Origin of the sequence: Bradyrhizobium sp. R2.2-H, assembly GCF_004346455.1 — a bacterium.
GTDB classification, from domain to species: Bacteria; Pseudomonadota; Alphaproteobacteria; order Rhizobiales; family Xanthobacteraceae; genus Bradyrhizobium; species Bradyrhizobium diversitatis.
The window spans coordinates 171,882-228,242 of the sequence record NZ_SMBR01000007.1 but is presented as its reverse complement, the minus strand read 5'-3'; the positions used below and the strand labels follow the sequence as shown (position 1 = coordinate 228,242).

Genomic DNA, 56,361 nt, shown 5'->3' with positions numbered 1-56,361 from the left:
CAGCGCCGGCGAAGCCGACAAGCCGACCGTGAGTGCAAATGCGGCGGCCGCACCAAAATGTCGAAGAGCCATCAAGAATCCTCCCTTGCCCGTCACTAAAGAAGCGCTTGCGCTAGCAGCACCATATGACGTTCACATGACTGTGTAAGCGGCCGAAACGAAAGCGGCAAGCGCTGGAAAAGGGAAGCCGGAAAATAGGCGAGGACGTGCGCGGACAGCCGCAGCCGTTCGCGCTGCACGCGTGTGGGTCGCGCCGCAGTGCGGCATCGGTTGATGTGAGGTCGGCAACCAGCCGCGGGCTCCAAACCTCTCCCGCTTTGCGGGAGAGGTCGGCGCGCTCCGGGCGATGCGAAGCATCGTCCCGCGCGCCGGGTGAGGGCTTTATCCTCTGGGGGATTGTCCCTTCGCGGAGACACCCTCTCCCCAGCCCTCCCCCGCAAGCGGGGGAGGGAGCGCACCTCCGGCGACGCTCGCGATCTTATTTGATCGCGCCACTCAGCGCTTGCGCTCGGGGCCGCAGACAGTGCCTTTCGCGACCATCGCCTCGATTTCGGCCTTGGAATACCCGAACTCGCCGAGCACCTCGGCCGCGTGCTGGCTGAATTTCGGCGGCAGGCGGCGCAGGCTCGGCTTTGAGCGATCGAGCCGGATCGGCGAGGCCACGCCCTTGTACCAATCCTTCTCGATAATATCGCCGCGCGCGATCGTGTGCGGGTTGGTCAACGCCTGGTCGATCTTCTGCACGGGGCCAGCGGGCAGGCCGGCCGCGAGCAGGCGATTGCACAGCGGCTCGGCCTCGTGCTGGCTGAACACGGCGGCGAGCTCGGCACGCAGCGCCTCGCGATTGGCGATGCGGTCCTTGTTGCGGGCAAAGCGCGGGTCGGTGCCGAGCTCGGGCTTGCCGATCTCCTTGGCCAGCTTGCGGAAGGTGCCGTCATTGCCGACGCCGATGAAGATGTTGTCGGTCTTGGTCGGGAAGATCGCGTAGGGCACGAGGTTCGGGTGCTCGTTGCCGGTGAGACCAGGCGGCTTGCCATGCATGAAATAGTTGGCGGTGTGCGGATGCATGATGGCAAGGCCGGTCTCGTACAGCGTCGTCTCCAGGAACTGGCCCTTGCCGGAGCGCTGCCGCTCCGAAAGCGCCATCAGGATGCCGATCGCCGCATAGAGTCCCGTGGTGATGTCGACCAGCGGCACGCCGATCCGCATCGGCCCGCTCTCGGGCGAGCCGGTCGCCGCGATCATGCCGGTCATGGCCTGGATGATGGCATCATAGCCGGGATTGCCGCCGCGCGGGCCGTCGGCACCGAAACCGCAGATCCGGCAATGCACGAGGCGCGGGAATTTTTCGCGCAAGCTCTCGTTGCCGATGCCCCACTTCTCCAGGGTGCCCGGCTTGAAATTCTCGATCAGGACGTCGGCGGTCTCCAGCATCTTCAGCAGCACGACGCGCCCGCCCTCGGAGGCGAGGTCGAGGCCGATCGAGCGCTTGTTGCGGTTGATGCCGACGAAATAGGCCGCGTCCTCCTCGTGGAACGGAGGGCCCCATTCGCGCACCTCGTCGCCCGCGGGCGGCTCGACCTTGATCACGTCGGCGCCATGGTCGGCGAGGATCTGGGTGCAATAGGGACCACCGAGCACGCGCGTAAGATCGATGACGCGCAGTCCGCTCATGGCACCTGGGGCGGCTTCAGAACTCATGCCTTCGCTTCTCCTGTGTCGAGGTTCGGTCACAGGCCTAGCGAGGTTTGCCAGGAGCAGCAATGGCTCCCGGCGTAGGGCCGCATGCGCGGTCGCGCGTCAATGTCGCGGCGTGGCAAAACGACGGAGGCCGGCCCGCGGAGGTCCCGGGGCCAGCCCATCCGCACTTTCGATCAGACGACCGTCAGGCGAACGTCGACATTGCCGCGCGTGGCATTGGAGTAAGGGCACACCTGATGCGCCTTTTCGACCAGCGCCTCGGCCTCGGCGCGGGCAAGGCCCGGCAGCGAGACGGCCAGATCGATGTCGAGGCCGAAGCCGCCTTCGGAGCGCGGGCCGATGCCGACGGTGGAGGTGACGGAGGCGTCGGCCGGAACCTTCGGGCCGCCCTGCGAAGCCACGAACTTCATCGCGCCGATGAAGCAGGCGGCATAGCCGGCCGCAAACAGTTGCTCGGGATTGTTGCCGGCGCCGCCACCACCGCCGAGCTCCTTCGGCGTGGTGAGCTTGACGTCGAGCGCGCCGTCGAGGGTCGCGGCATGGCCGTCGCGGCCGCCGGTGGCCTTGGCGCTGGTCTTGTAGAGGACGTTCACGGACATTGTGGTCTCCCTGGGGTTTGGGGGTAGGGTGCGATATTTATTGCAGGCAATTAGATTGTACGCAATTGAAATTGCGCCGTCTCACATTTAATTGTTCGCAATTGAATGTGCCGCCGACCGGCCCCACAATGCGGCCGAACCTCGTGAGATTCTGCAATGGCCCGGAAACCATCGGCAGCGGACGCGCCGCTGCGGCTCGACAACCAGATCTGCTTTGCGGTTTATTCCGCAGCGCATGCCTTCAACCGCGTCTACAAGCCGCTGCTCGACCGGCTCGGCCTGACCTATCCGCAATATCTGGTGATGCTGGTGCTGTGGGAGCGCGACGACGTGCCGGTCAAGGACATCGGCGAGAAGCTATTCCTGGATTCGGGCACGCTGACGCCGCTGCTCAAGCGGCTCGAGGCCGCCCATCTCGTCAAGCGCACGCGCTCCAACGAGGACGAGCGTCAGGTGCTGATCGCGCTGACACCGCAGGGATACGCGCTCAAGGAAAAGGCCCGCGCCGTGCCGCAGTCGATCCTGGCGGCGTCGGATTGCTCGGTGTCGGAACTGGTCGCGATGAAGGACGAAATCGTCGCGCTGCGCGACAGGCTGAATGCGGTGATCGGGGAGTAGGGGTAAAATCCAGGAAAGCCGCTTCTTGGCGAACGCGCGGCCAGAATGAGATTTCAGGTACTTTTCAAACGCCAGAGCTTTGTACTTGTCGGGAAAGGCGCAGTACCAAATCAACTTCCAAGGCTTGTACTTAGCGGTGTGGCTGGATTTGCCGGCATTGTGTTCCTGGATTCGCCGCTTCAGATCTTCCGTGGCGCCGATGTATTCCTGGTCGGGAAATTCAACGCTTCTGAGAATGTAGACGTACCACATTGATGGCTATCGCGTGGGTCGTCATTAGGCTGGTGTCTCACCTGTCCGTCTTCGCCCTTCGGGCTACGCCGGACACCACGCCTCACCCTTCGGGCTCTGCGCGGCTGCGCCACGCGTAGCCCGAAGGGTGAAGCGTGGTGGAGCCAGGCGGGATCGAACCGCCGACCTCTTGCATGCCATGCAAGCGCTCTCCCAGCTGAGCTATGGCCCCTTAGTCCTTCACCGGGATGAACCTGGTCGATCACCCGGACCGGCGAGCCCTTTCGACTCGCGCGGTGCACCCTTTTTCACAGATCAGGGCTGATCTCAAGTCTCTTCATCACCTCCGACGTCACCAATGATGTCGGTCACGTCCTCATCGCCCTCTTCCTCGTCGGCAATGAAGGTCGAATCATCGTCATCGTCGTCGTCGATGGTCTCATCAACCTCGATATCGTCCTCTGATTCCGGCACGACGGCCTTGACCTTGCCGGTGTTTTCCTCAGCATCCGCCTCCTCGAGGGAGACCAGCTCTTCGGCCTCCGCCGGCTCCGGCGCGGCATCCGCCGTCGCCGCGTGCCGGGCTTCGGCGCCGCGGGGGACGCGAGCGGGTGCCACCGGGGCGATCGGCACCACCTCGCCGGTATAGGGCGAGATCACCGGATTCTTGTTGAGGTCATAGAACTTCTTGCCCGTGGTCGGGCAAATACGTTTGGTTCCGAGTTCGGACTTGGCCACGGCAGGAATCCTGGGAATGTCTGAAAAGCGGTGCTTCACTTGGCTAGTTGGCGGCCCGCTGTCAATAGCGCATTACAAGAGAACGACATGCCCGTGACGAGGCGCGGACCATGTGGTACCTGCGCCGCAGCCCGGTGAGGGCGCATCCAAGGACACAATCTTGACCCATTCCGACCAACCGAGGCCGCTCCAGGCCCGCGCCAGCGGTCCCCTGACCGGGAAAGTACGGGTGCCCGGGGACAAGTCGATCTCCCACCGCGCCCTCATCCTGGGCACGCTCGCGGTCGGCGAGACCAGGATTTCAGGCCTGCTGGAGGGCGAGGACGTCCTCAACACAGCCAAGTCCATGCAGGCGCTCGGCGCCACGGTCGAGCGTACCGGCGATTTCGCGTGGAAGGTGCAGGGCGTGGGCGTTGGGGGCTTCGCCCAGCCCAAGGCGCCGCTGGATTTCGGCAACTCCGGCACCGGCTGCCGGCTGGTCATGGGCGCCGTTGCCGGCTGCCCGATCTCGGCGGTGTTCGACGGCGACGCCTCGCTGCGCAGCCGCCCCATGCGCCGGATCCTCGATCCGCTGGAAAAGATGGGCGCCAGGGTCGTGTCCGGGGGCGAGGGCGGCCGTCTGCCGCTGACCCTCCAGGGCGCGCGCGATCCGCTGCCGATCACCTACAGGACCCCGGTCGCCTCGGCCCAGATCAAATCGGCCGTGCTGCTGGCGGGCCTGGCTGCGCCGGGCACCACGACGGTGATCGAAAGCGAGGCCAGCCGCGACCACACCGAGCTGATGCTGAAGCATTTTGGCGCCGACATCACCTCGGTCCAGGAAGGCCGGCACGGCCGCCGCATCACGCTGGTGGGCGAGCCCGAGCTGCATGGCGCCAATGTCGTCGTCCCCGCCGATCCCTCTTCGGCGGCCTTCCCGATTGTTGCGGCGCTGGTCGTCGAGGGTTCCGATATCGTGCTGTCCGACGTCATGACCAATCCGCTGCGCACCGGCCTGTTCACCACGCTGCGCGAAATGGGCGCCTCGATCGAGGAGAGCGAGGTGCGGGGCGATGCCGGCGAGCCGATGGCGCGCTTGCGCGTGCGCGCCTCGAAGCTGCGCGGCGTCGAGGTGCCGCCGGAGCGCGCGCCCTCGATGATCGACGAATATCTGGTGCTGGCGGTCGCAGCCTCCTTCGCCGAAGGCACGACGATCATGCGCGGGCTGCAGGAGTTGCGCGTCAAGGAATCCGACCGGCTGGAGGCGACCGCCGCCATGCTCCGCGTCAACGGCGTCAAGGTCGAGGTCTCAGGCGACGATCTGATCGTCGAGGGCCGCGGCCATGTCCCCGGTGGCGGGACCGTCGCCACCCACATGGACCATCGCATAGCGATGTCCGCGCTGGTGATGGGCTGCGCCTCCGACCAGCCGGTGACGGTCGACGACACCGCCTTCATCGCCACCAGTTTCCCGGACTTCATTCCGATGATGCGTTCGCTAGGGGCCGAGTTTTCATGAGGCTGCGGCCATGAGTGCTGCCTTCGACCGCGATGCCCTGCTGGATGCTTTCGATGCGATCGGCCGTGCTGCAGCCGACGCGGGAACCAGGCTTCGGATCGCAGTCTATGGGGGCTCTGCGCTCATGCTCGCCAGCAATTTTCGCTTTGCGACCGAGGATGTCGACGTATCGAAGCTCGAGCGCCCACTGCCCGGCTGGCTGGATAGAGTGACGGCCGAAATTGCCGTCAAGAACGGATGGAGTGCTGACTGGTTCAACGATCAAGTCGCATTCCACCTCAGCCCGCTGGCCGATCGCGCCGCGGATCATCTCGAATTTGGTACTTTCCCGCGCGACGGGACACCGCCTGGACTTGAGGTTTCCGTGCCCTCCGCGGAATATCTTCTGGCACTGAAGTTGAAGGCGTTTCGGATCACGGATCCCGTACGCGGAGAGGCGGAGCGGCTGGACATCTTGAACCTGATGAAAGTGGTTGGAGTCTCAACCGCGGAGCAGGCCATCGCGCTGCTTGGGCGGTACTTTCCGGTGAGCGCGGCGTCCTCGGAAAAACAGCGATTCCTGCTGAAGCACATGGACCTCGGGGGAGGAGCCGATGCGCCCAAATACCCTCGCTGAGGCCGTCGGGCGCATTCGCGCCGGGGCGCCGCAGGACGCCACGCTGGCCGAATTCATCGACACGTTCGATCTGGCAGGGACCAGCCACGCCCAATACGAGGCGATAAAGGACGAACCCGCGTTGACGCGAAACGACCGGCTCGACGCCTTGGTCGGCGCTATTGCCGAATATCTGGCAAAGCAACGCCGTCTCGGCCGGGTACCTGCATGGGTTTGCGATCCGGCGCGACGCCTTGCCGAACCATGGTTCACCACGTCGTCGCCATCCGACGCGATGCGCGAATATCTCACCTTTGCGAGTCCTGCAGAATTCGCGTCTCGCAACATTTTCACCGAAGAGCGGCCCTTGCGACGCGCCCGCGGGCCACAGACAGTCAAGGGTTGAGTGATATGATCATCGCCATCGACGGGCCGGCGGCCTCGGGCAAGGGGACGCTCGGCAAGCGTCTCGCCCACCATTACGGCTATCGCCACTTGGATACCGGCGTGATCTACCGCGCGGTGGCCTATTCTCTCATGGAGTCCGGCCACGATCTTCGCGACGAGGCGGCTGCGGTGCAGGCCGCACTGGAGCTCGACCCCGAAAAGTTCGGCAATCCCGCGCTGAAGACCCAGAAGGCCGGCGAGGGCGCCTCGATCGTCTCGGCGATCCCCAGGGTCCGCGAGGTCCTGGTCAACTTCCAGCGGCAATTCGCCGCCGATCCGCCCGGGGCGGTGCTGGACGGCCGGGACATTGGAACCGTGATCTGCCCGCATGCCGACGTGAAGATCTTCGTCGTCGCCGACCCCAAGGTTCGCGCCCGCCGCCGCACCATGGAGGCGAGGGCGAGGGGCGAGGAGGCCGACGAGGCCGCCGTGCTCGCCGACATCATCCAGCGCGACGAACGCGACAAGAACCGGCCGATTGCGCCTTTAAAGCCCGCCCCGGATGCTTACTTGCTAGATAACTCCCAACTGGATATAGAAGGCGGCGTCCGGGCCGCCATCGACATTATCGAGGCCGTCCGAGCGGGCCGGTCGCGGGGCTAAGCCGCAGCCGTCATTGGAGGAAGCGCCCGCTCCCGCCTTTTTGATGTCGATACTTCGGTCCCCTCGTTTCGGGGCCGGCGCAATCCAGGCTCCGGACAAAGATTCCACGTATCGAACGCGCGGGCCTCTGCCGGCCCGTTTCCGCTATTCCGGCGCCGAGCCGGGGTAGCGAGCGGTCGCTCGAAGGTTTTTGCGGACCTTCCGACACTGCGCGTGCGATGCGCCTATGAACCCAACGGCCGGCAAGACTTCCGCAACTGGAGAACAAATGGCTTCGACTTCTGCTGATACCTATAGCCCTTCGCGTGACGATTTCGCCGCGATGCTCGACGAGTCCTTCGCAGGCGGCAACCTGCAGGAAAGCTCCGTCATCAAGGGCAAGGTGGTTGCAATTGAAAAGGACATGGCCGTCATCGACGTCGGCCTGAAGACCGAGGGCCGCGTCGCGCTGCGCGAGTTTTCCGGCCCCGGCCGTGAAAGCGACCTCAAGGTCGGCGACGAGGTGGAAGTGTTCCTCGATCGCATCGAAAACGCGCTCGGCGAAGCCGTGCTGTCCCGCGACAAGGCGCGCCGCGAAGAGAGCTGGGGCAAGCTCGAGAAGGCGTTCCAGAACAACGAGAAGGTCAACGGCGTCATCTTCAACCAGGTCAAGGGCGGCTTCACGGTCGACCTCGACGGTGCCGTGGCGTTCCTGCCGCGCTCGCAGGTCGACATCCGCCCGATCCGCGACGTTGCGCCGCTGATGAACAACTCGCAGCCGTTCCAGATCCTGAAGATGGACCGCCGCCGCGGCAACATCGTCGTCTCCCGCCGCACGGTGCTGGAAGAGACCCGCGCCGAGCAGCGTCAGGAGCTGGTGCAGAACCTTGAAGAGGGTCAGGTCATCGACGGCGTGGTCAAGAACATCACCGATTACGGTGCGTTCGTCGATCTCGGCGGCATCGACGGCCTGCTGCACGTCACCGATATCGCGTGGCGCCGCGTCAACCACCCGACCGAGGTGCTCTCGATCGGCCAGACCGTGAAGGTCAAGATCATCAAGATCAACCACGAGACGCACCGCATCTCGCTGGGCATGAAGCAGCTGCTGGACGATCCGTGGCAGGGCATCGAAGCCAAGTACCCGCTGGGTGCCCGCTTCACCGGCCGCGTCACCAACATCACCGACTACGGTGCGTTCGTCGAGCTCGAGCCGGGCATCGAAGGCCTGATCCACGTCTCCGAGATGTCGTGGACCAAGAAGAACATGCACCCCGGCAAGATCGTGTCGACCTCGCAGGAAGTCGACGTGCAGGTGCTGGAAGTCGATTCCGTCAAGCGCCGCATCTCGCTCGGCCTCAAGCAGACCATGCGCAACCCCTGGGAGGTCTTCGTCGAAGCTCACCCGACCGGTTCGGTGGTCGAGGGCGAGGTCAAGAACAAGACCGAGTTCGGTCTGTTCCTGGGTCTCGAGGGCGACGTCGACGGCATGGTCCACCTCTCCGACCTCGACTGGAAGCTTCCGGGCGAGCAGGTGATCGACAACTACAAGAAGGGCGACATGGTGAAGGCCGTGGTGCTCGACGTTGACGTCGAGAAGGAGCGCATCTCGCTTGGCATCAAGCAGCTCGAAGGCGACCCCTTCGCCGAGCCGGGCGATGTCAAGAAGGGCGCGGTCGTGACCTGCGAAGTGCTCGAAGTGAAGGAGAGCGGTATCGAGGTGAAGATCGCCGGGACCGACTTCTCGACCTTCATCAAGCGCTCCGAGCTCGCGCGTGACCGCAACGACCAACGTGCCGAACGCTTCGCCGTCGGCGAGAAGGTCGATGCCCGCGTGATCCAGTTCGACAAGAAGGCCCGCAAGGTCCAGGTGTCGATCAAGGCGCTCGAAGTCGCCGAGGAGAAGGAAGCCATCGCGCAGTACGGCTCTTCCGATTCGGGCGCGACGCTCGGCGACATTCTGGGCACCGCGCTCAAGAACCGCGACAGCAAGTAAGCGAATCGTACGTTTCGCTGACATCAAGGCCCCGGCGCGAGCCGGGGCTTTTTTTATTTTTGGCGTCTCATACTCCGCTGTCGTCCCTGCCAAGCGCAGCTCTGGACAACGCGCAGCGTTGTCTGGAGCAGAGCGCAGATCAGGGACCCATAACCACCGGATCGAGTTTGGCGAAGATTCGCGGTTGCCAGCTCGCGCGACAACTTTTCCCTGTGCTTATGGATCCCCGCCTTCGCGGGGATGACGACTGAGTCTGCGGCGGCTTGCTCGCCCCTCACCAGGCCTTGTTTTCTTCAAATTGCGCCGCAATTGATGTATCCAGATAAGCCAATGGTCACGCTGTGACGGCACAACGCGCCCAGCCTTTCATTTGGAGATATTCCGATGTCGCTCGATTCGGACATCATCGTCGATCGCCGCAGGATCCGCCGCAAGCTGACGTTCTGGCGTGTGATGGCCGCGCTGATCGCGATCGCGGCGATCGCGAGCTTCGCGCTGATCGCGACACCCGGGGCGCGCGGCAGCTTCGCATCCGTCGGCTCGATCGCGCGCGTGCATATCGATGGGTTGATCCGCAGCGATTCCGAGCGCACCCAGGCGCTGGAGCGGCTGGAGAATTCGGCCGCCGCCGCCGTCATCGTTCACATCAACTCGCCGGGCGGCACCACGGCCGGCTCCGAGCAGCTCTACGACTCGCTCACCCGCCTGAAGGCGAAGAAGCCGCTGGTGGTCGTCGTCGAGGGTCTCGCCGCATCGGGCGGCTACATCACGGCGATCGCGAGCGACCACATCGTCGCCCAGCAGAGCTCGCTGGTCGGCTCGATCGGCGTGCTGTTCCAGTACCCCAACGTCTCCGAGCTGCTGAAGACCATCGGCGTCAAGGTCGAGGAGGTGAAGTCCTCGCCGCTGAAGGCGGCACCCAACGGTTTTGAGCCGACCAGTCCCGAGGCGCGGGCCGCGCTCGATGCGCTGGTCAAGGATTCCTACGCCTGGTTCAAGGGGATGGTGAAGGAACGGCGTGGCATGGATGACACGCAGCTCGAAAAAGTCGCCGATGGCCGTGTCTTCACCGGGCGCCAGGCGATCGATCTCAAGCTGATCGACCAGATCGGCGACGAGAAGACGGCGGTGACCTGGCTGGTCGAGCACAAGGGCGTCAAGAAGGGGCTTCCAGTCCGCGACTACAAGCTTCAGCCGCGCTTTGGCGATCTGACTTTCCTCAAGACGGCGGCCGCCGTGACGCTGGAAGCGCTCGGTTTGAGCTCGATTGCGCATCAGATCGGCCAAACCGGCGTCGCGCAGGCGGTCGACCGGCTCGGAATGGATGGCATGCTGGCCTTGTGGCAACCGGCCGCATCAAACTGACTGGAACAGGCGAGTTTCGCGAGGTTTTCTCGCCCTGCGAGTGCCGGCGCAGCACGCTTTTTCGGCATTTGTCACGTATTTTCGCGATGCCCAGCCTTGATTTAGCGTCTTGACAGATCACGGTATTTTCACGGAAATGGTCATCCGCACGCTCCCGGGTCCTATCTCTCGATGATCAAATCCGAACTTGTTCAGCGTATCGCCGAGCACAACCCGCATCTGTACCAGCGGGATGTCGAGAACATTGTGAATGCGATTCTCGAAGAGATCGTAGCGGCGCTTGCGCGCGGTGATCGCGTCGAGTTGCGCGGCTTCGGTGCCTTCTCGGTCAAGCACCGCCCTGCACGCGCAGGGCGTAATCCACGCACCGGCGCCCACGTGCCCGTCGACCAGAAGAGCGTTCCGTTCTTCAAGACCGGCAAGGAAATGCGCGAGCGGCTGAACCGCGACCATCCGGATCCCGGCGCGGCAGACTAAGGCGCGATGTGATCGCGCTTTAGGGTTTTTCGCGGTCGCACAGCGTGCGGCCGCAAGCTTGATTCAAGGCGAGCGAAGCCAGATGCGAAAGTTCCTGACCGCGCTGATCGTGCTTCCGCTGGGCGTGATCCTGGTCGCGTTCGCCGTCGCCAACCGGCACTTCGTCACGGTCTCCTTCGATCCCTTCATTTCCGACGACCCGTCGCTGTCGCTGACGTTGCCGCTGTTCCTGCTCCTGATCCTGGTGGCTGCGTTGGGCGTCGTGGTCGGCGGCTCAGCCGTCTGGTTCGGCCAGCGGCGCTGGCGGCGCGCGGCGCGCCGGAATGACGCGGAGGCCCGGACCGCCAGGGCCGAACTGGCCGATCTTCGGGCCCAGGCGGCTGCGGCCAGGCCCGAGCCCCAGCGCCTTCCCTCTCCCTCCGGGGTGGGCCTGTACGGGCCCGTCGGGCGAGACAAGCAGCGCGCGACGTTGTAGAAGCGGCCCCGACCGAAAGCCCCGTTTTCCGGCCGCGGACCAGCGGCCTCCATCTGCTTTGAGATCATGTCCCTGCTCGTCAAAATCTGCGGCCTGTCCACGCGGGAGACGCTTCAAACGGCGCTCGACGCCGGTGCCGACATGGTGGGATTCGTGTTCTTTCCGCCGTCGCCGCGACATCTCTCCCTGGAGGCCGGGCGCGAGCTGGGCCGCCAGGCGAAGCAGCGCGCGCTCAAGGTCGCGCTCACGGTCGATGCCGACGACGCCACGCTCGACAACATCATGGATGCGCTGTCGCCGGACATCTTCCAGCTCCATGGCAAGGAGAGCGTGGCGCGGCTGCGCGACATCAAGCAGCGCTTCGGCCGCCCCGTGATGAAGGCGGTGCCGGTCGCGACAGCGGCCGATCTCGCCGCGCTGCCGGGCTACGCCGCAGTCGCCGACAGCATTTTGTTCGACGCCCGCGCACCGAAGGATGCGACGCGGCCCGGCGGTCTGGGGGAGCCCTTCGACTGGCACCTGCTGGAAAATCTCGATCTGAAACTGCCCTACATGGTCTCGGGCGGGCTTCACGCCGACAACGTCACCGAGGCCCTCCGCGTCACCCGCGCCGGCGGCGTCGACGTGTCCTCCGGTGTCGAGAGTGCCCCCGGCGTCAAGGACCCTGAAATGATCAAGGCCTTCATTCGCGCCGCGCGCGCCAGCCAAGATACAAGCCAAGAGTTGAGTGTTCGATGACCGTCGCCAAACCCAATTCCTACCGCAGCGGCCCCGACGAGCGCGGCCATTTCGGCATCTTCGGCGGCCGCTTCGTCGCCGAAACCCTGATGCCGCTGATCCTCGACCTGGAAAAGGCCTACACCGCCGCCAAGGACGATCCGGCGTTCCAGGCCGAGATGAACGGCTACCTCAAGAACTATGTCGGCCGGCCTTCGCCGCTCTATTTCGCCGAACGCCTGACCGAGCATCTCGGCGGCGCCAAGATCTACCTGAAGCGCGAAGAGCTGAACCACACCGGTTCGCACAAGGTGAACAACGTGCTCGGCCAGATCATGCTGGCGCGGCGCATGGGCAAGAAGCGCATCATCGCCGAGACCGGCGCCGGCCAGCACGGCGTCGCCACTGCGACGCTGTGCGCGCGCTTTGGCCTGGAATGCGTGGTCTATATGGGCGCCGTCGACGTCGAGCGTCAGCAGCCCAATGTCATCCGCATGGAGATGCTGGGCGCGAAGGTGATGCCGGTGCAGTCGGGCACGCGCACGCTCAAGGACGCCATGAACGAGGCGCTGCGCGACTGGGTCACCAACGTGCACAACACATTCTATTGCATCGGTACGGTCGCGGGTCCGCATCCCTATCCGACGCTGGTGCGCGACTTCCAGTCGATCATCGGCAACGAGACCAGGGCGCAGATGCAGGAGGTCGAGGGACGCCTACCGGATTCGCTGGTCGCCTGCATCGGCGGCGGCTCGAACGCGATGGGCCTGTTCCATCCTTTCCTCGATGATCCCACGGTCGAGATCTTCGGCGTGGAAGCCGCAGGCCATGGGCTGACGCAACTGCATGCGGCCTCGATTGCGGGCGGCCGTCCCGGCGTGCTGCACGGCAACCGCACCTACCTCCTGATGGATGCGGACGGCCAGATCCAGGACGCGCATTCGATCTCGGCCGGCCTCGACTATCCCGGCATCGGGCCCGAGCATTCCTGGCTGCACGAGGTCGGCCGCGTGAACTATCTCTCCGCCACCGACGACGAGGCGCTCGCAGCGTTCCAGCTGCTGTCGAAGCTCGAAGGCATCATTCCCGCGCTGGAACCCGCGCACGCCATCGCCAAGGTGATGGAGCTCGCGCCGAAGCGCGCAAAAGATCACCTGATGGTCGTCAATCTCTCCGGCCGCGGCGACAAGGACGTCCCGCAAGTCGGCGACATCCTGAAGGACAAGAAGTGAGGCGGGCGTCGCTCTCTCTGCACCTCTCCCCGTCGGGGAGAGGTCGGCTGCGTAGCAGCCGGGTGAGGGGTCTCTCCGCTCACTCGAACCTTAGTGATGTCTGGATGAGCTCAAGCACGCCCTCGAGATTCTCGTACACATCCGTGTTCGAGACCCGAATGACGAGGAAACCGCAGGCCTCAAGCACCTTGGTCCTTGCTTCGTCGCGTTCGATCTCGGACGGGCTGGAATGTGTGACCCCGTCGACTTCAATGATGAGCTTCCCGTCCAGCGTCACGAAATCGACGACATACCGATCGACCGGATGCTGGCGACGAAACTTCCAGCGGGCAAGCTGCCGGTTGCGCAGCGCCTGCCAAAGCTTCGCTTCGGCACTCGTCTGCGACTCGCGGAGCCTTCGCGCTCTGGACTTGAACCTCTCCATCCCCCTCACCCGGCTGCTTCGCAGCCGACCTCTCCCCGGAGGGGAGAGGTATAGCACAGCGGCGGCCGGATCATGACCACGCGTATCGACACCCGTTTTGCCGAGCTGAAGAAGCAGGGCCGCTCGGCCTTCGTCACTTATGTGATGGCTGGCGACCCTGATATCACGACGTCGCTCAATATCGTCAAGGCGCTGCCCAAGGCAGGCGCCGACGTCATTGAACTCGGCATTCCCTTCACCGATCCGATGGCCGATGGTCCGTCGATCCAGGCTGCAGGCCTGCGCGCTCTCAAGGCGGGCATGACCTTGAAGAAGACGCTCGAACTGGTGCGCGCCTTCCGCAAGGACGACAACGTCACGCCGCTGGTGCTGATGGGCTATTACAATCCGATCTACATCTACGGCGTCGACAAGTTCCTGGCGGACGCCAAGAGCGCGGGCGTTGACGGCCTGATCATCGTCGACCTGCCGCCGGAGGAAGACGACGAGCTCTGCATTCCCGCGCTGAAGGCCGGCCTGAATTTCATTCGCCTCGCAACCCCGACCACCGACGACAAGCGTCTGCCCGCGGTGCTCGCGAACACGTCGGGCTTTGTCTATTACGTCTCCATCGCTGGCATCACCGGTGCTGCGGCGGCCGACGCAAATGTCGTCGGGGAAGCGGTCGCGCGCATCAAGCGGCATACCAAGCTGCCGATCTGCGTTGGTTTTGGCATCCGCACGCCGGAGGCTGCGCGCGCCATTGCCGAGAAGGCCGATGGTTCGGTGGTCGGCACCGCGCTGGTGGATGCGCTCAAGAACAGCCTCGACGCGGAAGGGCGGGCGACCGCCAAAACCGTTAACGCCGTCGCGGAATTGACGGCCGCCCTGGCCCAGGGCGTCAAGGGCGCACAACAGGCGGCGGAATAGGCCATAATTCCGCTGTAGCTCTTTAGTTGAGCATGATCTGGTCGGAAAACTGCTTCACACTTTTCCGGATCATGCTCTAACGCGGGCGAGACGGCGGCTTGCCGGGCAGAGGCCGGGCCGCCATATATCCTTCAGGCGATCCGCGAAGCGGGGTCGCACATCGGAGCAAACCATGAACTGGCTTACCAATGTGGTCCGGCCGAAGATCCGCAACATGCTGCGGCGGGAGACGCCGGAGAACCTGTGGATCAAGTGCCCGGATTCCGGACAGCTGGTGTTCTACAAGGACGTCGAGGCCAACCAGTTCGTCATTCCCGGCTCGAACTACCACATGCGCATGGGCGCGGTGGCGCGTCTGAAGTCGATCTTCGACAACGAGACTTGGTTCGACGTCGCGCTGCCCGAGGTCACGCCCGATCCGCTCAAGTTCCGCGACGAGAAGAAATATGTCGACCGCATCAAGGATGCGCGGGCGCGCACCAATCTGAATGACGCGATCAAGGTCGGCTACGGCAAGCTCGAAGGCTCCGCCGTCGTCGTCGCCGTGCAGGATTTCGACTTCATGGGCGGCTCGCTCGGCATGGCCGCGGGCGAGGCCATCGTGCGCGGGATGGAGCTCGCGGTCGAGAAGAAGTCGCCGTTCATCGTGTTCGCCGCCTCGGGCGGTGCGCGCATGCAGGAGGGCATCCTGTCGCTGATGCAGATGCCGCGCACCACGGTCGCGGTGCAGATGCTGCGCGAGGCAAAACTGCCCTACATCGTCGTGCTGACCAATCCGACCACCGGTGGCGTCACCGCGTCCTATGCGATGCTGGGCGACGTGCAGATCGCCGAGCCCGGTGCGCTGATCGGCTTCGCCGGCGCGCGCGTGATCGAGCAGACCATTCGCGAGAAGCTGCCGGAAGGTTTCCAGCGCGCCGAGTACCTCAAGGAGCACGGCATGGTCGACATGGTCGTGCATCGCCACGAGTTGCGCCCGACGCTGGCGCGGCTCTGCCGACTGCTGACCAAGGCGCCGGCGCTGGAAGGCGTATCGAAATCAGTGCAGCCGGTCGCGAGCCCGGCGCAGATCGTATCGGCGGCCGAGACGGCGCCGGCTGCGCCCCACGCGTGAACGCCTCCTCTGACAGTGCAAAGACTCCGCTCGTCGAATTGATCGGGCGGCTGTCGGCTCTGCATCAGAAGCGCATCGATCTCGGGCTCGAGCGGATGCACCGCCTGCTCGAACGGCTCGGCCACCCCGAACGCAAGCTTGCGCCGGTAATCCACATCGCCGGCACCAACGGCAAGGGTTCGACGCTGGCTTATCTGCGCGCGACGCTGGAAGCTGCGGGCTTGCGGGTCCACGCCTATACCTCGCCCTATCTCGTCCGTATCAACGAATGCTTCCGGCTCGGCCGTGCGGGCGGCGGCGGGCTCGTCGGTGACGACGAGTTGCGCGCCGCGCTGGAAGAGGTCGAGCGCGTCAATGCCGGCGAGCCGGCGACCGTGTTCGAGCTGAAGACGGCTGCCGCGTTTCACCTGTTCGCGCAGAACCCGGCCGAGGTGGTGCTGCTCGAAGTCGGCCTCGGCGGCCGGCTCGATTCGACCAACGTGGTCGATGCGCCGGCGGCCTGCGTGATCACGCCTGTCAGCATGGACCACATGGATTTCCTCGGCGATACGCTGACGTCGATTGCCGGTGAGAAGGCCGCGATCATCAAGCACGGCGTGCCCGTGATTTGCGCCGAGCAAATGCCGGAGGCGATGGCCGTGATCGAAGCACAGGCCAAACGCATGCGTGCGCCGCTGTTTGCCGCGAACGAGAGCTGGCACGTCAATGTCGAGCGCGGGCGTCTGGTCTATTCCGACGATCGCGGCTTGATGGATCTTCCGGCGCCGCGTCTGTTCGGCCGCCACCAATTCGCCAATGCCGGGCTTGCGATCGCGACGCTGCGTGCGCTTCCAGCCATCAAGGTCAATCACGCCGCGTTCGAAGCCGGCATTGTCGGTGCCGAATGGCCGGCGCGGATGCAGCGCCTCACCTCGGGCGAACTGCTGTCCTGGGGTCCGCAGGGCTCCGAGATCTGGCTCGACGGCGGCCACAATGCGGAGGGCGGGCGTGTCGCTGCTGCGGCGCTCGGCGATCTCGAGGAGCGGGTGTCGCGGCCGCTGGTGGTGATCGCGGGCATGATGGCCAACAAGGACGCGCAGGGATTCCTCGCCAATTTCGCCGGCCTCACCCGCCATATCATCGCGGTGCCGATTCCCGACACCGAGAACGCAATGCCGGTCGATCGCCTCGCGGATGCCGCACGCAGTCTCGGCATGCGCGTCGAAACCGTTTCCGGCGTCGAAGCCGCGCTGCGCGCCTTGGCGAAGCTCGCCTACGACGTGCCGCCGCGCATCCTGATATCAGGCTCGCTGTATCTCGCCGGCCACGTGCTGGCGATCAACGGCACGCCTCCTGCATAGACGGTCTTGTGTCCCGGACAAGGCGCATCGCGCAAGCGATGAGCCGCAGAGCCGGGACCCAGAATGCCGCAACATGGGCCCCGGACGCAGCGCACCGCTGAAGAGGCGCTGCGCTGCGTCCGGGGAACGAGAGAGAAATGCCGATGCGTTTCGCCGCGATCGCCGACGTCCACGGAAATTACCTCGCGCTGGAGGCCGTGCTTGCCGACATCCGCGCGCACGGCATCTCCGACATCGTCAATCTCGGCGACATGCTGAGCGGCCCGCTCGATGCGCGCCGCACGATCGAGATCCTGATGAGGCTCGATGCCGTGCATGTGCTCGGAAATCACGACCGCTATCTGCTCGACCGTCCGCCGGAGAAGATGGGCTCGTGGGACCGGCCCGCCCACGCACAGCTCGATGCCGCGCAGCTCGACTGGCTGCGCGGGCATCCCATGACGCGCGTCTTCCGTGAGCGGGTGTTTCTTTGCCACGCGACGCCCGGCAACGATGAAGTCTATTGGCTCGACACCGTGCATCCCGACGGCACGGTCGCACTGTCGCCGCTCGATCGCATCGAGCAATTCGCGCAAGGGATCACGCAGTCGCTGATCCTCTGCGCCCATACCCATCTCGCCCGCGCCGTGCGCTTGCGCGACGGCCGGCTGATCGTCAATCCCGGCAGTGTCGGCAGCCCTGGTTATCGCGACAAGCATCCATTCCCGCATGTCGTTGAGGCGGGCAGCCCCCACGCGCGCTACGCGATCCTCGAAATCGCTGATAGCGGTTGGCAGGTGACGTTCCGTCACGTCGCATACGATCACGAGGCCATGGCTGCGCTGGCGCGTCGCAATGGTCAGCCGGAGCTTGCGAACGCGCTTGCGACGGGGTGGATCGGGTAGTCACGCTCGTGTCCCGGACGCGACGCAGAGCAGGGACCCAGAATGCCGCGACATGGGCGCCGGCTCTGCAGCGCATCGCTGAAGAGGCGCTGCGCTGCGTCCGGGGCACGAGCGCCGCTTACTTCAATAGCTTCATGGGATCCGCCACCTTCTGCTTCAGCTGCTCGAAGCGGCATTGCCGCGGCGCCTTGTCGGGGCGCCAGCGCAGGATCGAGGTGCCGTGGCGGAAGCGCTCGCCGCTGAAATGGTCGTAGCAGACTTCGACGACGAGCTTCGGCTTCAGTGGACACCATTTCGCCGAGCGTTCGGTCGACCAGCGGCTCGGCCCGCCCGGTGCGTTCCCGGTGAAGCCGGGCTCGCCGATCAGCGCCTCCAGCCGGTCGGTCAGGTCGGGCTTCTCCTCCGCCTTGATGGCCGAGGTGAAGCCGACATGGTGCAGCAGGCCGTTATCGTCGTAGAGTCCGAGCAGCAGCGAGCCGACCACCTTGCAGCCGGCGATCTCGTTGGTGGCGTAGCGGAAGCCGCCGACCACGCAATCGGCGCTGCGGAATTTCTTGATCTTCTGCATGCCGTCGCGATTGCCCGCCTGATAAGGCAGGTCGACGCGCTTGGCGATGACGCCATCCGAGCCGCCGCCGGATTGCGCGAGCCATTTCCTGGCCGTGGCGTAACTCGGCGTCGCCGGCGAGAGGCGGAACAGACTGTTCTTGATGTTGGCTTTCGCGAAAGCCTCCAGCGCCGGCCGCCGCTCGCGCAACGTCTTCCCAGCCAGGCTCTTCTGTCCGGATGTCGCCAGCAGATCAAAGGCGAGGTAGAGCGACGGTGTCTCCACCGAGAGCTTCTTCACGCGGCTCGCGGCCGGATGGATCCGTTGCAGCAGCGCGTCGAAGGAAAAGCTCTTGCCCTGCGGCACGACGAGCTCGCCATCGAGCGTGAAGTGGTCCGCCTTCAGCCTCAAGGCTGCGGCGACGACTTCCGGAAAATAGCGTGCGAGGTCTTCGCCCGACTTCGAGCGCAGGTCGACATCATCGCCATTCCGCGAGAGCAGGCAGCGAAAGCCATCCCATTTCGGCTCATATTGCCACTCCTTGCCGCGCGGGATCTCATCGACCGAGCGCGCCTCCATCGCAACGAGAGAGCTCGGTCTTCGCGCACGCTTTGGGGGCGGGGTCGGCAAGGGCGAGACTCGTCATACGCTGAACACGTCCCATCAACGCAAAACGGCCGGCTTTGGCCGGCCGTTTCGAAAATAATCTTCGAGGCGGATCAGACCGCGGAGGTGATCCACTGCTGCAGCTTCGCCTTGGGCGCCGCGCCGACCTGGCGCGAGGCCATCTCGCCGCCCTTGAAGATCATCAGGGTCGGGATCGACATCACGCCATACTTGGAGGCGGTCTTCGGGCTCTCGTCGACGTTGAGCTTCACGATCTTGACCTTGTCGCCCATCGCGCCGGCGATCTCGTCGAGGGCGGGCGCGATCATGCGGCAGGGCCCGCACCATTCGGCCCAGAAATCGACGACCACGGGGCCGTTCGCCTTAAGCACTTCGGCTTCGAAATCGGCGTCGGAAACCTTGCTAACGGCCATTGGGAGTACCTCACTCGGTTGAAAGAGAATCGGCGCGACCTGGAATCGCGCCCGGGATCATGTGGCCAACCTATGAACGGGTCCTTGCCGGGTCAAGGACGCTCACACCGAGATGAAGGGATGCCAGCGCCGCGTCCAGCGCGGGGGCCGAAATCTCCATATATTCAAGGGCCTCCGTCCAGAGCAGGACGGCCCTGACGGGCTTTCGGGGATAAAGCCGCGCCAGCACCGCCCGGTACAGCGCAAGCTGGCGGACATAGGCTGCAGGCGCCTCTGCGGGGCTTCTGGGGGCCGCCTGGTTGGTCTTGAAATCGACGATCAGGACCTCCTCGGGGCGAACCACCAGCCGGTCGATCTGCCCCGACACCAGCGCCGGGGTGCGGCCCGCTCGCTCCAGCCGCCCGGCGATGGCAACCTCCGCGCGGCTTCCGGCGGCAAAGACCGGCGCGAAACGCGGTTCTGTGATCAAGGCGAGCACCTTATCGACCAGCGCAATGCGGTCGGCCTCCGGCCAGTCCGAGGCATTGCGTGCCATGAAGCCCAGCGCCGCCTCGCGCCGGCGCTCCATGGCGATGTCGGGCAGGGATTGCAGCAGACGGTGCACCAGCGTGCCGCGTTGCAGCGCCAGAGCCCGCGACTGGATCGATTCGCCGGTCCGCACGCTGCGGCCCTCGTCGGCAGACTGGCCCGAGGGGCGCACGGGATCGTCGTCGATGGGCTCGCACGGCGCCGGCGTCCGCAGCCAGTCCGGCAGCACGACCGATTGGTCCCGGGTCGCGGCCGGCGTGCCCAGCGCCGCGACATCCTCCGGCCGGGCGAACCGGGTCACCTTGCCGAGCGGCGTCTCGATGATCTGCTTGTCCAGGCCCGAGCCTTTGAGCCCGGTGTCGACGAGGTCGTACCAGCTCAGCTTGCGGACCGTCCTCATGTTGCCGGGCATGCAGCCGCCGACGATCAGCCGGTCGGCCGCCCGCGTCATCGCGACGTAGAGCAGGCGGCGATACTCGTCCTCGGTCTCCTCGAGCATCGCCTTGCGCGCCTCGGCAACCGGCCTCGGATCATCCGCCTTGCGGCCGGCCCAGACCACCACCTCGCCGCCGTTGCCGCGCGGCACGTGAATCAGCCGAACCCGCTGCGAGTCCGCAGGCGACGATGTCGTGTCGACCATGAACACGACGGACGCCTCGAGCCCCTTGGCGCCGTGCACGGTCATCACCCGCACCTCGTCGCGCGAGATCTCCATGTCGCGCTTCACCTCGGTGTCGGCCGAACGCAGCCAGGCCATGAAGCCCTGCAGCGAGGCCGGTGCCTTGCGCTCATAGTTCAGCGCGAGCTCCAAAAATTCGTCGAGCGCGTCGTTCGCCTCATGGCCGAGCCGGCGCAGGATGCGCGCCCGCCCGCCATCACCGCCCAGCAGCCATGCGTAAAACGCGAACGGCGTCTCCTCGTGCGCACGAATCTCGCAGGCTTCCAGGCGCCGCAATGCCGCGGCGAACTTTTCGCTTCCAGCCGCATGCTCGGCGAGCGCGCGGCGCAGCGATCCCTTGCGGTCATGGGCCAGCTGAAACAGGTCATCGTCATCGAGCCCGAACAGCGGGCTCTTCAGCGCCACCGCGAGCGCGAGATCGTCCTGCGGCAGCAGCAGCGCGTCGGCAAGGTTCATCAAATCGATGATGGCGATATGCTCGGTGAGCTTGAGGCGGTCGGCGCCGGCGACCGGGATATTGGCGTGCTTCAGCGCCTGGATCACGGCGTCGAAGGCGTTGCCGCGCCGCCGCACCAGGATCAGCATGTCGCCATAGCGCATGGGGCGGCGCTCGCCCTCGTGCCCCGTCAGCGTGCCGCTCTCGACCAGCCGCTTGATCTCGGCCTGGATGCGGCGGGCAAGCTTCACCTCCGGGCTGGTGACGGCGACGCCGTCGAACGGCGCGCGCCAGCCTTCGATGTCCTGCCTGTCGTCTGCCTCGGCGAGGTCCCACAGTTCGATCACGCTCGGCCCGGCATCGGCAAGCGCGTTGTGCAGGGGATGGCCGATCTCGACCGAATGGATGCTCTTGTAGATCGCGGGATCGCGGAAGACGTGGTCGACCGAATGCAGGATCGTCGCGCCCGAGCGGAACGAATAGGTGAAGGCGACCGGGTCGAACTTCAGCCCGGCCGCGGTGAACTTGCGATGCAGCTCGCGCCGGCGCGCATCGAACTCGTGGGGCGCTGCGCCCTGGAACGAGAAGATCGACTGCTTCTCGTCGCCGACCGCGAAGATGGTGCGGTTCAGCCCCTCGCGCGCGCCTTCGCCGGCGGTGAATTCGGAGATGATGTGCGCGACGATGTCCCACTGCCGGGGGCTCGTGTCCTGGGCTTCGTCGATCAGCACGTGGTCGACGCCACGGTCGAGCTTGTAATGCACCCAGCCCGAGGCGACGCGATCTAGCATCGCCAGCGTCTTGTCGATGAGGTCGTCATAATCGAGCAGCCCGCGCTCCTGCTTCTCGCGGCGGTAGTTCGCGGCGGCGGCGGTCGCGATGTGCAGCAGGGCGGCGGTGCGGTCGCGAACCGTGACGGCGCGGCGCTTTTCGATCAGCCCTGCAAGACGCTGCGCCTCGGCCTCGAACAGGCGGGCAACGGATGGGTTGTGATCGCAGAATTTCTTGGTCAGCACCGCCTTGCGCGGTAGCTTGTCGTCGGTGAGGAAGACGGACAGATAAGCATCGACCTGGTCGCCGCCGGAAAAAGCCTTTGCCGCGCGCAGCCGCCCGGCCTGGTCATTGTCCGACTTGCTGCCGTCCTCCAGCGCGAAGGCGATGTCGTCCCAGCGCGAGCGCGGCAGGAACGGGCCGTCGAGAATCTCCGTCTCGACGTCCTCGATGCGGTCGCTCGCGTCAGCGCCGAGCACCGCAGCCATCTGCGCCGCTGCGGCTTCCGCGTTGCCGGCCTCGTCGGTCCAGGCCATGAAGTGATCGCGACTGAGGCACGCCTCGCGCACGACCTCCTTGAAGGTGACATCGGCGGCGCTCGCCATGGCGGTCAGGAGCGCGCGTCCGGTCACGCTCTCGGGGGCGCGCGCTGCCTCCAGCAGCACCTTCAGATTGGCGCGCTCCATCATGTCGGTCTGGTCGCGCTCGTCGATCACGGCAAAGCGCGCCGGCACGTTGGCCTCGAACGGAAACTGCTGCAGCAGGCGGGTGCACAGCGCATGGATGGTCTGCACCTTCAGCCCGCCCGGGGTCTCCAGCGCGCAGGCGAACAGCTTCCGTGCCTCGCGCCGCAGCTTCGCGCTCGGATGCGGGATGCCGACGGCGCGGATCGCGGCATCGAGCGCGGTGTCATCGAGCGTCACCCAATGCCCGAGCGTGGTGAACACGCGCTCGGCCATGTTGGCCGCGGCGGCCTTGGTGAAGGTGATGCAGAGGATCTTTTCCGGCGGCACGCCCGACAGCAACAGGCGGATCACGCGCTGCACCAGCACATGGGTCTTGCCCGAGCCGGCATTGGCCGAGACGAAGGCCGATGCGGTGGGATCCGATGCACGCGCCTGCCGCGCGCGCACCTCGTCGGGGATGGGCCGCGGCGCCTTCACCATTCCTCGATCCCCAATCCTCCGGCGGCGGACCATTCCTTGATCCGGGCGAGATCGTCATAGGTGCCGTAGCGGTTCGCCCACATCGGCAGGTTCAGCGAGGTGTAGGCCTGGTTCTCGTCCTCGAAGGCGCGGATCAGCGCTTCCAGCTTGGCCCGCGCCTCGGCCGCCGCGGTGTCCGGCGGTTGCGGCTCGTCGCCTTGCTTGAACTTGAGCTCCAGGATGCGCTCCTCGCCCGGTGGATTGTTGCCGCTGAGGCGGACATAGACGAGCTGGCTCACGGAGGAGCCGGCGTCGATATCAGGGAAGCCGCCCTCGCGCAGAATCGCGGCTTCCAGCGTGAGCTGCGGCGACAGGCCCATGCGGACCTGCTTGCCGGTCGGCGGCTGCCCGGTCTTGTAGTCGAGAATGGCGTAGCTGCCGCCCTGGCGGCGCTCGATGCGGTCTGCGCGCGCGGCAAGATGGAAAATGCGCGCATTGTCGAGCGGGATCGTGATCTCGCCCCGGGTCTCGGCCGTGATGACCTCGATCGCGTCGCGCCGCGCCGTCTCCCATTCGCCGAACCAGCGCGCGATACGCTGGAAGCGTGGCCACCACAGCGCCCGCGCCTCGGGGCGCTCCATCAGCGGCGCAAAATGTTTCTCGCCGATCGCACGCAGCACGCGCGCGGGATCGTCGGGCAGATGTGCGGCATATGTCTCGGTGAACTCGCCGAGCGCATCGTGAATCGCCGAACCGCGGTCGGCGGCCGAGAGCGGCATGTCGACGGGATCGAGCGCATCGAGCCGCAGGATGCGTTTGGCGTAGATCGTGTAGGGATCGCGCAGCCAGTCTTCGATTTCGGTGACGGACATCTTGAGCGGCCGCATTGCGCGCGGCGGCCGAGGCTCCGGCTGCTTGATCGGTCTGACCTCGTCGGGCTGGTCCAGGGCGGCCGCAAACTGCACATATTTCTCGCCGGCACGGATAGCCGCGCTCCAGAGATCATCGCCCGCGACCGCCTCCAGCCGGTGCAGGAAGCGCGAGGCGACCGCCGGCGCGCCGCCGGCCTTGGCGGAATGGGTGAGGATCACCTCGTCGCCGCCGAGCAGCTGCGCGAAGTCATGGGCGGAGAGGCCGATGCGGCGCTCCGGCAGGTCGAGCCCGAGCTCGTGCCGCATCGGCCGGCTGAGCCAGGGATCGATGCGCGGCGCCGGCGGCCAGACGCCTTCGATCAGCCCGCCCACGATGATGCGGTCGGCCTGCATCAGCCGCGATTCCAGCGGACCGTAGATCTGCAAGCGGGCGCCGGGCCTGTCGCGCCGCCGCACCGCGCGATCGCCGAACGCCGTCTGGAAGACGTCGGGATAGTCGGGCAGCGGCACCATCAGCCCGCTGGCCGTGCCGCTGCGCAGGAGATCGTCAAAGGCGCTGGCAAGCGCGAGACCATCGCGATCCTCGAAGGCGAGCGGGACGCCCTGCTCGTCGCGCGACAGCTCGATCAGGATCTCGCGATGCCGATGCGCGAGCTCGGCGAAGTCATATGGTTTCGCGGGCGGCAGGCTCTCGATTGGCGCCAATGCCTTTTGCAGGGCATCGATCAGAATTTGGATGCGATCGAGATCCTCCGTCTTGAGACGCGCCCGCGGCTCGGCGCGGTGCAGCGCGGAGACCTCGCGGCGCCAGAGCTTCGCCAGTTCCTCGCGGAAACGGTTAAATTCGCGCAACAGGCCTGCGGTGGCCGCCGGCGGGCGCGTGCCGCGCAGGACTGCGAGCTCGAGGCCTTCGATTGCCTTCTTCCACGCGCCGGGTGCGCGGCCGAGCCGGCATAGCGGATGTTTCAGCATCGCCAGCAATGTCGGCGGCTCCAGCCCCTTTGTCGCTGCCTCTGCCGCGAGACGCGCGAAAGTGCCGGCGGATGTTTCCATCAGCACATCGCCGCCGGAATCGTCGAAGGCGAGGTCCCATCGGGTCAGCGCCGCCATCACCCGCCGCGCCAGCGCGCGGTCGGGCGTTACCAGCGCCGCCGACTTGTCGAGATGCCGCGCCTCGCGCATCGCAATGGCGATCGCGAGCGCCTCCATTTCAGGATTGGGGGCTTCGACGACCGCGAGGTTCTTCATGCCGCCGGCGATCTTCGCAGCGACGTCAGGCTGCTTCAGGCGGTCATGCCAGACTTCCGTCCTGGCGGACGGTCGCATCGATTCGGACGCGAGCAGATCGCGGCCGTCTTCCGCTGGGAGCCGAAGAATGTCGACATCGCTGCGCTTGATGCCGAAGCGATCCAGCAGCGCGTGCATGGCATATTGCGGATGGTTCGAGGCCGGATGCTCCACGAACTTGCCGAGAGAGTCGCGCACGCCGCCGATGGTGCGCCAGGCGTCGTCGAGATCGGTGTCGAGGCCTGGCAGCACCACCGCGCCATGCGGCAGCGACGCGACCGCGTGCAAGAACTTCGCGGTGGCTGGCATCGAGCCGGTCGACCCCGCCGCGATCACCGGCCCGTTCGGATGCGTGGTCAGCCGTTTGGCTTCCGCCGCGATCAGGAGATCGCGCCGTGCGGCCGGCTCGATCCGGTTGATCTCCGCGAGATGATTGGGCCAGGCGATGCGCGCGATGCGCAGGAATTCGAGCGAGTGCTGCCAATAGCGGTCGAGCTGGTCGGGCACCAGTCCATCGAGCGCGCTCCAGTCCACGCCGCGCGTGACCATGTCGTCGATCAGGCGAGCGAGATCGGATGCAAGCGCCAGCGTCGAGGCCGGCCCGCCGACCACCAGCGGTGACAGCACCGGGCCCTTGGCCCAGGCGGCGACGAGCTGCGCCAGCGTCAGCCGCCGTTCGAGCTCGCCCAGTCGCGGCGGAATGTCGAGCGGCGCTGCACCGGAAAACTGCTCGCTCTCGCCGGCAAAAGCGAGTTCGTCCTCGTCGATGTCGCCGAGCGCGACGATGCGCGGCAGCACGACCGCGTCCGCTTTCATTTCATCGAGAAAGATCTCACGCACGACGCGCATCGCACGCCTGGTCGGCAGGTACAGCGTGGCGTCGGCCAGCCGCGCCGGTTCCTTGCGGGCCTCGAACCCCTCGACCAGCCGGCCGTCGAGCAGGGCCGTGACGACCGTGCGCAGAAACGGAACTGAGATGGGAACACTGAAAACGCGCATGAGCCGCCTGATTCGAGAATCAGGGCAATATAGGGAGATGGGGTCGAATGGTCATGCGCGGGAGCGAGGTCTTCCCCGTTGTTCGCCAGGCTGGACAGGTGTCATCATCCGCGAAGGCGGATGATCCAGTATTCCAGAGGCGATGGAGTTTGACCCGAGAGGCCGCGGCGTACTGGATGCCCTGCCTTCGCGGGGCACGACAGCGTGGCCCTACGCCACGCTCTCCAGAAACGCCTCTTCCGCGGCGTGAACGGCATCGGGCGTGCCGACATGCATCCAGACACCGTCAAGCCGCAGGCCGAACAGCCGCTCCTGCTCGTTGGCGCGATCGAACATCCTGGTCAAAGAGAACTCGCCCTTCGGGGCGCCTTCGAAGATCGACGGCGACATGATCGCCGCGCCGGCATAGACGAACGGGACGACCTCCTTTTCCTTGCGCTTGCGCAGGGCGCCATCGGGCAGCATGCCGTAATCGCCGCGGCCGCCATAGCCGATGCTGGTTGCTGTCGGCGCCATCAGCAGCAGGATATCCATGCGATCAGGGTCGAAATTTTCAGCGAGCCGCGTCAGGTTCGAGCGTACGCCATCGATCCACAGCGTGTCGGAATTGACGTGGAAGAACGGCGCGTCGCCGAGCAGCGGCAGCGCCTTGACCACGCCGCCGCCGGTGCCGAGCACCTGGTCGCGCTCGTCGGAGATGGTCACGCGCGGATGCTGGCGCGAAGCGACGTGATTGATGATCTGGTCGGGCAGGTAGTGCACGTTGACCACTGCCTCGGTCACGCCGGCCCGGCCGAGCTTGTCGAGCACGTGATCGAGCAGCGGCTGCCCGGCTACCGGCACCATCGGCTTCGGCATCGTGTCCGTCAGGGGGCGCATGCGCAGGCCAAACCCTGCGGCGAGCACCATGGCTTTGGTCGGTTTGACGGGCATCCTTCGCTTTCTCAGACCTTTCGCGTTCGCAACAATCGTACCACGAGGCCCGATCAGCCGCATTGCATCTCGACCGCCTTAACCACCCGCCGTGACGGTTGTACGACGGGTGTTGCCGTCACGCCCCAATGGTCGCGGAACGCGCCTTTTTCTTTCTGTCGCCGAGCTTGAGGAAATTGACGCCGATCTGGTCGCCATTGACCCAGGCAAGCTCGCAGCGCCGGTACGCCAGCCCGGTGGACGACAGCAGGAGAAAGAATTCCTTCAGATGGAGCCCTTCCACCGAGCCGTCGATGGTCAGCTTGGCGCCGCTCTCGGAGACGTCCTCCATGGTGCAGTCGCGCCGCCAGGTGCCGTCGATTCCCATGATCTGGGCCGGAATCCCGCGTTCGAAAACCACCCGGCCGTTGCCGCGCTGGTCCGTCTGTACCGCCATCTGTCCCGCTCCAGCCCCGCAATCATCCGGCTGCCTCGCCGCCAGAATACCGACGCCTTGGCTAACGGCCGGTAAATCGCGCCGCAAATCAGGCTTGAGACGCCCCTCGAGACGCCCCTTGGGGCGGTTCTTGCGGCGGCGGGACGTTGGCGAGATACCAGTTGCGCAAGGCGCCGAGCGCGGGATGCGCCAGCGAGCGCTGCAGGTAGGTCCAGATCCGCGGCTGGTGACGCAGATAATGCGGCTTGCCGTCGCGGCGGTTGAGGCGGGCGAAGGTGCCGAGCAGGCGCGTGTTCCGCTGCGCCGACATGATGGCGTAAAGCTCGGCGAAACCGGCCGCATCGAAATTCGTGTCCTGCGCGCGCCGCGCCTTGATGTAGCGCGACAGCAGCGTCAGCTCGACGGTCTCGGGCACGTCGATGCGGGCGTCCTGCAGCAGCGACACCACGTCGTAGGATTGCGGCCCGAGCACGGTGTCCTGGAAGTCGATCACGCCGACGCGTTCGATGCCGGTGCGCTCCGCGAGCCAGATCAAATTGGGTGAGTGATAGTCGCGGATGATCCATGTCTTCGGCGCCGCCAGCGGTGTTCTGAGCAGTTCGCGCCACATCGCGAAGAATTCCGCACGCCTCTCATCGCTCAACGGCGCGTTGCGATCGGGCAGGTACCATTCCGGCATTAGTCCGATTTCGATCAGCATCGCCTCAACGTCGAAGACGGGGATCTCGTAGGTTTGTCCGTCGAGCGGCAGCGTCTCCGGCAGCGCCTTGCCGTGCAGCATCGCCAGCAGGTCGGTCGCGGCTTCGTAGCGCTCGCCGATCGGGCGTGGCGGATCGCCCTCGATCACGCCTTCGCTGCCAAAGTCCTCGGTAATCAGGAAGCCATGGTCGAGGTTGGAATGATGAATCGCGGGTGCGGAGATTCCCTGCGCGCGCAGGCCTTCGGCGATCGCGACGAAGGGTTTGACGTTCTCCGCGAGATGCACCGCGGCGCTGTAGGACTTTCCGTTGTAGAGAGCCGCGCCGTCCGGCCGCTGCGGAAAGTTCATGAGGATGACGATACCGTCGTCGCGCAGCAGCCGCGCATAGGAGCGCGTCGAAGCATCGCCGGCCATGCGCTTGCGCGTCGCATCGATGTAACCGGAGGTGTCGAGGAATTCGCGCAGCGCCTTCAGCCGCGCGACGATGGCGGCGGCCCTGCCGTGACCGGTGATGTCGGCGGCGCGCGCACTCGAGCCCAGCGCCGGCCGATGCGTCAGCGCGATGTCGATGCGATCCTCGGGCATCGCCGACGGTGCGCGCTCCGGCCATTCGATCAGGACGAGGGTGGCATCCGGGAGCGGCGACAGGCCGATCTCCTCGAGCTCGCTCTCGTCCTCGACGCGGTAGAGATCGGCATGCATCACCGGAAAGGGCGGCTGCTCGTAGCCCTGCACCAGCGTGAAGGTCGGGCTCGGCACCTCCAGCGTCTCGTCGCCGGCGAGGTAGCGGATCAGGCTGCGTGCTGCCGCAGTCTTGCCGGCACCGAGATCGCCGGTGAGGGTGATGACGTCACCGGGGCCGACCAGCAGCGCGAGGTCGGCCATCAATTGCGCAGTGGCCGTCTCGTTGTGGAGCGCGACGGAGAATGTGGTCGTATCAGTCATTCGGCGGCGTCGCGATGCGCCGCCTGGTCGGTCGGGAAATCGCAGATCACGACCGTGCCGCGGCCGACGATCGAATCCACCCGCACCTTGCCGCCATGCAGCTCGACGAAGGAGCGCACCAGCGACAGGCCGAGCCCGGCGCCGCGGTGACGCGAGCCCTGCGAGCGGCTTTCGAACCAGTTGAACACCTTGTCCTTCATGTCGGCAGGTATTCCAGGTCCCGAATCTGTCACGGTGAAGACCACGCTGCGTTCGGTGCGGCGCGCGCTGATACCGACGGTGGAATCCTGTGGAGAAAACCCGACGGCGTTGGCGAGGAGGTTATAGAGCACCTGCACCACGCGCTTCTCGTCGCCGACGAAGCTGCCGACGTCGGGCGCGATCTCGACCTTGAGGCGGATGCGGTCGGTGGCGAGCCGGTCCTGGATGCCCTCCGCGGCGAGCTCGATGGCCTTGCTGACGTCGACTTGCCCGAGTTCCAGCTTCATCGCGCCGGCGTCGATGGTGGCGAGATCCAGGATGTTGTTGGTGAGCGCGAGCAGCGCATTGGTCGATTTGGTGACGTAGTCGAGATATTCGGCCTGCTTCGGCGTCAGCGGCCCGGTCGAGGGATCGCTGAGGAAATGCGCAAAGCCGATGATGGTGGTGAGCGGCGAGCGCAGCTCGTAGGAGACGTGGTGGACGAAATCCACCTTCATCTGGTCGGCGGCCTCCAGCGCCTCGTTGCGCTCGCGCAGTGCGCGCTCGACATTCTCGGTGTCGGTGATGTCCTGGAACGTCAGCATGGTGGCGCCGTCGGGCAGCGGCCGGATCATGCCGTCGAGCACGCTGCCGTCCTTGCGCTCCAGCTTCAGCGGCACGTCGGCGCGGTTTTCGATCGAGGTGATGGCCTCGCGGATCTGTCGCCAGACCACGGGATCGTCGTAGAGCTGATGGCACCAGCCTTCCACCGTCTGGATGTGCGGCTCGTCGCGCATGGCATCGCTGGAGAGCTTCCACATCCGGACGAAGGCCGGATTGAACAGCTGCGCCTTGCCGTTGCTGCCGAACACCGCCACGCCCTCGGCGAGGCTGTCCAGCGTCTCGCGCTGAACGCGGATCAGGCCGTCGAAGCGGCGGGCTAGGTCGAGGCTCTCGGTGACGTCGTCGAACAGGTAAGTGACGCCGCCCTCGGGATTCGGCGTGGTGACGACCGAGAGCGCGCGGCCGTCAGGCAGGAACCAAGTGTCCTTGGCGGTCTCGACCGCGCGATAGGCTTCGTGCAGCTTGGCCTTCCAGGCGCGGAAATCCGGCTGTTCCGGCAGCTTGCGTGCGGCGCGGAGCTGGTCGAGCACGCTGGAATCGTCAGGGTTGGCGTCGAGGAAGGTGCGGTCGAGGTCCCATAGCCGCCGATAGGAATCGTTGTAGAAGGCGAGGCGGCGCTGGCCGTCGAACACGGCAACGCCGGAGGAGAGCTGGTCCAGTGTGCGGCGGTGTGCCTCCGCCATTCGCACCAGCGCCGAGCTCAGCGCAGCCGCCTCGCTGGCATCGATTGCGATGCCGACGCTGCCGCTGCCGACATTGACGGCGCGCACATCGTAGATGCGCCGCTCGCCGCCGACCACGATCGGCAGCCGCGACGTGAAACTGGCGGCGTCCTTCAGCCCCCGCTCCATCGCAGTGCGGTCGGCGCTGTCGAGCAGCTCGAGCTTGCGCTCCTGGGCATCGATGGCGCTGATTGCCTCGGTGGCGCGCACATAGGCCGGATTGGCGTAGGTCAGCGCGCCGTTCTCGCCCTTGGCCCAGATTGGCCAGGGTGCGGCGGCGGCGAGGCCGCGCAGCATCTCGGTCTCGTCGGAGAGCGCCTTGTAGCGCAGATGGGTCTCGGCCAGATCGCGGCGTAGTCCTGAGAGCTCGCGAATCCGGACTATGGCCTGGCCGCCGATGGCGCGGCCGATCGCTTCCAGCGTATGGCCGTGCGCGGTGGTCAAGGTCAGCTGGAACCCGTCGCCGCGATCGCGCAGCGCGTCGACGGCTTGGTCCATCTGCAGCGCGGGCTCCGGGGGCAGCCAGGTTCCGAACGCCAGCACGCGCTGCGGGGAGGAGTCGCGCGGCAGCACCATGGAGATGTCGCCGGAAATCTGAACGCGGTTGTCGCCGGCGGGCCAGGAGATCAGGATCTGCGGTTCGGCGAACAGCAGCGCTCCGAAGCGGTCGGCCTGGAGCTGAAGTTCCCCGATCCGGGTGCGCAGCCGCGCCTCGTTCTTGACCAGGCGCACCCGCGTGCGCATCAACAGGATCGCGGCCACCACCGAGAAGCCGAGCAGCGCCAGCGCAGTGGCGAGGACGGCGAGTTCCTGCCGGTTGAAATCCAGCATGGTGGAGAGAGTGTCGATGAGATCGGCGGCCCTGGCCGGCGCAGCCGGCAGCAGCGCCGCAAGAGCGCTCCCAATCAAGCCGCTGCGCGCCAGCGACGTGCACGACAGCAGCGTCCGACGCATCGACACGATCACGCCTGACATAGTTGCCCCAAGACCGCACGAATTTGCGCGCGGCGACCCCCGTCGCGCGCGAATCAAAAGACAATACCCCCACCGCGACTCCGCCGGTAAGAGTCCAGATCGTGAACGTAAAGACGGGCCAACAAAAATGCGGAGCGCGCGGTTCCAAGGCGCGTGATTTTGCAGATGATTTTCGCTGAGATTGCCGTGCGTTAGCGCCCGGTCGAACCAAAACCGCCGGCGCCGCGATCGGTCGGCGACAACGTCGCGACGGGAACCAGGGCAGCCTGGACCACGGGTGCGATCACCATTTGGGCGATGCGCTCGCCGCGCTTGATCACGAAGGGCGCCGCGCCGTGGTTGATCAGGATCACCTTGATCTCGCCGCGGTAGTCCGCGTCGATCGTGCCCGGCGAGTTCAGCACGGTGACGCCGTGCTTGGCGGCAAGCCCCGAGCGCGGCCGCACCTGCGCCTCGTGCCCCGGCGGCAGCGCGATCGCAAGGCCCGTCGGCACCAGCGCGTATTGGCCCGGGGCGAGCGTCATCGGCTCGCTGTCCGGAACGGCTGCCATCAGGTCGAGGCCGGCGGCCTCGCTGGTCTGATAGGCCGGCGACGGCAGACCTTCGGCATGGGCGAGGCGCTGCAGTTCAACCGTGACCTTCGTGCTCAAGATGTCGTCTCCAGGGATTTGTCGGCCACGCTTCTGGCGACATGCGCGACCAGTTCGATGGCGACCTGTTCCTTGGTCATCACCGGCCAGGAATCAACTGCAATCTCGCCGTCCTTCGCACCGTCCTTGCGGCTGAGGAGGTGGACGGTGTTGCGGTCGCCGCCCATCACGCCGGTGGCCGGCGACACGTCATTGGCGACGATCCAGTCGCAGCCCTTGCGCGCGAGTTTTGCTTTGGCGTTGTCGATGAGATGTTCGGTTTCGGCGGCAAAGCCGATCACCAGGGGTGGGCGCTTGTCGGTCAGCTTCGAGATCGTGGCGAGGATGTCGGGATTCTCGACCAGCTGAAGCGGCGGCATGCCGGCCGCGGTCTTCTTCAGCTTCTGCTCGCCCTCGTTGGCGACGCGCCAGTCGGCGACCGCGGCCGCGAAGATCGCGATATCGGCGGGAAGCGCGGCCTGAACCTGCTCCAGCATCTGCCGTGCCGATTCGACGTGCTTCACCGTCACACCGGATGGATCGTCGAGGTCGACCGGGCCGCTCACTAGGATCACCTCGGCGCCGGCGGCCTGCGCGGCGGCGGCAATGGCAAAGCCCTGCTTGCCGGAGGAGCGGTTGGCGATGTAGCGCACGGGGTCGATCGGCTCGTGCGTGGGACCCGCGGTGATCAGCACGCGCTTGCCGGCGAGCGGGCGCGGCACCGGCGGTCGCAGCAACCGCTCGGCGGCGTTGGCGATCTCGATGGCTTCCGACATGCGGCCTGTTCCAGCTTCGCCGGCCTCGGCCATCTCGCCCGCGTTCGGGCCAATCAGCGCCACGCCGTCGCGCTGGAGCTGAGCGACGTTGCGGCGCGTCGCCGCGTTGCTCCACATCAGCGGGTTCATCGCCGGCGCCAGCAGCACCTTGCGGTTGGTCGCGAGCAGGATGGCGCTGGCGAGGTCGTCGGCGTGGCCGTTCGCCATCTTCGCCATCAGGTCGGCCGTCGCCGGCGCCACGACGATCAGGTCGCAGTCGCGCGCGAGACGAATGTGTCCGGCGTCGAACTCGCTCTGGGGGTCGAACAGGTCGGTATAGACGCGCTCATGCGACAGGGCGCTCGCCGCCAGCGGCGTCACGAATTGCTGGGCCGCCTTGGTCAGCACGCAGCGGACCTCGATGCGCCGTTCCTTCAGCCTGCGGATCAGGTCGAGCGACTTGTACGCCGCGATCCCGCCGCCGATGATCAGGGTGATGCTGGCCTCGGGGAGGGCGCCGGTGCGCTGCGGCGCCGGTGTGGCGGATGGGGCAGGCGGCACCGCAAGCGGCGTCAGCGGCTCCTCGCGGCCCTCGATCAGCTCCCGCAGGATGACCCGGACCTCTTCCTCGACCGACCTGCGGTTCTTGGCCGAGCGCAGCCGCAGATAGGTTTTGACGCCGTCGTCGAGCTTGCGGATGGTCAGGCTTGCCATGACGCCCCTCCAGCACGGAATGATAGCGATGCTATCACTTTCGTGATTGCAGTGCAATCATAGATTCCGGACGGCGATCAGGATGCCGATGAATGTCGCGGCGATGATCCACAGCGCCACGGTGCGCCAGCGGTTCTTGCGGCCTTCGCTGCGCCCCATGGCCACGATGCTCTCCGGCGACAGCCTGATGCCCTCGCGGGTCATGGTCTCGAACTGCTCGAGGACCTTCACCGACCGCTCGGCGATCTCCGGCAGGCGCATCAGCACGCGCGCGATGTCGCCGGTCCCGGCCAGCGCGCCCTGCACCCGGCCGATCGGCCCGAGATTGCGCTCGATCCATTCGCGTACCACGGGGTCGGCGATCTTCCAGATGTCGAGCTTGGGATCGAAGCCGCGGGCCACGCCCTCGACCACCACCATGGTCTTCTGCAGCAGGATCAGTTCGGGCCGCGTGGTCATGTCGAACAGGCCGGTGACCTCGAGCAGCAGCGTCAAGAGCCGCGCCATCGAGATCTCCTCGGCGGTGCGGTTGTGAATGGGCTCGCCGATGGCACGGATGGCTTGCGCGAAATTCTCGACGGAATGGTGCGCGGGCACGTAGCCCGCCTCGAAATGCACCTCGGCGACGCGGCGATAGTCGCGGGTGATGAAGCCGAGCAGGATCTCGGCGAGGAAGCGCCGCTCCTTCATGCCGAGCCGGCCCATGATGCCGAAATCGACCGCGACGAGCCGGCCGGCATCGTCCAGGAACAGATTGCCCGGATGCATGTCGGCGTGGAAGAAGCCGTCGCGCAGCGCGTGCCGCAAGAAGCTCTGGATCACCTTGCGGCCGAGGTCGGGCAGGTCGACCTGCGACTGTGCAAGGCGCTTGTGGTCGTTCAGCGCGATGCCGTCGATCCACTCCATCGTCAGCACGTTGTGCGTGGTGCGGTCCCAATCGACGGTCGGCACGCGGAAATCAGGATCGTCGCGCGTGTTCTCTGCCATCTCCGACAGCGCGGCGGCTTCCAGCCGCAAATCCATCTCCATCGCGACCGAGCGCGACATGGTGTTGATGACTTCGATCAGGCGCAGCCGCCGCGCCTCGGACGAATAGGCTTCGGCCTTGTGCGCGACGTAGAAGAAATCGGAGAGGTCGCGGCGGAAGCGTGCGGCGACGTTGGGCCGCAGCACCTTCACTGCGACCGATTTGCGGATACCGTCGCGCAGCACCTCGCCGCGATGCACCTGCGCGATCGAGGCCGCTGCGACCGGCGGGCCGAAGCTCGCGAAAATGTCCTTCAGCGGCCGTTCCAGCGACGTCGCGATGGCGGCCTCGGCCTCTTCCTGAGGAAACGGCGGCAGGCGGTCCTGCAGGCTTTCGAGGTCGCGCGCCATGATGACGCCGACCACGTCGGGACGCGTCGCCAGGAATTGTCCGAGCTTGAGATAGGCCGGGCCCATCCGCGTCAGCGCGCGCGCTATCCGCGGGCCGTGCTTGGTGCCGCGGCGCTCAATGATGCGCGCCAGTTTCAGCGCGAGCTGTCCCGGCGGCGGCACCAGGCTCGGATCGACCGAGCCGAACACGCCCTCGCGCGCGAACACGAACGCGGCGCGGATCAGGCGCGTCATGTGGGTGATGGCAGAAATCACAAACGCCAGCCCGAATGCAGTGCCACGATGCCGCCGGAGAGTGTCTGCCAGCTGACGCGGGAAAAGCCGGCCTCGCGGATCATGTCGGCGAAAGCGGCAGGCCTCGGAAACTTGCGGATCGATTCGACGAGATATTGGTAGGATTCGGCGTCGCCCGTGACCATGCGGCCGAGTGGCGGGATCACCTTGAACGAGAACAGATCATAGAGCTTGTCGAGCCCGGGCATCTCGACGGTGGAGAACTCGAGACAGAGGAAGCGGCTGCCGGGCCTGAGCACGCGATAGGCCTCGCGCAGCGCCAGGTCGATCTGCGGCACGTTGCGAATGCCGAAAGCGATCGTATATGCGTCGAAGCTGCGATCGGCGAAGGCGAGCGCTTCGGCATTGCCTTCGACGAAGTCGACCCGGGTGTCGAGATGCTGCTTGGCAGCGCGTTCGCGGCCCACGGCCAGCATATCGGTGTTGATGTCGCAGACGGTGGCATGGAAACCCGCACCTGCGGCCTTGGCGGCGCGGAACGCGATGTCGCCGGTGCCACCGGCAACGTCGAGCAGCGCGAACGGCCGGTCGCCCCGGGGCGGGTCGAGCGCCGTGATCATGATGTCCTTCCAGACCCGGTGCAGGCCACCGGACATCAGGTCGTTCATCAAGTCATAGCGCGACGCCACGCTGTGAAACACATCGTTCACCAGTGTCTGCTTGTCGCCCAGGGGGACGTCCCTGAAGCCAAAATGCGTGGTTTCGCCCGGCCGATCCATTACTCTACTCCGCGAGGCGGACCATAGCGCGCCCGCCGCAATGGCGCTATCACACCGCCCTCATAAGGTGAATGCCTGACCATGCCTGAATTGCCAGAAGTCGAGACCGTCCGCCGCGGCCTTCAGCCGGTGATGGAGGGTGCGAAAATCCTCGTCGCGGAGGCCCGCCGGCCGGACTTGCGCTTTCCGTTCCAGCCGGACTTCGTGGCCCGGCTCAAGGGGCAGGTCGTCACGGGGCTCGGCCGCCGTGCAAAATATCTCATGGCCGATCTCGGCTCCGGCGATGTTCTGCTGATGCATCTCGGCATGTCGGGCTCGTTCCGTGTCATCAAGCCGGACGACGACATCCGGCCCGGCGAGTTTCATTATCCGCGGGCCAAGGATTCCACCCACGATCACGTGCTGTTTCGGATGTCCTCCGGCGCCGACATCGTGTTCAACGATCCGCGCCGCTTCGGCTACATGAAGGTGATCGCGCGCAATGCGATCGACGACGAGCCGCTGCTCCGTGGGCTCGGACCCGAGCCGCTCGGCAACGAATTCGACGCCGCGATGCTGGCGCGCTCCTGCGCCGGCAAGACCACCAGCCTGAAGGCCGCGCTGCTCGACCAGCGCGTCGTGGCAGGGCTTGGCAACATCTATGTCTGCGAGGCGCTGCACCGCTCGCATCTGTCGCCGCGCCGGATTGCCGCGACCTTGTCAACGAAGAAGGGTGAGGCAACGGACCATGCCAAGAGACTGGTCGGTGCGATCCACACCGTGCTGAACGACGCGATCAAGGCCGGCGGCTCCAGCTTGCGCGATCACCGCCAGACCACCGGCGAGCTCGGCTATTTCCAGCATTCGTTCAAGGTCTATGACCGCGAAGGCGAAAAATGCACGACCCCGCGCTGCGGCGGCATCATCAAGCGGTTCGTGCAGAACGGCCGCTCGACCTTCTGGTGCCCGAAATGTCAGAAGTGACCTCAGGCTTGTCACCGAGAGGCCCTGAGTCTCGGCGAAGGCGATGACCCACCACGCCGTCATTGCAAGCGCAGCGAAGCAATCCGGCCGGGCTGGTGGCCGGACTGCCTCGTCGCTTGGGCTCGTTCACTGGATGGCGAGAGCCCGACTGTCGTCCGAGCGATCGCCCCGCTCAGGACGCCAGTGTCGTGATCTCGTCCGCCCCCTGTTCTGCAGCGATCTGCAGCATGCCGTGCGCAGCCGAGATGACCTGGTCGATCAGGACATTGGTGGTGGCTTCGAGCTCGAGCCGGGTCTGGATCCAGCGCCAGAGGCCGCGGATCTCGTCCGCCGATTTGCCGTTCGGCGCGAATTCGCTCACGGCAAGGCCGCTGGCGAGCGCGTCCTGGTGATCGTTGCGCATCACGATCAGCGGACGCGCGAGCACGTCGGCAAGATCGAGCGCAGCTTCCTCGGCGAGCGCGCCCGCGGCGTTGTCGATGCGCTGGCCGCGGATCGGCGTCTGGTTGAGCACGAAGCTGTAGGGCCGCTTCCAGGCGCGGGCGACGCTGAGCGTCGAGACGGTGGCCTCGATGTCGGCGACGCTCGGGCGGGCCGGGATCAGGCAGAGATCGGAATGGCGGATTGCGGCCGTGGTCGCGGCGCTGAGACCGGCCGCGGTGTCGACGATCGCGAGCTGGAGGCCGCTGTCGGCGAGCATCTTCAGGCGTGGCTGGATATCGGCGGCGTGATAGATCGGCTCGACGATGAGATCGTCGGTGGTGCGGCGGCGTTGCCAGTTGGACAGGGTGCCCTGTGGGTCGGTCTCGATCAGGCGAACGGTGAAGCCGGACTGCTTGGCCGCCAGCGCGAGGCCGACTGCGAGTGTGCTCTTGCCACTGCCGCCCTTTTGGGTGGCCAGTACGATCGTGTGCATTGAAGTTCAATCCTTTGGAGGGCTGGGTCAGGAATACGCCACGCGAACGTGCACCGCTTCGCGATGCTGAGCTCTTCTCGCTCAGGACGTGCCGGCCCGATCCAAAGGGGATCGCGGGGGTCCGAATCAACGGTAACGATGATGGCGGAATAGGGAATGCCAGCGAATCCGTACCACTACCGGCTCCGTAGTCGTACGTGTGATGGTTGACCGTGGACAAAGCGCAGCACGTCAGTGATGCGCTGCTGAGCCGGGGCCCCGTGAGCCACTTGCACGGAATTTGAGGAAGCATGGGTCCCGGCTCAGCGGAGCGGCATTTCATGCCGCACCGCGTCCGGGACACGAGATTGGAGTGGGCAGCGGCCTACTTCCGGACGCAGATGACGCGCACGACAGCGGCCTTGGTGTCCGTCGACGTGCCGTTCGCAGCGACGCCGTTCGCCTTCAGGAATCCGCGCACCGCCTCTGCGGAGACCATCAAAGCCTGTGACGCCGGGACCGATGTCGCAGGACCTGCGACCATGGCCGGCTTCAGCAGCGCGATGCCGGCGAACTTGCCGTCGGCGTCGACGGCCGGGCTGCCGGAGAAGCCGACCGCGGGCGGCGGAGAGAGTGCGGAATTGCTGCTCGTCACCGCCGCCAGCGCAGCCTTGACGCTCGACACGGCGGCCGCGCCGCCCTGGCTTTGCGGATCGGCGATGCCGACGATGTCGACATTCACCTTCGCTGCGCCGCCGGCGAGGCTGAGCGGCTTCAGGCCGCGGGCGCCGTAGATGTGCAGGAGCGCGAGATCATGCTCCTTGTCCTCGGCGAGGCGGTCGGCGTTGCCATGACCGGCGATCGTGATCGCGAGGCAGCCATCGGTGACGAGGCGGTCGGCGACGATCGCACCGTCCTCGCTGACGACGATGCCGGTGCCATATTCGACGGTCTTGCGCGGCGGCGGCCCGGCTTGCGGTCCGGACGGAAATGCATTGAATGCGCTCGACATCGCGATCACGACCGGCTCGACCGTGTTTTCGGTCGCCTGGTCGTAGAGGATCGTCATGGTGCGGACCTCGTCGCCCTTGAAGGTGCCACGCACGTAAAATTTCTTCAGGCCCTGCAATCCCGACAGCACGAAGAAGTCGGGCTTCACCACGGTGTAATCGACCTTGCGCCCGGATGGCTCCTTCTCCAGGTCGGCGAGCTTTGCCGAGGTCGGGTTCACCTCCTTGCGGCGGCTGAGCAGCACCTGCACCGTGCCGGTCGGCGAGGTCCATTTCGAGCCGTTGGCGTCGCTGGCCTGCTGCGGCACCAGCTTGCCGGGAATGCCGAGCCGGGCGCCGCTGGTCGGCTCCGTCACGATCTTCCAGCCGACGCTCTCCTGCTTCTTTCGCGCCGCCTCGGCGAGCGCGGCGCGTTCCTGCGGATTGAGCACACCGGTCGGCTTGCCGCCCTTGGCCTTCTGGTACGCCTTGATGGCGTTGACCATGCGCTCGCTGACGTCGCCGGTGATGGCGCCGTTATATTGGCCGACCCAGGCGAGGTCGGACTGGAGCGACAGCCGCTCCGCTCTTGACATGGCATCGGCCGTCGCCGACGGCGTCTGCATTGCGGGAGGCTGGATCGGTACGGTCTGGACCGTCTTGGGCTTGGTGCCCGGGACCTGTGGCGCCGTCATCTGGGCGTTCGCGCCTGTGGCGGCCGCAAACATCAGTGTTGCCGCAAGCATCGATCTCATGACAAATCCAGCCAGCCCATTGAACGCAGTGTCATTGAAGCACATCTCGTTGGTCGCGAACAATGTTGCGGTGGTTCAGATGGCTGAGCGGCCACGACCTCAGGTCCTCATCCTGAGGAGCGGCTCAAAGGCCGCGTCTCGAAGGATGGCCACAGGCGAGATCGGGACCCTTCATGGTTCGAGACGCGCGTTCCGCGCTCCTCACCATGAGGAGTGAGAGGAATGTAGGACGATGCTGAGTCCGGACGAACTCGAACGCTATGCCCGTCATATCGTGCTGCGCGATGTCGGCGGGCCGGGCCAGGCTGCGCTGAAGCGGGCCTCCGTGCTGGTGATCGGCGCCGGCGGGCTCGGCGCCCCCGCACTGATGTATCTGGCTGCCGCCGGCGTCGGCACGCTCGGCGTGGTCGACGACGACGTGGTCTCACTGTCCAACCTGCAGCGCCAGGTCATCCATACGACGCCCGACATCGGCCGCCACAAGGTCGAGAGCGCCGCCGAGCGGATCTCGGCGCTCAATCCGCATGTCCGCTTCGTCGGCCACGCCACCTGGCTCAACGCCGACAACGCGCTCAGCCTGATCGGCGACTACGACCTCGTGCTCGACGGCTCCGACAATTTTTCGACGCGCTATCTCGTCTCCGACGCCTGCTTCTTCGCCAAGCGGCCGCTGATCACGGCGGCGCTCGGCACCTTCGACGGCTCGCTCACCACCATCCGCGCGCACGAGACGAACGAGCAGGGCGAGTTCAATCCGACCTATCGCTGCCTGTTTCCGGAAGCGCCCCCACCCGGAATCGTTCCGGCCTGTGCGGAGGCCGGCGTCATGGGAGCGCTGGCGGGCGTGCTCGGCTCGATGATGGCGCTGGAGGCGATCCGCGAGATCGTCGGCTTCGGCGACGGCCTCGTCGGCCGTCTCCTGATGATCGATGCGCGCGCGATGCGCTTCGAGACGCTGCGCTACGGGCGCGATCCGGCCAATCCGCTCAACGGCGACGGGCCTGTGATCAGCGATCTCAGCGCCCATCGCACCTGATTGCCGCCGTTACCTGGTGGCCGGTTTCTCGCTGTCGAGATGGGCCATCTGCTCGGCCGCGTAACGCGTGCCCGAAGCGACATCCGGCGGGAAAGCTTTCGCCAATGCTGCGAGATGAGTTTGCGTCAGCGTCACCTTGGTTGCGCCGAGCGCTTCGGCCAGACGGTTGCGGGTCCGGGCGCCGACCAGTGGCACGATCTCCCGGCCCTGCGCCGCCACCCAGGCGATCGCGACTTGCGCAGGCGTCGCGCCGACCTCATTCGCGATCGCGCGCAGAGAATCCACCAGCGCGAGATTGGCATCGAGGTTCGCGCCCTGGAAGCGCGGCGTCATCAGCCGGTGGTCCTTGCCGGACTTACCCGAATCCTTCGACCAGTGACCGCTGATCAGGCCGCGCGCCAGGACACCATAGGCGGTGATACCGATGCCGAGCTCGCGGCAGGTCTTGAGGATGTCGCGTTCGATGCCGCGCTCGATCAGCGAATATTCGATCTGAAGATCGGCGATCGGATGCACCGCATGCGCGCGGCGGATGGTGTCGGAGCCGACCTCGGACAGGCCGATATGCCTGACATAGCCCGCCTTCACGAGATCGGCGAGGCCGCCGATGGTGTCTTCGATGGGAACGTTCGGATCGAGCCGCGCCGGACGATAGATGTCGACATGGTCGGTGCCGAGCCGCTGGAGCGAATAGGCGAGGAAGTTCCTGCTTGCCGCCGGCCGGCAGTCCATGCCGGTGAATTCGCCGGCGGGGCCGCGTAGCGCGCCGAACTTGACGCTGATCCGCACCTTTTCGCGTGAGACGTCCTTGAGCGCCTCACGGATCAGCATCTCGTTATGGCCCATGGCGTAGAAATCGCCGGTGTCGAGCAGCGTGATGCCCGCATCGAGCGCCGCATGGATCGTGGCGATGCTTTCGCCGCGATCGGAAGGACCGTAGGCGTCGGACATGGCCATGCACCCGAGACCGAGGCTCGAGACGGTGGGGCCGGTTGAACCGAGTTTTCGTTGTTCCATGATGGCTCTCCTCGAAGGGCGGCGGCTGAGCGCCGCGTGACGAGGCAGATATGCGCCCGGCCGATTGAGCCGATAAGCTGGACAATCCGGAATAGCTTGTTCACACTAGCGAACAATGGCCGAGCCTGACCTGCGAGATCTCGATGTCTTCATGGCGGTCGCCCGCACCCGCAATTTCCGGCGTGCGGCGGTCGAAATCCGTGTGTCAGTGTCTAGTCTCAGCCAGCGGCTCCGGGACCTGGACGAGCGCCTCGGCGTCCGCCTGATGAACCGCACCACGCGCAGCGTCGCGCTGACCGAGGCGGGCGAACTGCTGCTGTCGCGCGTCGCTCCGGCCTTGCGCGATGTCGGCGATGCCCTGGACCAGGTGCGCGGACTGCGCGAGGTCGCCTCGGGCCGCCTCCGCATCAACGCGCCCCCGCCGGCGGTCGATCTGGTGCTGGCGCCGATGGTCGGGCCGTTTCTGGCGGCGCATCCGCAGGTCGATCTCGACATCGTTTCCGAGAGCGGATTCGTCGACATCGTCAGCGCCGGCTTTGATGCCGGCGTGCGCTATGGCGAACACCTCGCGCAGGACATGGTGGCGATTCCGCTGAGTGGTCCGCAGCACTATGCCGTCGTCGCCTCGCCCGACTACGTCGCGCGCCGCGGCCGGCCGGAGCATCCGAAGGACCTGCTCGACCATGAATGCATTCGCGCCCGCTATTCGAGCGGCGTCATGAATGATCTGGAATTCGAGAGAGCCGGGCAGGTCGTGAAGGTCGATCCGCCGGCGAAGCTGATCTCGACGAATATGAACCTTGCGATGCGCGCCGCGCTCGACGGCGTCGGCATCTGGGCCACGCTCGACGGCTATGTCGGCGATGCCGTGAAGTCGGGCGCACTGATCAGCCTGATGGAAGATTGGTGCGAGCCGTTTCCAGGCCCGTTCCTGTACTACCCAAGCCGGCGCCAGACGCCGCCGGCGCTGCGCGCGTTCGTCGATTTCGCCGCGGATTGGCGCAAGCGCGAGACGCGCGGCAGTTAGATCTTACAGCATGCTCGGCAGCACGCGATCCGGCGGCTTGTGGGCGTCGAGGAAGGTGCGAATGTTGATGATCACCTTCTCGCCCATCTCGACGCGGCCTTCGATCGTGGCCGAGCCCATATGCGGCAGCAACGTGACCTTGCCGGCCCTGGCGAGCCGCACCAGTTTCGGGTTGACCGCGGGCTCGTGCTCGTAGACGTCGAGGCCGGCGCCGGCGATCTCGCCGCCTTCGATCAACTTGATCAGCGTGTCCTCGTCGGTCACCTCGCCGCGCGCGGTGTTGACGATGTAGGCGTCCTTGCGGATCAGCTTCAGCCGCCGCGCCGAGAGCAGATGATAGGTCGCCGGCGTGTGCGGACAGTTCACCGAGATGATGTCCATCCGCGCCAACATCTGGTCGAGGCTTTCCCAGTAGGTCGCCCCTAACTCTTCGGCGATGACAGGAGCGACGGGACGGCGGTTGTGATAGTGGATCTGCAGGCCGAACGCGCGCGCGCGGCGCGCCACCGCCTGGCCGATGCGGCCCATGCCGATGATGCCGAGACGCTTGCCGCCGATGCGGTGGCCCAGCATCCAGGTCGGCGACCAGCCCGCCCAGGGCTTTCCTTCGGTCAGGATCGAGGCGCCTTCGATCATCCGCCTGGGCACCGCGAGGATCAGCGCCATGGTCATATCAGCGGTGTCTTCGGTCAGAACCTTCGGCGTATTGGTGACGGTGATGCCGCGGGCATGGGCGGCCGCAACGTCGATATTGTCGACGCCATTGCCGAAATTGGCGATCAGGCGGAGCTTGCAGTCGGGCTGGTTCACGACATCGGCGCTGATGTGATCGGTGACGGTCGGAACCAGCACGTCGGCGGTACGCGCGGCTTCCGCGATCTGGTCGGGTGACATCGGCGTGTCCTCGAGATTGATGCGCGCGTCGAACAGCTCGCGCATCCGCGTCTCGATCGAATCCGGCAGCTTGCGCGTCACCACGACGAGGGGCTTTTTCTTCACCGACATGTCCTGCTCTCATGAGGCGTCGCGGTCCGCCTCTGTCGCCAAAGGCCGGCCGTTGAGGCCTCATTAACCCGGTTGTTCGACACTGCCCTTGCCGTGTCCGTCCCCGGCGCTTCCTCCAAGCTCTCCCGACATTTCCGGCCGGAAAATCGGGGCAAACTGGTTGTTCAAGTGCCCGTCCTCTCTAGCAGAAGGCCGGGCCAAGACAAGAACCACTGGCCGAGGCTTGGAACCCGCGTGGGGCGGGATAAGGGGCAGACGCGGCAGGGTTTTGGAATTTGGGGTGAGGATCCGGTTCGGCCGGGTCTTCGACAGGAGACGGGTTGATGGCGTTGGGGCGTTTTTGTTCGGTGATGGCGCTCGTTTGCACCTGGTTGAGCGCCTCGGTCGGCCCCTCGCATTCGGCGAAGGACAATACCCCGCAGACCGCCAGCGGCTTGCCGGTGCCGCGCTATGTCAGCCTCAAGTCGGATCACGTGAACGTCCGCGCCGGCCCAACCAAGGACAATGACGTCGCCTGGGTCTACACCCGCGCCGGCCTGCCGGTCGAAATCACCGCCGAGTTCGAGAACTGGCGCCGGGTCCGCGATTCCGAGGGCGCCGAGGGCTGGGTCTATCACTCGCTGCTGTCGGGCCGCCGCACCGCGGTCGTCACCATGAAGCACAAGGACGACCTCGCCCCGATCTACGACCGGCCCGATCCCGACAGCGCGGTTGCAGCAAAGCTCCAGGCCGGCGTCGTCACGCAGGTTAAGAAGTGCACCGCAAACTGGTGCCGCGTCATCGGCAACGGCTTTGACGGCTGGATCCAGCAGGAGCGCCTCTGGGGCGTCTATTCGGACGAGCAGGTCAACTGACGCCGCAGGCGCGGCGAAACCGTTACCCCAACGTCATGCCCGGGCTCGTCCCGGGCATCCACGTACTTTCACGCTTAGCCCAAGAACGCGGATGGCCGGGACAAGCCCGGCCATGACGATCAGATCAGCGATGTAGGACGATCTCAGCGCTTCTTGCGCAGGCGCACGACCATGTCGATACGGGAGATCTCGTAGCCCTCGGGCACCTCCGGCATCTTCGACAGCGCCAGATGCGGGTCCTCGATGTCGACCAGCTCGTGGCTGTTCTCGAGGTAGTAGTGATGGTGAGTCGTGACGTTGGTGTCGAAATAGGTCTTGGTGCCGTCGACACTGACCTGGCGGAGCAGGCCGGCATCGGTGAGCTGGTTCAACGTGTTGTAGACGGTCGCCAGCGATACCGGAACCTTGGCCAGGGTCGCTTCCTCGTAGAGCATTTCAGCCGTGAGGTGACGAGCACCCTTGCCGAACAGCAGCCAGCCGAGCGCCATGCGTTGGCGCGTCGGACGGAGCCCCGCGGACTGGAGCATTTCGTTGACGTCGTGCCACGGGCAGCCGGTCAAGGCCGGCTGGCGGCCGGACAGGAGGGCCGCGGCATGGGCGTCGTCGTCGTAGTGGGACGCGGTATTCTCGGTCATTTCCAGATTTCGGGCACGCGTGAACAATATCTCTTTGTTACTATAAGAACAGAAAGATGCAGATGCAAGTTTCTCGCAACTAGAGAGGTTCTAATCAGGCTTGGAACCGCGTGGTGAGCGCGTCATTTTACCTTCATGGATGCGCTTTGCCACCCGAAATGGCCTGTGTTAGAGAGCGCGCGGTTCCGCTTAGCCGATTTTGGTGCAGCCGAGCATGAAGGCTTGGTTCGCAGTCCATCCGGGGCTTGCGCGAGTCGCGGCCGATGGTGGCAATTGGCGTTGCTGTCCGATCGAGACGGGGCCATTTTCGCCAAAGAACGCCGCTCAATCGGGATTGAACAGAGGCTCGTGAATGCTGAACAGGCGCAACGGTTATGATTACGAAGATCTGCTGGCCTGTGCCCGCGGCGAGATGTTCGGTCCGGGCAATGCCCAGCTGCCTCTGCCGCCGATGCTGATGTTCGACCGCATCACGGAAATCACCGACAATGGCGGTGAATTCGGCAAGGGGCTGGTGCGCGCCGAGCTCGACGTGAAGCCTGATCTCTGGTTCTTCGGCTGCCATTTCAAGAACGACCCGGTGATGCCCGGCTGCCTCGGCCTGGATGCGCTGTGGCAAATGGTCGGCTTTTACCTCGGCTGGGTCGGCGGCGAAGGCCGCGGCCGGGCGCTCGGCCTCAGCGAGCTGAAGTTCGGCGGCCAGGTGCTGACCGACGCCCGCAAGGTTGTGTACAACGTCGATATCAAACGCGTGATGCGGGCAAAGCTGGTGCTCGGCATCGCCGACGGGTGGCTTTCGGTCGATGGCCAGATTATTTATCGCGCCAAGGATCTGAAGGTCGGCCTGTTCAAGCAGGGCGCGAGCCTGGGCTGAGCGCATCACCAAGAAGACAACGATTGAGGCGAGGCTGTCATGAGGCGGGTTGTGGTCACCGGAATGGGCATCGTCTCGTCCATCGGAAACAACACCCAGGAAGTGCTTGCGAGCCTTCACGAGGCGAAGTCTGGCATTTCGCGGGCGGGGAAATATGCCGAGCTCGGCTTCCGTTCGCAGGTGCAAGGTGAGCCCACGCTCGATCCGTCGACGGTGGTCGACCGCCGCGCGATGCGTTTCCTCGGCCAGGGTGCGGCGTGGAATCACGTCGCGATGGAGCAGGCGATCCAGGACTCCGGCCTGTCGCCGGACGAAGTCTCCAACATCCGTACCGGCATCATCATGGGCTCCGGCGGTCCCTCGGCGCGCACCATCGTCGAAGCCGCCGACATCACCCGCTCCAAGGGACCCAAGCGCGTCGGCCCGTTTGCGGTGCCGAAGGCGATGTCTTCCACGGCCTCCGCGACGCTTGCAACCTGGTTCAAGATCAAGGGCGTGAACTATTCGATCTCCTCGGCCTGCGCGACGTCGAACCATTGCGTCGGCAATGCCTACGAGACGATCCAGATCGGCAAGCAGGACATCATCTTCGCCGGCGGCTGCGAGGAGCTGGACTGGTCGCTGTCGGTGCTGTTCGACGCCATGGGCGCGATGTCCTCGAAGTACAACGACACACCGGCCACGGCCTCGCGTCCCTACGACATCAATCGCGACGGCTTCGTCATCGCCGGCGGCGCCGGCGTGCTGGTGCTGGAAGAGCTCGAGCATGCCAAGGCGCGCGGTGCGCGCATCTATGGCGAGATTGTCGGCTACGGCGCGACCTCGGACGGCTACGACATGGTGGCGCCTTCGGGCGAAGGCGCCGAGCGCTGCATGCGCATGGCGATGTCGACGGTGAAGACCAGGGTCGACTACATCAATCCGCACGCGACCTCGACGCCGGCCGGCGATCCGCCGGAGATCGAGGCGATCCGCAAGGTGTTCGGCGTCGGCGAGAAGTGCCCGCCGATCTCGGCGACCAAGGCGCTAACCGGCCATTCGCTCGGTGCCACCGGCGTGCAGGAAGCGATCTATTCGCTGCTGATGATGAACAACGGCTTCGTCTGTGAGAGCGCGCACATCCAGGAGCTCGATCCCGTATTCGCCGACATGCCGATCGTGCGCAAGCGCATCGACAACGTCAAGATCGGCACCGTGCTGTCGAACTCCTTCGGCTTCGGCGGCACCAACGCCACGCTGGTGTTCAGCCGGCTGGATGCGTAATTTCAGCGACGCCGTCATGCCCCGCGCAGGCGGGGCATCCAGTACGCCGCGCCCTCACGACTACCACGACTGTCTCGGAATACTGGATCGCCCGCCTACGCGGGCGATGACGTCGGAATGATAAGGAGCCGTGAGGCAATGGAAGGTTTGATGAAAGGCAAGCGCGGTCTGATCATGGGCATCGCCAACGATCATTCCATCGCCTGGGGCATGGCGCGGACGCTGCATGCCCACGGCGCCGAGCTCGCCTTCACCTTCCAGGGCGAGGCGCTCGGCAAGCGCGTCAAGCCGCTGGCCGAGCAGCTCGGCGTCGATCTGGTGCTGCCCTGCGACGTCGAAGACATCGCCAGTGTCGATGCGACCTTCGCGGCGCTCCGCGAGACATGGGGCGGGCTCGACTTCGTCATCCACGCCATCGGCTTTGCCGACAAGAACGAGCTGAAGGGCCGTTATGCCGACACCAGCCGCGAGAATTTTTCGCGCACCATGGTGATCTCCTGCTTCTCCTTCACGGAGGTCGCAAAGCGCGCCGCCGAGCTGATGGCGGAAGGCGGCAGCATGATCACGCTGACCTTCGGCGCCTCGGAGCGCGCGATGCCGAACTACAACGTGATGGGCGTGGCGAAGGCGGCGCTGGAGGCTTCCGTGCGCTATCTCGCCGCCGATTTCGGGCCGCGCGGCATCCGCGTCAACGCCATCTCCGCAGGTCCCATCCGTACGCTCGCCGGCTCCGGCATCGGTGAGGCACGGGCGATGTTCGCCTACATGCAGAAGCACGCGCCGCTGCGCCGCGGCGTCACGCTCGACGATCTCGGCGGCTCGGCGTTGTATCTGCTGTCCGATCTCTCCGGCGGCGTGACCGGCGAGATCCACTACGTGGATTCCGGCTACAACGTCATCCTGATGCCGCGGCCGGACGATCTGAAGGCTGAATAGGATGCTTTCGTAGGGTGGGCAAAGCGAAGCATGCCCACCTCTTCCCTCACTCTCGTCGAGACGGTGGGCACGGCGCAAGAGCGCCTTCGCCCATCCTGTGAATCTCCCATCTAACCGGCCGCGATCTTCTCCGCGCGCTGGAACGCCGGCCGCGCCATGCAGCGCGCCAGATAGGCGTCGAAGACCGGGCGCGACGGCACCATCTTGAACAGGCGCACCGCGAAATTCAGGCCGGAGCCGACCGTGATGTCGGCGGTGGAAAATTCTTCGCCGAGAATCCACGGTCCTTTCTCAAGCGCGGCTTCCAGCACGTCGAACACCTGCGTCGCGCTGCCCCACGCCGCGGTCGAGGTCGGGATCTCGATCTTGGTGAAGATCTGGATGATGGCGGGCTCGATGCAGCCCGGCGAGAAGAACAGCCATTGCAGGTAGCGCGCGCGGCGCGGGTCGGTCACGGCAGGCGCAAGCTTCGTCTCGGGATAGCGGTCGGCGATGTAGGCGCAGATGGCGGCGGCTTCGCCGAGCGCCGCCTCGCCGTCGGTCAGAGCCGGCACCTTTCCCATCGGGTTGATCTTGAGGAAGTCTGGGGCCTTCTGCGCGCCGGTCGAGATGTCGGTCAGCACGCGCTCATAGGGCAGGCCGCTCTCCTCCATCAGCCAGAGCGTCGTGAACGAGCGCGAGCGGGGCGACCAATAGAGCTTGATCATGGGGCGGAACCTTCCGGAGACGAGCGGCGAATAGCGCGCAATTCATGCCGCGTTTGCCGCGTATCCGCAACGCACTAACCCTAGGAGGAAGGCAAGCGGCGTGAACGAGATGTGGGTCAACGTTCTCTGGCGTCGCTTTGACGCGCTGCTGGTCGAGCCCCGAGCAAGAGCGGCAGCGTCTTGTCGAGGCTTTCCGTCAGCATGGCGCGCACGCCGTCGCGCAGTGCGGGATTGCCGGCGGCATCTTCGGGACGCGTTGGAAACGATTCAGCGGGTAATTCGCGATAGGGGCCGCCGACGAGCTTGCCCAAAAACCTCTGTACCGCCAGCGAATGATCCAGGTTGATCAGCGCAGAGCTCTGTCTGACGATGGAAAAGTCGCGCCCGTCAAAGATACGGATAAATGCCAGGGCGTGGAGAAAGATGCGACGCCCGAGCACCACATCCTGGTTGAGGATGCCGAAGCCGCGGACCGTATAGCTTGATGACCCGATCGGACTGATTGCATTGAGAATCTGGATGTAGTGGCGGCAATTCGTTCCCCTCGCGGCCTCGCGCATGTATGCCGCTAGCTCCGCGTTGAGATCGCGTGCCAACCTGTCTTTCAACGTGTCCTTCGACTCATCGCGGGGAGGAGATTTAGCCGGGTTGTCGGGAATTCTCAGAACGGACGCGCCGGCAGGGATCGCGGCGCGAGTCCGCGCGAAGATCAGATCGCTCAGTCCCCAGCCTGGGATCGGGACCACCGTCTTCTTGTTCTGAAATATGGTGAGGCCGGTCGTCTGCACGGTGAACTCGCCGCCGGTGGTGACCACGACACCGAAGTCGCACGAGTTGCCGGCCACGGGAACGGGCCTGCCCCTCGCTTCACGCCCCGCGGTCGACTTGCTTTTGGCTTGCTTGACGGCTGGTCCTGCCGTCTGCGTCCCTGGTGATTGAGTCTGCGCCGAAGCATATGTTGAAAAGCACCACAGGACAGCCGCAATGGCGACCAGTCGGGCCGGAACGTCGAATATGGCCCAGCTACAGGATGCGGACGAGCGGTATTCTTTGTCGCGTCCTGTCGCCAAGGGTGCTTACTCGCCCTTGATGTATGCGGGCAGATACTTTTCCAGCTGGGCCGTGAGCAGGTTGCGTGTGCTGTCACGCAGCAATGCACTGTTGGTCACCTGTTCAGGAGTCTTGGGAAACTCGAGATTGTTGAGGATTTGCATATTGTCGTTCTTGTTGGAAAAACTCGAAGCAAGCACATCTCCGAAGCTCCGGGTGGGCGCTCGATGGATGTCGAAGGTCCGTCCGTCAAAAACGTTGATAAGGTAATGGGCAACCACGACGCCACGCCCGGAAGGGCTCGCCCAATTCTTGTAGACTCCGAGGCCCTCGATTGACTGATTGGTGCCATCAACCGAAACGCGGGCTTTCGTGGCTACGACGTAGCGTTCGCAATTTGCAGTTCCGGCGATCTGCCGCACCAGGGCCGTCAGGTCGTTGCGGTCATTGCGGAACAGTTTCGCTTCCGGTTGATAGTAAGGCTTGAAGGCTCCGCTTGCGTAAGCGATTTTTCGGACGGCCGTGCCGGGAGCCGCGGCTCGCACCTTCGCGACGAACAGATCATCGATGCCCCAGTTCTCGATCGGCGCTTCCAAATACTCGTTGCCGAACATCGTAAGGCCGACATGTTGCACCGAGAAACGGTCTCCGATCGCGGAAATGACGCCGATCTGACACGGGCCGCTCTCCGCCGCGACCGGCTGTTGTGCAGCCGGCTTGGCCTTCGGTGCGGCCTTCTTGACCGCCGGCCTGGCCGGCGCCGCAGTCCGAGCAGAAGGCGCGGCGGGTGTTGGAGGCGTTTGTGCGACCGCCGAGGTCCAAATGGACGAGAGCACAATCAACGAGACAGCAATGCGGAGCATGGATTCCGGGGGATCAGAAGGCAGGAGGTCATCGATCTCATCACACTAGGTGGGGATCGTGACAACCGCAAGCTGCGCCCGGAGTTCGGTGCTTACCCCGTGGGCCGCTTCCACCGGTAACACTTCATCACGAAGCCGTTCGACGGTTCGATCTCTTCCTTCTCGAACACGAAGCCTTCGCGCTCGTACCAGCGCCAGGCCTTCTCGTTCTCGCGAACGCAGCGCAGGTGCATCTCGTCAGGCAACTGCGTGCGCGTGAAGGCGAGCAGCTTCCGCCCCAGCGATTGGCCCTGATAGGCGGACGCGACGAAGAGCATGTCGAGATAGAGCTTCGGCACATGCAGCGCCAGCATCGCAGCGACCGTGCCGTTGTCATCGGCGACGAACAGGCTCCAGCCGTTCGCGATCTCGCGCCTGATGCGCGCGCGCAGGTTGGCCAGGAGGAAGTCGCTCGTCTCGGCAAGCCCGGTCGAGGCCCAGCTCTCCATCCAGACGCGGCCGACCTCATCATACTCGTCTGCGCGGGCAGGGCGGATGACGGGATGCGGCATCGGAGCTAGGCCCGCTGGCTGCGCACGCTCTGACGCGCGCGCACCTTGCCGGCCGACAGGCAGACCACCTCGGAGATTTGCAGCAGCTGCCGTGCCAGCGGGCTGGTCTTGCGCCAGACCATACCGATGGTACGCGACGGCTCGGGGTCGCGGAAGCGCGCCAGCGAGACCGAGGCAGATCGCGTCTCCACCGGCACCGCCATCTCCGGGATCAGCGTCACGCCGATGCCGGCGCTGACCATCTGGACCAGCGTCGAGAGCGAGTTGGCGTCCAGCATCTCGCGCGGCGGCGCCGATTGCATGTTGCAGAACGACAGCGCCTGGTCGCGGAAGCAGTGCCCCTCCTCCAGCAGCAGAAGCCGCATCTCGCGCATCATCTCGCGCGACGGCACCGGCGTGCCCTCGTCGGAGCCCGGCCGGACCAGCAAGAATTTCTCTTCGAACAGAGCGACCTCGGTGAGCGAGGGTTCCGACACCGGGAGCGCCACGATGGCGGTGTCGAGCCGGCCTTCCACCAGCTCCTGGATCAGCCGCGGGGTCATGGTCTCGCGCACGCGGATATCGAGCTCTGGATGCATGCGCGTGAGATTCTTGGTGATCTTGGGCAGCAGGTAGGGCGCGATGGTCGGGATCATGCCGATGCGCAGGCGGCCGGCGAAGCGGTCCTGCGAGGCCCGGGCGAAATCACCGAGTTCGTCGACCGAGCGCAGAATGTCACGGACGCGCTGGGCGAGTTCCTCGCCGAACCGGGTCAGCGCGACCTGCCGCGCGCTGCGCTCCAGCAACAGCCCGCCGAGCGTCTCTTCCAGCTCCTTGATCTGCATCGACAGGGCCGGCTGCGAGATGGAACAGGATTCGGCCGCGCGGCCGAAATGGCCGTGGCGCGCCAGTGCATCGAAATACCGGAGCTGGCGCAGCGTCAGATTTATCATAAGAAAATCCTATCGCAGCGATCACTAAAGTCAACTTCCCCTGATGGGATGCGGCGCTTAGAGTGCTTCTACCTGGTCAAGGGCGCGAGTTCGACGCCGCCAGAGGAGGTATTCATGGACGACACTTCGAAGTGCCCGTTTTCGGGCGGAAAACCCGCGCGCTCAAACCGCGACTGGTGGCCAACGCAGCTCGACATCGAGGTCCTGCACAAGAACTCGGACAAGTCCGATCCGATGGACAAGGACTTCGACTACGCCAAGGAGTTCAAGTCGCTCGACCTGAATGCGGTCATCAAGGACCTGACCGCGTTGATGACGGATTCGCAGGAATGGTGGCCCGCCGATTTCGGTCACTATGGCGGCCTCATGATCCGCATGGCCTGGCACAGCGCGGGCACCTATCGCATCACCGACGGACGTGGTGGCGCCGGAGCCGGTCAGCAGCGCTTCGCGCCGCTCAACAGCTGGCCGGACAACGCCAATCTCGACAAGGCACGCCGTCTGCTCTGGCCGATCAAGCAGAAATACGGCCGCAAGATTTCCTGGGCCGATCTGATGGTGCTCGCCGGCAACGTCGCGCTGGAATCGATGGGCTTCAAGACCTTTGGTTTCGCCGGCGGTCGCGTCGACGTCTGGGAGCCGGAAGAGCTCTATTGGGGTCCGGAAGGCACCTGGCTCGGCGACGAGCGCTACAGCGGTGAGCGTCAGCTCGCCGAGCCGCTCGGCGCGGTGCAGATGGGCCTGATCTACGTCAATCCGGAGGGGCCGAACGGCAAGCCGGATCCAGTCGCTGCGGCCAAGGATATCCGCGAGACGTTCGCCCGCATGGCGATGAACGACGAAGAGACCGTGGCGCTGATCGCAGGCGGCCACAGCTTCGGCAAGACTCACGGCGCCGGCGATGCATCGCTGGTCGGTCCGGAGCCGGAAGCGGGCGCGCTGGAAGATCAGGGGCTCGGCTGGAAGAGCAAGCATGGTTCGGGCCTGGGTGCTGATTCCATCACCAGCGGCCTCGAGGTGACGTGGACGACGACGCCGACCAAGTGGAGCAACAACTTCTTCGAGAACCTGTTCAATTTCGAATGGGAGCTGACGAAGAGCCCGGCTGGTGCGCAGCAGTGGACGGCCAAGAACGCCGAGGCGATCATCCCCGATGCTTTCGACAAGTCGAAGAAGCATCGGCCGACGATGCTGACGACCGACCTCTCGCTGCGCTTCGATCCCGTGTATGAGAAGATCTCGCGTCGCTTCCTGGAGAACCCGGATCAGTTCGCTGACGCCTTCGCCCGCGCCTGGTTCAAGCTGACCCATCGCGATATGGGCCCGATCCAGCGCTATCTCGGCCCGCTGGTGCCGAAGGAAACGCTGATCTGGCAGGATCCCATCCCAGCCGTCAATCACGAGCTGGTCAGCGATCAGGACATCGCCGCCCTGAAGACCAAGATCCTGGGCTCCGGTCTCTCGGTGTCCGAGCTGGTCTCGACCGCCTGGGCGTCGGCCTCGACGTTCCGCGGCTCGGACAAGCGCGGCGGCGCCAACGGCGCGCGCATTCGTCTCGCGCCGCAGAAGGACTGGGAGGTGAACGAGCCGGCTCAGCTTTCGAAGGTGCTCGGCAAGCTCGAAGCGATCCAGAAGGACTTCAATGCCTCATCCGGCGCGAAGAAGGTCTCGCTGGCGGACCTGATCGTGCTCGGCGGCACCGCCGCGGTCGAGAAGGCCGCCAAGGACGCCGGCGTCGATGTCAAGGTCGGCTTCACGCCGGGGCGCATGGACGCCTCGCAGGAGCAGACGGATGCGGCCTCCTTCGCGCCGCTGGAGCCGCGGGCCGATGGCTTCCGCAACTATATCGGCAAGCGGCATCAGTTCATGCATCCTGAAGAGGCGCTGGTCGATCGTGCGCAGCTGCTGAGGCTGACCGGTCCGGAGATGACGGTGCTGGTCGGCGGCCTGCGGGTGCTCGGTGCGAATGCGAACGGTTCGAAGCAGGGCGTCTTCACTTCGAAGCTGGGTTCGCTGAGCAACGACTACTTCGTCAACCTGCTCGACATGAGCACGCAGTGGACGCCGTCGGCCGACGGCTCCTATGAGGGGCGCGACCGCAAGACCAACGCGGTGAAGTGGACCGCCACGCGTGTCGATCTCATCTTCGGCGCACACTCGCAGCTCCGCGCCTTCGCCGAGGTCTATGCCACCTCGGACTCCAAGGAGAAGTTCGTCAAGGACTTCGCCAAGGCATGGACCAAGGTGATGAACCTCGACCGGTACGACATCGTGGCGTGAGCGTGACACCTCTCCCGCTTTGCGGGAGAGGTCGACGCGCGAAGCGCGGCGGGTGAGGGTTCTCTCCGCATTGGAAGTCTCTCTGAGGAGACACCCTCTCCCCAGCCCTCTCCCGCAAGCGGGAGAGGGAGCGCATATCGGCCGGAGCATGAAAAACGGCACAAACAAAAAGGGCGGCCTCTCGGCCGCCCTTCGTGTTTCTGGCTGTGGTGCGAGAGCCTACTCGCCCGCCGCTTCGCGCGGGGCCTTCTCGCCCTCGGCGGCCTTCTCCTTGGCCTCGAGGTCCTCGCCGGTGGTCTGGTCGACCACCTTCATCGACAGGCGGGTCTTGCCGCGGTCGTCGAAGCCGAGCAGCTTGACCTTGACCTTGTCGCCTTCCTTGACGACGTCGGAGGTCTTCTGCACGCGGCTGGAAGCGAGCTGGCTGATGTGGACGAGGCCGTCCTTGGAGCCGAAGAAGTTCACGAAGGCGCCGAACTCCATCACCTTGACGACGGTGCCGTCATAGATCTGGCCGACTTCAGGCTCGGAGGCGATCGACTTGATCCACTTGATCGCGGCCTTCATGGCTTCGCCGTCGCTGGAGGCGACCTTCACGGTGCCGTCGTCCTCGATGTTGACCTTGGCGCCGGTCTTCTCGACGATCTCGCGGATCACCTTGCCGCCGGTGCCGATCACTTCGCGGATCTTGTCGGTCGGGATCTTGAAGGTCTCGATGCGCGGCGCATATTCGCCGAGCTCGGCGCGGGCGTTGGTCAGCGCCTTGGCCATCTCGCCGAGGATGTGGATGCGGCCTTCCTTGGCCTGGCCAAGGGCGACGCGCATGATCTCTTCGGTGATGCCCTCGATCTTGATGTCCATCTGGAGCGAGGTGATGCCCGCTTCCGTGCCGGCGACCTTGAAGTCCATGTCGCCGAGATGGTCCTCGTCACCGAGGATGTCGGAGAGAACCGCAAAGCGCTTGTCTTCGAGGATCAGGCCCATCGCGATGCCCGCGGTCGGCCGCTTCAACGGCACGCCCGCATCCATCAGCGCCAGCGAGGCGCCGCAGACCGACGCCATCGACGACGAGCCGTTGGATTCGGTGATCTCCGAGACCACGCGCACCGTGTAGGGGAACTCGTGGTGCGGCGGCAGCACCGGATGGATCGCGCGCCAGGCCAGCTTGCCGTGGCCGATCTCGCGGCGCTTGGTGCCGCCGAGGCGGCCGGTCTCGCCGACCGAATAGGGAGGGAAGTTGTAGTGCAGCAGGAACGTCTCTTTGTACGTTCCCGACAGCGCGTCGATGTACTGCTCGTCCTCGCCGGTGCCGAGCGTGGTCACGACCATCGCCTGGGTCTCGCCGCGGGTGAACAGCGCCGAACCGTGGGCGCGGGGCAGCACGCCGACTTCGGCGATGATGTTGCGCACGGTCTTGCTGTCGCGGCCGTCGATGCGCTTGCCGGTGTCCAGGATGTTCCAGCGAACGATCTTGGCTTCC

General features: G+C 65.5%; 51 protein-coding genes, 1 tRNA gene and 1 pseudogene (2 of these 53 running past the window's edge). 23 read left to right on the top strand and 30 right to left on the bottom strand.

Features of this window, described 5'->3' with window-relative positions:
- From ugpB to EDE08_RS19790, 3 genes are all read right to left on the bottom strand, one after another.
- On the bottom strand, positions 1-72 hold the 5' end (the start) of the coding sequence (ugpB, locus tag EDE08_RS19800; RefSeq protein ID WP_131870521.1) for a sn-glycerol-3-phosphate ABC transporter substrate-binding protein UgpB. 1,245 nt of this gene lie to the left of the window's left edge; 72 of the gene's 1,317 nt are visible here — the first part of the coding sequence; the start codon lies at positions 70-72; its stop codon lies beyond the left edge, outside the window.
- Positions 73-495: 423 nt separating this feature from the next.
- A complete protein-coding gene (locus EDE08_RS19795) occupies positions 496-1,701 on the bottom strand; it encodes a CaiB/BaiF CoA transferase family protein (protein WP_131870519.1) in 1,206 nt (401 codons plus the stop codon).
- Positions 1,702-1,874: 173 nt separating this feature from the next.
- The gene (locus EDE08_RS19790) at positions 1,875-2,300 is read right to left on the bottom strand and encodes an organic hydroperoxide resistance protein (protein WP_061023501.1); all 426 of its coding nucleotides are present in this window, start codon (positions 2,298-2,300) and stop codon (positions 1,875-1,877) included.
- Between the two features lie 156 nt (positions 2,301-2,456).
- On the opposite strand from EDE08_RS19790, the gene EDE08_RS19785 reads away from it, so the two are divergent.
- Complete coding sequence (locus EDE08_RS19785) at positions 2,457-2,918, top strand: MarR family winged helix-turn-helix transcriptional regulator (RefSeq protein ID WP_131870517.1); 462 nt, start codon at positions 2,457-2,459, stop codon at positions 2,916-2,918.
- Between the two features lie 15 nt (positions 2,919-2,933).
- On the opposite strand, the pseudogene EDE08_RS19780 reads toward EDE08_RS19785, so the two are convergent.
- From EDE08_RS19780 to EDE08_RS19770, 3 genes and pseudogenes are all read right to left on the bottom strand, one after another.
- Positions 2,934-3,170, bottom strand: a pseudogene (locus EDE08_RS19780) (GIY-YIG nuclease family protein); the annotation flags it as partial.
- Positions 3,171-3,305: 135 nt separating this feature from the next.
- Positions 3,306-3,381: transfer RNA gene (locus tag EDE08_RS19775), tRNA-Ala, on the bottom strand.
- Positions 3,382-3,476: 95 nt separating this feature from the next.
- The gene (locus tag EDE08_RS19770; protein ID WP_035673723.1) at positions 3,477-3,887 is read right to left on the bottom strand and encodes a TIGR02300 family protein; all 411 of its coding nucleotides are present in this window, start codon (positions 3,885-3,887) and stop codon (positions 3,477-3,479) included.
- 160 nt (positions 3,888-4,047) lie between these two features.
- Here EDE08_RS19770 and aroA point away from each other — a divergent pair, with 160 nt between their 5' ends.
- From aroA to trpB, 10 genes are all read left to right on the top strand, one after another.
- Positions 4,048-5,385 (top strand): 3-phosphoshikimate 1-carboxyvinyltransferase, encoded by a 1,338-nt coding sequence (aroA, locus tag EDE08_RS19765; protein ID WP_131870515.1) that lies wholly within the window; start codon positions 4,048-4,050, stop codon positions 5,383-5,385.
- A 10-nt stretch (positions 5,386-5,395) separates the two neighbouring features.
- Positions 5,396-6,001 carry a hypothetical protein gene (locus EDE08_RS19760; RefSeq protein WP_131870513.1) on the top strand — a complete coding sequence of 202 codons (606 nt, stop codon included), beginning with the start codon at positions 5,396-5,398 and terminating at the stop codon, positions 5,999-6,001.
- The gene (locus EDE08_RS19755; protein WP_131870511.1) at positions 5,979-6,386 is read left to right on the top strand and encodes a hypothetical protein; all 408 of its coding nucleotides are present in this window, start codon (positions 5,979-5,981) and stop codon (positions 6,384-6,386) included. Before EDE08_RS19760 ends, EDE08_RS19755 begins: the two co-directional genes overlap by 23 nt.
- Before the next feature lie 5 nt (positions 6,387-6,391).
- Positions 6,392-7,030: a (d)CMP kinase gene (cmk, locus tag EDE08_RS19750; protein WP_131870510.1), complete on the top strand. Its 639-nt coding sequence runs from the start codon at positions 6,392-6,394 to the stop codon at positions 7,028-7,030.
- 268 nt (positions 7,031-7,298) lie between these two features.
- On the top strand, positions 7,299-9,005 hold the full coding sequence (rpsA, locus tag EDE08_RS19745) for a 30S ribosomal protein S1 (protein WP_165936049.1): 1,707 nt from the start codon (positions 7,299-7,301) through the stop codon (positions 9,003-9,005).
- A gap of 384 nt (positions 9,006-9,389) precedes the next feature.
- Positions 9,390-10,370, top strand: a complete 981-nt coding sequence (gene sppA, locus EDE08_RS19740) for a signal peptide peptidase SppA (protein WP_131870506.1) — start codon at positions 9,390-9,392, stop codon at positions 10,368-10,370.
- A gap of 171 nt (positions 10,371-10,541) precedes the next feature.
- A complete protein-coding gene (locus EDE08_RS19735; RefSeq protein WP_008539997.1) occupies positions 10,542-10,847 on the top strand; it encodes an integration host factor subunit beta in 306 nt (101 codons plus the stop codon).
- 82 nt (positions 10,848-10,929) lie between these two features.
- Positions 10,930-11,322, top strand: coding sequence for a lipopolysaccharide assembly protein LapA domain-containing protein (locus EDE08_RS19730; RefSeq protein ID WP_131870504.1), 393 nt, complete (start codon positions 10,930-10,932; stop codon positions 11,320-11,322).
- A gap of 66 nt (positions 11,323-11,388) precedes the next feature.
- A complete protein-coding gene (locus EDE08_RS19725) occupies positions 11,389-12,060 on the top strand; it encodes a phosphoribosylanthranilate isomerase (protein WP_131870502.1) in 672 nt (223 codons plus the stop codon).
- Entirely contained in the window at positions 12,057-13,271 is a 1,215-nt protein-coding gene (gene trpB, locus EDE08_RS19720) for a tryptophan synthase subunit beta (protein ID WP_131870501.1), read from the top strand. Before EDE08_RS19725 ends, trpB begins: the two co-directional genes overlap by 4 nt.
- 79 nt (positions 13,272-13,350) lie before the next feature.
- Here trpB and EDE08_RS19715 read toward each other — a convergent pair whose 3' ends face one another.
- The gene (locus EDE08_RS19715; protein WP_131870499.1) at positions 13,351-13,695 is read right to left on the bottom strand and encodes an endonuclease domain-containing protein; all 345 of its coding nucleotides are present in this window, start codon (positions 13,693-13,695) and stop codon (positions 13,351-13,353) included.
- A gap of 72 nt (positions 13,696-13,767) precedes the next feature.
- On the opposite strand from EDE08_RS19715, the gene trpA reads away from it, so the two are divergent.
- The 4 genes from trpA (at position 13,768) to EDE08_RS19695 (ending at position 17,942) form a co-directional block, all read left to right on the top strand.
- Complete coding sequence (gene trpA / locus EDE08_RS19710; RefSeq protein WP_131870498.1) at positions 13,768-14,604, top strand: tryptophan synthase subunit alpha; 837 nt, start codon at positions 13,768-13,770, stop codon at positions 14,602-14,604.
- 172 nt (positions 14,605-14,776) lie between these two features.
- On the top strand, positions 14,777-15,718 hold the full coding sequence (gene accD / locus EDE08_RS19705; RefSeq protein WP_028176465.1) for an acetyl-CoA carboxylase, carboxyltransferase subunit beta: 942 nt from the start codon (positions 14,777-14,779) through the stop codon (positions 15,716-15,718).
- A complete protein-coding gene (locus EDE08_RS19700; RefSeq protein ID WP_131870496.1) occupies positions 15,715-17,058 on the top strand; it encodes a bifunctional folylpolyglutamate synthase/dihydrofolate synthase in 1,344 nt (447 codons plus the stop codon). Before accD ends, EDE08_RS19700 begins: the two co-directional genes overlap by 4 nt.
- 143 nt (positions 17,059-17,201) lie before the next feature.
- Positions 17,202-17,942, top strand: coding sequence for a metallophosphoesterase family protein (locus tag EDE08_RS19695; protein WP_165936063.1), 741 nt, complete (start codon positions 17,202-17,204; stop codon positions 17,940-17,942).
- Positions 17,943-18,060: 118 nt separating this feature from the next.
- On the opposite strand, the gene EDE08_RS19690 is transcribed toward EDE08_RS19695, so the two are convergent.
- The 12 genes from EDE08_RS19690 to ubiE all read right to left on the bottom strand — a co-directional run bounded on the left by EDE08_RS19690 (position 18,061) and on the right by ubiE (position 36,249).
- Entirely contained in the window at positions 18,061-19,068 is a 1,008-nt protein-coding gene (locus tag EDE08_RS19690; RefSeq protein WP_131870680.1) for an ATP-dependent DNA ligase, read from the bottom strand.
- A gap of 140 nt (positions 19,069-19,208) precedes the next feature.
- Positions 19,209-19,529 (bottom strand): thioredoxin, encoded by a 321-nt coding sequence (trxA, locus tag EDE08_RS19685; RefSeq protein ID WP_008540017.1) that lies wholly within the window; start codon positions 19,527-19,529, stop codon positions 19,209-19,211.
- Between the two features lie 70 nt (positions 19,530-19,599).
- Positions 19,600-23,109, bottom strand: coding sequence for a double-strand break repair helicase AddA (gene addA / locus EDE08_RS19680; protein WP_165936048.1), 3,510 nt, complete (start codon positions 23,107-23,109; stop codon positions 19,600-19,602).
- Entirely contained in the window at positions 23,103-26,246 is a 3,144-nt protein-coding gene (gene addB, locus EDE08_RS19675; RefSeq protein ID WP_131870484.1) for a double-strand break repair protein AddB, read from the bottom strand. Before addB ends, addA begins: the two co-directional genes overlap by 7 nt.
- Positions 26,247-26,456: 210 nt before the next feature.
- Positions 26,457-27,179 carry a nucleotidyltransferase family protein gene (locus EDE08_RS19670; RefSeq protein ID WP_061879945.1) on the bottom strand — a complete coding sequence of 241 codons (723 nt, stop codon included), beginning with the start codon at positions 27,177-27,179 and terminating at the stop codon, positions 26,457-26,459.
- 118 nt (positions 27,180-27,297) lie between these two features.
- The gene (locus tag EDE08_RS19665) at positions 27,298-27,615 is read right to left on the bottom strand and encodes a PilZ domain-containing protein (RefSeq protein WP_131870482.1); all 318 of its coding nucleotides are present in this window, start codon (positions 27,613-27,615) and stop codon (positions 27,298-27,300) included.
- A gap of 88 nt (positions 27,616-27,703) precedes the next feature.
- The gene (tsaE, locus tag EDE08_RS19660; protein WP_131870480.1) at positions 27,704-29,260 is read right to left on the bottom strand and encodes a tRNA (adenosine(37)-N6)-threonylcarbamoyltransferase complex ATPase subunit type 1 TsaE; all 1,557 of its coding nucleotides are present in this window, start codon (positions 29,258-29,260) and stop codon (positions 27,704-27,706) included.
- Positions 29,257-31,761 (bottom strand): sensor histidine kinase, encoded by a 2,505-nt coding sequence (locus EDE08_RS19655; protein ID WP_131870479.1) that lies wholly within the window; start codon positions 31,759-31,761, stop codon positions 29,257-29,259. The genes tsaE and EDE08_RS19655 overlap by 4 nt, the downstream gene beginning before the upstream one ends.
- A 191-nt stretch (positions 31,762-31,952) precedes the next feature.
- A complete protein-coding gene (gene dut, locus EDE08_RS19650) occupies positions 31,953-32,411 on the bottom strand; it encodes a dUTP diphosphatase (protein ID WP_131870477.1) in 459 nt (152 codons plus the stop codon).
- Positions 32,408-33,859: a bifunctional phosphopantothenoylcysteine decarboxylase/phosphopantothenate--cysteine ligase CoaBC gene (gene coaBC / locus EDE08_RS19645; RefSeq protein WP_131870475.1), complete on the bottom strand. Its 1,452-nt coding sequence runs from the start codon at positions 33,857-33,859 to the stop codon at positions 32,408-32,410. The genes dut and coaBC overlap by 4 nt, the downstream gene beginning before the upstream one ends.
- A gap of 57 nt (positions 33,860-33,916) precedes the next feature.
- Positions 33,917-35,491 (bottom strand): 2-polyprenylphenol 6-hydroxylase, encoded by a 1,575-nt coding sequence (gene ubiB, locus EDE08_RS19640; RefSeq protein ID WP_131870474.1) that lies wholly within the window; start codon positions 35,489-35,491, stop codon positions 33,917-33,919.
- Positions 35,488-36,249: a bifunctional demethylmenaquinone methyltransferase/2-methoxy-6-polyprenyl-1,4-benzoquinol methylase UbiE gene (ubiE, locus tag EDE08_RS19635; protein ID WP_131870472.1), complete on the bottom strand. Its 762-nt coding sequence runs from the start codon at positions 36,247-36,249 to the stop codon at positions 35,488-35,490. The genes ubiB and ubiE overlap by 4 nt, the downstream gene beginning before the upstream one ends.
- Before the next feature lie 81 nt (positions 36,250-36,330).
- On the opposite strand from ubiE, the gene mutM reads away from it, so the two are divergent.
- Positions 36,331-37,212: a bifunctional DNA-formamidopyrimidine glycosylase/DNA-(apurinic or apyrimidinic site) lyase gene (gene mutM, locus EDE08_RS19630; RefSeq protein WP_131870471.1), complete on the top strand. Its 882-nt coding sequence runs from the start codon at positions 36,331-36,333 to the stop codon at positions 37,210-37,212.
- Positions 37,213-37,384: 172 nt separating this feature from the next.
- Here mutM and EDE08_RS19625 read toward each other — a convergent pair whose 3' ends face one another.
- Both EDE08_RS19625 and EDE08_RS19620 read right to left on the bottom strand, forming a co-directional pair.
- Positions 37,385-38,128, bottom strand: a complete 744-nt coding sequence (locus EDE08_RS19625) for a nucleotide-binding protein (RefSeq protein WP_131870469.1) — start codon at positions 38,126-38,128, stop codon at positions 37,385-37,387.
- Positions 38,129-38,492: 364 nt separating this feature from the next.
- The gene (locus tag EDE08_RS19620) at positions 38,493-39,851 is read right to left on the bottom strand and encodes a peptidoglycan-binding protein (protein WP_165936047.1); all 1,359 of its coding nucleotides are present in this window, start codon (positions 39,849-39,851) and stop codon (positions 38,493-38,495) included.
- A 232-nt stretch (positions 39,852-40,083) separates the two neighbouring features.
- Here EDE08_RS19620 and EDE08_RS19615 point away from each other — a divergent pair, with 232 nt between their 5' ends.
- Entirely contained in the window at positions 40,084-40,887 is an 804-nt protein-coding gene (locus tag EDE08_RS19615; RefSeq protein WP_131870466.1) for a HesA/MoeB/ThiF family protein, read from the top strand.
- Between the two features lie 9 nt (positions 40,888-40,896).
- On the opposite strand, the gene EDE08_RS19610 is transcribed toward EDE08_RS19615, so the two are convergent.
- Positions 40,897-41,904 carry an aldo/keto reductase gene (locus EDE08_RS19610; protein ID WP_131870464.1) on the bottom strand — a complete coding sequence of 336 codons (1,008 nt, stop codon included), beginning with the start codon at positions 41,902-41,904 and terminating at the stop codon, positions 40,897-40,899.
- 115 nt (positions 41,905-42,019) lie between these two features.
- On the opposite strand from EDE08_RS19610, the gene EDE08_RS19605 reads away from it, so the two are divergent.
- Positions 42,020-42,931 carry a LysR family transcriptional regulator gene (locus EDE08_RS19605; protein WP_131870463.1) on the top strand — a complete coding sequence of 304 codons (912 nt, stop codon included), beginning with the start codon at positions 42,020-42,022 and terminating at the stop codon, positions 42,929-42,931.
- 3 nt (positions 42,932-42,934) lie between these two features.
- Here EDE08_RS19605 and EDE08_RS19600 read toward each other — a convergent pair whose 3' ends face one another.
- Positions 42,935-43,936, bottom strand: a complete 1,002-nt coding sequence (locus EDE08_RS19600; protein WP_131870462.1) for a 2-hydroxyacid dehydrogenase — start codon at positions 43,934-43,936, stop codon at positions 42,935-42,937.
- A 323-nt stretch (positions 43,937-44,259) separates the two neighbouring features.
- On the opposite strand from EDE08_RS19600, the gene EDE08_RS19595 reads away from it, so the two are divergent.
- Positions 44,260-44,790, top strand: a complete 531-nt coding sequence (locus EDE08_RS19595) for an SH3 domain-containing protein (RefSeq protein ID WP_131870461.1) — start codon at positions 44,260-44,262, stop codon at positions 44,788-44,790.
- A gap of 143 nt (positions 44,791-44,933) precedes the next feature.
- On the opposite strand, the gene irrA is transcribed toward EDE08_RS19595, so the two are convergent.
- Positions 44,934-45,425, bottom strand: a complete 492-nt coding sequence (gene irrA / locus EDE08_RS19590) for an iron response transcriptional regulator IrrA (RefSeq protein WP_035674497.1) — start codon at positions 45,423-45,425, stop codon at positions 44,934-44,936.
- A 352-nt stretch (positions 45,426-45,777) separates the two neighbouring features.
- On the opposite strand from irrA, the gene fabA reads away from it, so the two are divergent.
- From fabA to fabI, 3 genes are all read left to right on the top strand, one after another.
- On the top strand, positions 45,778-46,299 hold the full coding sequence (gene fabA, locus EDE08_RS19585; protein ID WP_131870459.1) for a 3-hydroxyacyl-[acyl-carrier-protein] dehydratase FabA: 522 nt from the start codon (positions 45,778-45,780) through the stop codon (positions 46,297-46,299).
- Positions 46,300-46,338: 39 nt separating this feature from the next.
- Complete coding sequence (gene fabB, locus EDE08_RS19580) at positions 46,339-47,562, top strand: beta-ketoacyl-ACP synthase I (protein WP_131870458.1); 1,224 nt, start codon at positions 46,339-46,341, stop codon at positions 47,560-47,562.
- A gap of 138 nt (positions 47,563-47,700) precedes the next feature.
- The gene (gene fabI / locus EDE08_RS19575; RefSeq protein WP_131870456.1) at positions 47,701-48,498 is read left to right on the top strand and encodes an enoyl-ACP reductase FabI; all 798 of its coding nucleotides are present in this window, start codon (positions 47,701-47,703) and stop codon (positions 48,496-48,498) included.
- A gap of 110 nt (positions 48,499-48,608) precedes the next feature.
- On the opposite strand, the gene EDE08_RS19570 is transcribed toward fabI, so the two are convergent.
- From EDE08_RS19570 to EDE08_RS19550, 5 genes are all read right to left on the bottom strand, one after another.
- Positions 48,609-49,205: a glutathione S-transferase family protein gene (locus EDE08_RS19570; RefSeq protein ID WP_131870454.1), complete on the bottom strand. Its 597-nt coding sequence runs from the start codon at positions 49,203-49,205 to the stop codon at positions 48,609-48,611.
- 116 nt (positions 49,206-49,321) lie between these two features.
- Positions 49,322-50,050: a hypothetical protein gene (locus EDE08_RS19565; protein ID WP_165936046.1), complete on the bottom strand. Its 729-nt coding sequence runs from the start codon at positions 50,048-50,050 to the stop codon at positions 49,322-49,324.
- 231 nt (positions 50,051-50,281) lie between these two features.
- Positions 50,282-51,118, bottom strand: a complete 837-nt coding sequence (locus EDE08_RS19560) for a hypothetical protein (protein ID WP_131870452.1) — start codon at positions 51,116-51,118, stop codon at positions 50,282-50,284.
- A gap of 92 nt (positions 51,119-51,210) precedes the next feature.
- Positions 51,211-51,669 (bottom strand): GNAT family N-acetyltransferase, encoded by a 459-nt coding sequence (locus EDE08_RS19555; RefSeq protein WP_131870451.1) that lies wholly within the window; start codon positions 51,667-51,669, stop codon positions 51,211-51,213.
- A gap of 5 nt (positions 51,670-51,674) precedes the next feature.
- Positions 51,675-52,601 carry a hydrogen peroxide-inducible genes activator gene (locus EDE08_RS19550; RefSeq protein WP_061879924.1) on the bottom strand — a complete coding sequence of 309 codons (927 nt, stop codon included), beginning with the start codon at positions 52,599-52,601 and terminating at the stop codon, positions 51,675-51,677.
- 114 nt (positions 52,602-52,715) lie between these two features.
- Between EDE08_RS19550 and katG the strand changes: the two genes are divergently transcribed.
- Positions 52,716-54,881: a catalase/peroxidase HPI gene (gene katG, locus EDE08_RS19545; protein ID WP_165936045.1), complete on the top strand. Its 2,166-nt coding sequence runs from the start codon at positions 52,716-52,718 to the stop codon at positions 54,879-54,881.
- A 219-nt stretch (positions 54,882-55,100) separates the two neighbouring features.
- On the opposite strand, the gene pnp is transcribed toward katG, so the two are convergent.
- On the bottom strand, positions 55,101-56,361 hold the 3' portion of the coding sequence (gene pnp / locus EDE08_RS19540) for a polyribonucleotide nucleotidyltransferase (RefSeq protein WP_131870448.1). Its footprint extends 902 nt past the window's final position; the window shows 1,261 of its 2,163 coding nt (coding positions 903-2,163); the start codon falls outside the window, past its right edge — the gene reads right to left on this strand; the stop codon is at positions 55,101-55,103.

Excerpts from the sequence above, each read along its gene's own strand:
- EDE08_RS19610 (WP_131870464.1), bottom strand. The coding sequence starts at position 41,904 with ATGGAACAACGAAAACTCGGTTCAACCGGCCCCACCGTCTCGAGCCTC.
- EDE08_RS19665 (WP_131870482.1), bottom strand. The coding sequence starts at position 27,615 with ATGGCGGTACAGACGGACCAGCGCGGCAACGGCCGGGTGGTTTTCGAA.
- EDE08_RS19670 (WP_061879945.1), bottom strand. The coding sequence starts at position 27,179 with ATGCCCGTCAAACCGACCAAAGCCATGGTGCTCGCCGCAGGGTTTGGC.
- trxA (WP_008540017.1), bottom strand. The coding sequence starts at position 19,529 with ATGGCCGTTAGCAAGGTTTCCGACGCCGATTTCGAAGCCGAAGTGCTT.
- ubiE (WP_131870472.1), bottom strand. The coding sequence starts at position 36,249 with ATGGATCGGCCGGGCGAAACCACGCATTTTGGCTTCAGGGACGTCCCC.
- EDE08_RS19605 (WP_131870463.1), top strand. The coding sequence starts at position 42,020 with ATGGCCGAGCCTGACCTGCGAGATCTCGATGTCTTCATGGCGGTCGCC.
- coaBC (WP_131870475.1), bottom strand. The coding sequence starts at position 33,859 with ATGGCAAGCCTGACCATCCGCAAGCTCGACGACGGCGTCAAAACCTAT.
- fabI (WP_131870456.1), top strand. The coding sequence starts at position 47,701 with ATGGAAGGTTTGATGAAAGGCAAGCGCGGTCTGATCATGGGCATCGCC.
- EDE08_RS19755 (WP_131870511.1), top strand. The coding sequence starts at position 5,979 with ATGCGCCCAAATACCCTCGCTGAGGCCGTCGGGCGCATTCGCGCCGGG.
- EDE08_RS19595 (WP_131870461.1), top strand. The coding sequence starts at position 44,260 with ATGGCGTTGGGGCGTTTTTGTTCGGTGATGGCGCTCGTTTGCACCTGG.
- fabB (WP_131870458.1), top strand. The coding sequence starts at position 46,339 with ATGAGGCGGGTTGTGGTCACCGGAATGGGCATCGTCTCGTCCATCGGA.
- EDE08_RS19615 (WP_131870466.1), top strand. The coding sequence starts at position 40,084 with ATGCTGAGTCCGGACGAACTCGAACGCTATGCCCGTCATATCGTGCTG.
- EDE08_RS19785 (WP_131870517.1), top strand. The coding sequence starts at position 2,457 with ATGGCCCGGAAACCATCGGCAGCGGACGCGCCGCTGCGGCTCGACAAC.
- EDE08_RS19735 (WP_008539997.1), top strand. The coding sequence starts at position 10,542 with ATGATCAAATCCGAACTTGTTCAGCGTATCGCCGAGCACAACCCGCAT.
- EDE08_RS19600 (WP_131870462.1), bottom strand. The coding sequence starts at position 43,936 with ATGTCGGTGAAGAAAAAGCCCCTCGTCGTGGTGACGCGCAAGCTGCCG.
- tsaE (WP_131870480.1), bottom strand. The coding sequence starts at position 29,260 with ATGACTGATACGACCACATTCTCCGTCGCGCTCCACAACGAGACGGCC.
- EDE08_RS19550 (WP_061879924.1), bottom strand. The coding sequence starts at position 52,601 with ATGATAAATCTGACGCTGCGCCAGCTCCGGTATTTCGATGCACTGGCG.
- cmk (WP_131870510.1), top strand. The coding sequence starts at position 6,392 with ATGATCATCGCCATCGACGGGCCGGCGGCCTCGGGCAAGGGGACGCTC.
- EDE08_RS19725 (WP_131870502.1), top strand. The coding sequence starts at position 11,389 with ATGTCCCTGCTCGTCAAAATCTGCGGCCTGTCCACGCGGGAGACGCTT.
- mutM (WP_131870471.1), top strand. The coding sequence starts at position 36,331 with ATGCCTGAATTGCCAGAAGTCGAGACCGTCCGCCGCGGCCTTCAGCCG.
- trpA (WP_131870498.1), top strand. The coding sequence starts at position 13,768 with ATGACCACGCGTATCGACACCCGTTTTGCCGAGCTGAAGAAGCAGGGC.
- irrA (WP_035674497.1), bottom strand. The coding sequence starts at position 45,425 with ATGACCGAGAATACCGCGTCCCACTACGACGACGACGCCCATGCCGCG.
- EDE08_RS19795 (WP_131870519.1), bottom strand. The coding sequence starts at position 1,701 with ATGAGTTCTGAAGCCGCCCCAGGTGCCATGAGCGGACTGCGCGTCATC.
- katG (WP_165936045.1), top strand. The coding sequence starts at position 52,716 with ATGGACGACACTTCGAAGTGCCCGTTTTCGGGCGGAAAACCCGCGCGC.
- EDE08_RS19555 (WP_131870451.1), bottom strand. The coding sequence starts at position 51,669 with ATGCCGCATCCCGTCATCCGCCCTGCCCGCGCAGACGAGTATGATGAG.
- EDE08_RS19570 (WP_131870454.1), bottom strand. The coding sequence starts at position 49,205 with ATGATCAAGCTCTATTGGTCGCCCCGCTCGCGCTCGTTCACGACGCTC.
- EDE08_RS19790 (WP_061023501.1), bottom strand. The coding sequence starts at position 2,300 with ATGTCCGTGAACGTCCTCTACAAGACCAGCGCCAAGGCCACCGGCGGC.
- accD (WP_028176465.1), top strand. The coding sequence starts at position 14,777 with ATGAACTGGCTTACCAATGTGGTCCGGCCGAAGATCCGCAACATGCTG.
- addB (WP_131870484.1), bottom strand. The coding sequence starts at position 26,246 with ATGCGCGTTTTCAGTGTTCCCATCTCAGTTCCGTTTCTGCGCACGGTC.
- addA (WP_165936048.1), bottom strand. The coding sequence starts at position 23,109 with ATGGTGAAGGCGCCGCGGCCCATCCCCGACGAGGTGCGCGCGCGGCAG.
- EDE08_RS19560 (WP_131870452.1), bottom strand. The coding sequence starts at position 51,118 with ATGCTCCGCATTGCTGTCTCGTTGATTGTGCTCTCGTCCATTTGGACC.
- EDE08_RS19690 (WP_131870680.1), bottom strand. The coding sequence starts at position 19,068 with ATGGAGGCGCGCTCGGTCGATGAGATCCCGCGCGGCAAGGAGTGGCAA.
- EDE08_RS19655 (WP_131870479.1), bottom strand. The coding sequence starts at position 31,761 with ATGTCAGGCGTGATCGTGTCGATGCGTCGGACGCTGCTGTCGTGCACG.
- trpB (WP_131870501.1), top strand. The coding sequence starts at position 12,057 with ATGACCGTCGCCAAACCCAATTCCTACCGCAGCGGCCCCGACGAGCGC.
- EDE08_RS19760 (WP_131870513.1), top strand. The coding sequence starts at position 5,396 with ATGAGTGCTGCCTTCGACCGCGATGCCCTGCTGGATGCTTTCGATGCG.
- EDE08_RS19715 (WP_131870499.1), bottom strand. The coding sequence starts at position 13,695 with ATGGAGAGGTTCAAGTCCAGAGCGCGAAGGCTCCGCGAGTCGCAGACG.
- EDE08_RS19620 (WP_165936047.1), bottom strand. The coding sequence starts at position 39,851 with ATGAGATCGATGCTTGCGGCAACACTGATGTTTGCGGCCGCCACAGGC.
- EDE08_RS19730 (WP_131870504.1), top strand. The coding sequence starts at position 10,930 with ATGCGAAAGTTCCTGACCGCGCTGATCGTGCTTCCGCTGGGCGTGATC.
- sppA (WP_131870506.1), top strand. The coding sequence starts at position 9,390 with ATGTCGCTCGATTCGGACATCATCGTCGATCGCCGCAGGATCCGCCGC.
- EDE08_RS19695 (WP_165936063.1), top strand. The coding sequence starts at position 17,202 with ATGCGTTTCGCCGCGATCGCCGACGTCCACGGAAATTACCTCGCGCTG.
- fabA (WP_131870459.1), top strand. The coding sequence starts at position 45,778 with ATGCTGAACAGGCGCAACGGTTATGATTACGAAGATCTGCTGGCCTGT.
- EDE08_RS19625 (WP_131870469.1), bottom strand. The coding sequence starts at position 38,128 with ATGCACACGATCGTACTGGCCACCCAAAAGGGCGGCAGTGGCAAGAGC.
- rpsA (WP_165936049.1), top strand. The coding sequence starts at position 7,299 with ATGGCTTCGACTTCTGCTGATACCTATAGCCCTTCGCGTGACGATTTC.